This is a genomic window from Agrobacterium sp. GD03872 (assembly GCF_029840625.1).
GTDB classification, from domain to species: domain Bacteria; phylum Pseudomonadota; class Alphaproteobacteria; order Rhizobiales; family Rhizobiaceae; genus Agrobacterium; species Agrobacterium fabrum_A.
Genome location: NZ_JAOCCY010000002.1, coordinates 564,883 through 620,829 on the forward strand (window position 1 = coordinate 564,883; position 55,947 = coordinate 620,829).

Sequence of the window (55,947 nt, forward strand, 5' to 3'; positions counted from 1 at the left end):
CTGACCCATCGCGGCGCGGATGCTTCGCTGGCGGCGCTTGAAATCGGCGCCTTCGATTGCGTCGGCAAGCCGGCGCCCGGCGATGCCCGCCCCTTCGGCGATCTCGCCGACAAGGTGAAGGCCGCTGCCCGCTCGCAACACGCCGCTTACCGTGCGGCGCGCCCGGAAGCCGCAGCCGCGCCGCAGCCGGTGCCGGTCAGCGAATATCGGGCGGGTCGCAAGGTCGTGGCCATCGGCTCCTCCACCGGCGGCGTCGAAGCGCTGATCGCCGTGCTGCAGAAATTCCCGGCCAATTGCCCGCCGACCGTCATCACCCAGCACATGCCGCCGACCTTCACCAAGAGCTTCGCGGAACGGCTGAACCGCATCTGCGCCCCCGTCGTGGAAGAGGCGACGGATGGTGCGCGCCTGCAGACCGGCAAGATCTATCTTGCGCCAGGCGGCGAACGCCATCTGCAGATCGCCAACCGGTCCGCACCCTGCTGCCGGCTCGTCGAGCGCGATCCCGTCAACGGCCACCGCCCCTCCGTCGATGTGCTGTTCGATTCGGTGGCCGAACTTGCCGGCCGTAACGCCGTCGGTGTCATTCTCACCGGCATGGGCCGCGATGGTGCGGCCGGGCTGTTGAAAATGCGCCATGCCGGTGCGCGTACCGTCGGCCAGAACGAAAAAACCTGTGTCGTCTACGGCATGCCCCGCGTGGCCTATGAGCTCGGCGCCGTGGAACAGCAACTCCCGCTGGCCTCCATCGGCGAAGAAATCCTGAAACTAACCACTGCCCGCAAAGAAGGTGCTGACTAATGTCTCTCGCAGAAAAGATCAAAGTTCTGATCGTCGACGATCAGGTGACCAGCCGGCTGCTCCTCAGCGATGCGCTGACACAGCTGGGCTTCAAGCAGATCACCGCCGCCGGCGACGGCGAGCAGGGAATGAAGATCATGGAGCAGCAGCCCCATCATCTCGTCATCTCCGATTTCAACATGCCGAAGATGGACGGTCTCGGTTTCCTGCACGCCGTCAGGGCCAACCCGACGACCAAGAAGGCCGCCTTCATCATCCTCACCGCGCAGGGCGACCGCGCGCTGGTGCAGAAGGCCGCCCAGCTCGGCGCCAACAACGTGCTGGCCAAGCCCTTCACGATTGACAAGATGCGCGCTGCCATCGAGGCGGTTTTCGGATCGTTGAAATGATTGAAGCTGCGGCCAAGCGCGTACATATCATTCAGGGCGAGTATAAGGTCGTCAGCGATCCCGACGTGGTCATGACGACGATACTCGGTTCGTGCGTGGCTGCCTGTCTGCGAGACCCCGTTGCCGGCCTGGGAGGCATGAACCACTTCCTGCTGCCGGGAACGGGAAATGTGACCGGCGGGGATGCGACGCGTTACGGTGTGCATCTCATGGAGCTTCTGATCAACGGCCTCCTGAAGCAGGGGGCGCGGCGCGACCGTCTGGAAGCCAAGGTTTTCGGCGGTGCGAAGACGATTGCCAGCTTTTCCAATGTCGGCGAGCAGAATGCCATCTTCGCCATGCAGTTTCTGAAGGATGAAGGCATTCCGGTCATAAGCTCCTCCACGGGCGGGGAACACGGTCGCAAGATCGAATTCTGGCCGGTCTCCGGGCGCGCGCGTCAGCATCCGCTCAGCGGCGCGGAAACCCAGAAGACGGTTGCCATGGAAACGCGTCCGGTGCCGGCACCCAAGCCCGTCGCCAACGACATCGAATTTTTCTAGTCACGGAGTTTTCAATGCAGCTTGCAGAGCACACCGCCAACGCTCCGTTCGAAGAAGCCCTGCCGGACGTCCTGATGCGCGTGGTATCGGAACTGCACGATGTCGCCTATCTCATCGAGCGCATCGAGCCGCAATTGCTGGAGGTAACCAGCGGTCAACTGTCGAGCGATGGCGTCAAGCTGTTGCAGGGCATCGACCTTGCCGTGCAGAAAACCCGCGGTCTTGCCGAATTCATCGATACCGTTACCGGCTCCATCCCGGGACACTGGATCGTGGACGTCAGCACCGCGCTCAGCCTCGTCAAGCTTGCCGAAATGCAGAAGGCGCTCGGCGCGGCCTTCCGTCACGGTCATTCCCAGCCGCTCGACAAGGCCTCCGGCGACTTCGACCTGTTCTAGACATTCCGCAGCTTTCCCTGCTTCGCGGAATGCGGAGAAAGGCAACGCTCGCGCAAGCTTCGCACCCTATTGTCACCACGGGGCCAAAAGGTCTCGGACTCTATGAATGACGGTGCGGAACAGAATGAATCTGTTAAATCAAATCCCTCAGGTCTTGAAGAATGTCGCGGCGCTGGGGCAGACGCGGCTGCTGATGCTGGGCGGCGTGGGCGTTGTCTCCATGGCCATTATCCTCGCGGCGGCGCTCTATGTGAACCGTCCTACCTACGAGACCCTTTATGTGGGACTTGAAAAGAGCGACCTCAACAAGATCAGCATTGCGCTCGCCGAATCGGGGCTGGATTTCCAGGTTGGAACCGATGGTTCCAGCCTTCAGGTCCCTGTCGGCCTCACCAGCAAGGCAAGGCTGCTTCTGGCCGAGCGCGGCCTGCCAGACAGCGCCAATGCCGGTTATGAGCTTTTCGACAATGTCGGTTCTCTCGGCCTGACCTCATTCATGCAGGAAGTGACCCGCGTTCGCGCCCTTGAGGGCGAGATCAGCCGCTCCATCCAGCAGATCGACGGCATTGCGGCCGCACGCGTCCATATCGTCATGCCCGACGTCGGCAATTTCCGTCGCGGCGAACAGAAGCCCACCGCATCGGTCATGATCCGCGCAAGCGCGTCTGCCGGCCGCAAGGCGTCCGCTTCCATCCGCCATCTCGTCGCCTCGGCCGTTCCTGGCCTTGAAGTCGACGATGTGACGCTGCTCGATTCGACCGGCCAGCTTCTCGCCTCCGGCGACGATGTCACCAATGCCGCCATGAACCGCTCGCTGACGCTGGCGCAGAACGTGCAGCAGGAAATCGAAACCAATATCGACAAGGCGCTGGCGCCCTTCCTCGGCATGGACAATTTCCGCTCCAGCGTCACGGCCCAGCTCAATACCGACAGCCGCCAGATCCAGGAAACCGTCTACGATCCGGAATCGCGCGTCGAGCGTTCCGTGCGCACGGTAAAGGAAGACCAGAAGTCCCAGGAAACGCAGCCGGACACGGCCGCGACGGTGGAACAGAACGTACCGCAGGCCGCGCCCCAGGGCGGCGGCGGCGGCCCGCAGTCCTCCGACCAGTCGGCCAAGAAGGAAGAGCAGACCAATTACGAGATCAACTCCAAGACGGTCGCCACGGTCAAGAACGGCTATACCGTCGAGAAGATTTCGGTTGCGGTCGTCGTCAACAAGGGCCGGATCGCCAAGATGGTCGGCGAACCCGCCGATCAGGCGAAGATCGACGCCTATCTTGCCGAAATGCAGAAGATCGTCACTTCGGCGGCGGGCATTTCTTCCGACCGTGGCGACATCGTCTCACTGACGGCGATGGACTTCCTCGAAACGCAGCTGCTTGACGAGGCCGCGACCGGGCCGGGCATCATGGAAGTGCTGAGCCGCAATTCCGCCGGCATCATCAACTCGCTCGCCTTTGTCGCCGTCGCCTTCCTCGTCATCTGGCTTGGCGTACGCCCGCTGGTCCGCACGGTGACCGGCAATGGTGCAGCCGCAGGCCAGCTCAGCCAGGAGGCTGCCGGTCTCGAACTGCCGGACTTCTCTCCCGGGATGGATGCGGGTGCAGGTGGTCTCATGGAAGGTTTCGGCGCGGATTTCGGCTTCGACAGCACCGACGATCTGCTGGCGGGCGGCGATGGCGAGGGCACATTCAACCGCCGGGTTCGCGAAGGGCCCGAACGCAGGCTCTCCCGCATGGTGGAAATCAGCGAGGAAAGAGCCGCCAAGATCCTGCGCAAATGGGCAGTGGAAAAAGCAGCGTGATTTTAAAAAAAAGGCCGGGGGAACCCGGCCTTTTTCGCATTTTCGGCCTTTTTGCTATCCTTGGCCGCCCGTCCGTGGCAATCTCGTTTCAGGACAGTGTTTACAAAAAATTCAGCAACGATACAGTTTGCTGGGAATTGGTTGAGAATGCCGTTTATGGATTGAACAGCTTTTCAGTATGTTTTTTTAGCAATAGACGAATAGGGAAATACGTGGAAAGGCTGGTGTCAGGTAATGGCAAATCCCAGTCCGTTCCATAAAATGAAGTGATTCGGTCTCCGGGGGCTTGCCGTCCCATTTTGGTAAGCTTCTCGAATGGAATGATTCCATCCCGAGGTATAATCTCCCACTGGGAGCAAGAGGGCGTAGGCGATTGAAAGTCGATGTTGATATCCGCAGGCTGTCTGCCAAGCCTATGGAAGGCATGGGTAAGCCTTTGCCGCGCGATCAGCTTGCTAAAAACGTCGCAGCCACGGCTGCTGCCGGTAACGTTGCAGGCGCACTGGATCTGCTCGTAACCTATGCTGGCGCCTCGCATTATCTGCTGGCGCGGGATGACCTTCTCGAAGAAACCGGGTTGAAATTCATCGTCACCTCCGATTGGCCTTTCGATCTGGTCCGCAGGCTCGGCGTCGAATTGACCAACAGCCAGAACCGGTCGAGCGAAATGGAGAAATGCCTTTCGCTCCTGCAGCCGCGGTTGCTTTTCCTTCCAGACGACGTTTCGGTGCCCTACGGCATAGACCGGCAATATTCGGCACTGTCCTTCTGCGTGGGCCGCATCCGCCTTTCTCTGCTTTTGTTGTTTCCCGAAGAAGCGGTGCCTTCGCCGGAAAGGCTGCGCGAAATCGCGCTTCTGACAGGCTATTGCGTCAGTTTCGGCATTGCCAGCGAAGCAAAGACGGTGCGCGATATCGATCTTACCGAGCGCGAACTCGAATGCCTGTTCTGGATCGCTGAAGGCAAAACAAGCGATGAAATTGCGATGATCCTTGGCATTTCGCGCAATACGATCAATAATTACATCACCAGCGTGATGCGTAAAACCGCGACGAAAACCCGCTCGGAGGCAATTGCCTACGCCGTGCGCAACAACCTCGTATAATGGTCGGACGGATGGTACAGACGAAAGACAATGAGGGTACAGGTCAAACGGGCATGTTTTACCGCAGCCCTGTCGTGACGAGCCGGTCGGATCTGTTTCCGAAGCTTGTCGCCATGCAGAAGCTTGTGGGCGCGCGTAATTTCGTGGTGACGAAGGCCGCCGCTTCGGGCTTCCCCAACAAGAAGAAGCTGACCTGCGAGCTGGAAAACTGGGGCATGAATGCCGCAGAGCAGAGCGCGCAGTTCATCCGCGCCGTCGGCGATATTCTTCTCGATCATATCGAGACGTCGCTCCTGCCGGTCATCTGGCGCAACAAGAATGCCGGCGGCTTTGCCGATCTTCCCGATGTGCCCGCGCTTCTGCGCCGTATCGAGAACGATACATTGCCTTATGCCGGCCTCGCCCTGCCGGTGCGGCTAGGCACCATCGGCAACGGTTATATCGTCTTCTGCGGCACCAACCTCGTTCTCGACAATGAGGTAGTGATCGAACAGCACATCAAATGCTGCGAGATCATGGTGGATATGCTGGCGCTGGACGAGCGCAAGGCGGCCCCCTCGGAGGCCTTGAGCGAAAGGGAAATCGCCTGCCTGCAGCTGGCGGGGGACGGCCGTATCAGTGAAGAGATCGCGGTCAAGCTCGGGCTTTCCGTGCACACCGTCAACGCCTATCTCGGTTCGGCAACGATCAAGCTCGATTCCGTCAACCGTATTCAGGCGATCGCGAAAGCGATCCGGCTCGGTTATATCCATTGACGGCGGGCGGGGTCCTCCCGCCCCATGCACATGCGGCCGGCTGCGGCATCCCGCCGCAAAGCCATTCCAGTATTTCGCGTTTTTTAACAGTTGCCCACTAGAACTATCACAGGTTTGGCTCTGGGGAACTGTTTCATGCACAACCGGCTCTTTAAGTCCGTTGCGGGCAAGGTCGTCGCGCTGACGATCGGCCTGATCATGCTCAGCGTGGCGGCAGTTGGTTTTTCGACCTACATTCGCTTGAAAGACAACATCATCACCACCGCGCTGCGCGATACGCACAGTGCAATGCGTGGCATGGCCATCCTTTACGAGATGAAGGTCGGCGGCGTTGCCCTCGAAATGGTGGATGGCGAGTTGAAGAGCGTGGGTCGCGCCTCCATCGGGACGATGCGCGACAACGATCTCGTTGATCGCACGGCTGCCGGCAACGGCGGTATCGCCACGGTTTTCGAAACCAAGGGCGGCGAATTCATTCGCATGACCACCAATCTGAAGAATGAGAAGGGTGAAAGGGCAGCGGGCACCAAGCTTGCTACCGATCATCCCGCTTTCGAAAAGGTCTCCAAGGGTGAGTCCTATTTTGGCACTGCCACCCTTTTCGGCGTTGACTACATGACCGGTTATATGCCGGTCCTGAACAAGGCCGGCGCCACCGTTGGCATCCTGTTCGTGGGTGTTCCCATGGATGTCTACAATGCGCAGATTTACAGCCTGCGGGATCTGATGCTGATCTGCGGCGCGCTTGCCATGGTCGGCGTGGGCCTGCTCGCCTATTTCGTCATCAAGCGCACCCTGCAGCCGCTCGGCAAGCTGACCGATGCGGTAAAGTCGCTTTCGGACGGCAATCTCGACACGCCGATCCCCTATGCCACCAACACCAATGAATTCGGTAACATTGCCCGTGCACTGGTGATTTTCCGCGAAAACGCGCTTGAGAAGCTGGCGATTGAGGGCAAAAGCGCGGACGAACGCTCGGCGGCGGAATCAGAGCGTCACCGTAACGATGCCGAGAAACAGGAACTCGACAGCCAGATCGAATTTGCAGTGGGTGAGATTGCCTCCGGCCTCGGCAGGCTTTCGCGCGGCGATCTGAGCCGCACGATCGAGACACCTTTCGCGGGCCGTCTCGACCGCCTGCGCACGGATTTCAACGAATCCCTTCTCAACCTGCGCGACGCGCTTGGGCAGATTCGTGAGCGTACGCTCATCATCCAGCATAGCGGCTTTGAAATCGAGCAGTCGTCGGTCGATCTGTCGAAGCGCACGGAAAATCAGGCCGCCTCGCTGGAGGAGACCGCTGCCGCCGTGGACGAAATCACCGTCACCGTCAGATCCTCGGCCGAGCGGGCGCGGGAGGCCAATGAGGCCGTGCGCATCACCAAGCAGAGCGCCGACAGTTCGGGTTCGGTCGTCAGCAACGCCGTCGACGCCATGGGCCGCATCGAAGACGCATCGCGCAAGATCGAGCAGATCATCGAGGTTATCGACGACATCGCCTTCCAGACCAATCTTCTTGCGCTCAATGCCGGCATCGAGGCGGCGCGCGCGGGCGAGGCGGGTAAGGGTTTTGCCGTCGTGGCGCAGGAAGTGCGCGAGCTTGCCCAGCGCTCCGCCGACGCGGCCCGCGAGATCAAGCAGCTCATCAACCAGTCGACGCATGAGGTCAGCTCCGGCTCGAAGCTGGTGCAGGAGGCGGGCACGGTTCTTTCCGCCATCAGCCAGCAGATCGTTACCGTCAGCCAGCATGTCGAAACCATCGCGACGGCGACGCAGGACCAGTCCTCCGCGCTTCATAACGTCAACAGCTCCGTCAACCAGATGGACCAGATGACGCAGCAGAATGCGGCGCTTGCCGAACAGTCGAGCGCGGCCAGCCGGGTACTGTCAGGCGAGGTGGAAGCGCTGCTCGATCTCGTCCAGCGGTTCCAGATGGAACAGGGTTCGGCGACCGGCAGGGATCGCTACAATCAGGCGGCCTGATAGGTCTGTTTTTTGAAGGTCAAAACCGCTCCCGGATCGCAAGGTCCGGGAGTTTTTATTCGGCCGCTGCCCGCACGGTGCTGGATATCTGATTGATATAGGCACGCAGCGCCGCTGGTTTCACGGGCTTGTGCTGCACGGAAATCCCGTATTTTTCGGCGTCGCTGCGCACTTCCGGGCTGCGATCCGCCGTCACCAGCAGGGCAGGGATCGTCTTGCCGTAAAATGCCCTGATGAGGCGGATGGCGCTGATGCCGTCGCCATCGTCCAGATGGTAGTCGGCGACGATGACATCAGGGGCTGCGGCCAAGGTGAGGAAGGGTTCCTCCAGCGTCGCCACGGAACCTGCGGGTAAAACCTCGCAGCCCCATCCCGTCAAAAGCAGCGTCATGCCCTCGAGGATTTTCGGCTCGTTGTCGATGCACAGGACCCGGACACCCTGAAGGCGGTCGCTGGCTGCCGGGCTGGTTATTCCGCCATCGGCTTTGGCCGGGACGAGGCGATCCGCCTCGCGCGGCAGATGGATGCGGAAGGTCGTGCCTTTTCCGGGGGTGGAAATCAGCTGTACCGGATGGTGCAGCATGCGCGACAGTCGGTCGACGATGGAAAGGCCGAGCCCGAGGCCGGATGCCGTCTTCGCCCCTTCGTCCAGCCGGGCGAATTCCTTGAAGACCGTGCGGAATTTGGATGAAGGAATGCCGATACCGGAATCCGTCACCTGAATGACGACCTCGCCGCCCCGGCGGCGCGCACCGACGACCACCTTGCCCTTCAATGTATATTTGATGGCGTTGGAAACGAGATTCTGTATCAGACGCCGCAGGAGATTGGGGTCGGAACGGACCGTGAGCGAAGTCGGCAAGACCACGAGGTCGAGGCTCTTCTCCTGCGCCATCGGTGCGAAATCGGTTTCGATGCGTTTCAGCAGCTCGTTCAGCGGCACGGATGTCATGCGCGCCTTCATCGAGCCGGTGTCGAGACGGGAGATGTCGAGAACCGCGCCGAGAATGGTTTCGACCGATTCCAGCGCCGAATCGATATTATGGACGAGATCGCTCTCCCCCGAAGCGCCAAGTCGTTCGACCAGCGAGGAAGAATAGAGGCGGGCGGCGTTCAGCGGCTGGAGAATATCGTGGCCGGCAGCGGCGAAAAAACGCGTCTTGCCGATATTCGCCTCATCGGCCGCCGCCCGCGCTTCCCCCAGTTCGCGGTTGACGCGGGTAAGCTCCACGGTTCGCTCCGCCACGCGTTGCTCCAGCGTTTCGTTTGCCTGTTTCAGCGCCTGATCGCTCGCCACACGCTGGGTAATATCGGTGAAGGTGGCGACGATGCCCTTGTCCGGCATGGTGTTGGAGCGCACCTCGATGATGCGCTCGCCACCCGCCAGCACCAGCGAGAAGGGCAGGTCCATGGTCAGGAAGCTGGTAATCAGCTCGTTCGTGTCGCCATCGGGCATATCGCCGCGTTCCTGCAGCATGGAAACGATATCCGTCAGCGGTACGCCGACCTGTCCGAACTGTTCCGGCAAATCCAGAAGGGTGCGAAAGCGTCGGTTCCAGATGGTCAGCTGCTGTGAACTGTCGAACACGGCAATGCCCTGGTCCATCTGGGCCAGCGCCGTCTGCAGCATGTCCTGATTATATTGCAGGGCCTCGCTCGCCTGATCGAGCAGCCATGCCGTGTCCGCGCTGGTATCTTCCGCCTTCTGGAGAATGATCGACAGCACCAGACGGGCCGAGGAGGAGCCGATGGCGCTGCCGAGCAACTGTTCGGAGAAATGAATCAGCGCCATATCCGCCGGCTGGTCGTCATTGAGTTTCCTGCCAGCCGTCTTTTCATAGGTCGCCAGCGAGCGCAGCATGCGCTCTTCACCGAGATAACGGGCAATCGCGCTTTTGAGGTCACCGACGCTGACACGGGTTTTCCAGCCGCGCGTGGCGAATTGCGATTTCGAATGGCGCTTGACGAAGATGCCGGACTGGATGCGCTCCACCGGACGCGGATTGCGCGAGAGCGAGCCGAGCACGAAGGCAAGGCTGTTGACGAGCAGACTGAGAATGACCGCATTCACGAACGGATCGGCCTCGGGGCCGTTGAACACCGTGCTGCCGGAAAACAGGAAACCGAGAATATTCGCCGCCACCTCGGAATTGTCAGGCCCGCCGAAACTTGGCAGGAACAGCAGATAGGCCCAGACAAAAAAGCCGGAACTGAGACCGGCGATTGCGCCGCGCGCATTGGCGCGTCGCCAGAACAGCCCGCCGAACAGGGCAGGGGCCATCTGGGCGATGGCCGCAAATGCCAGAAGGCCGATTGAGGCAAGCCCCGTGGCGCTGTCGGCGGCGCGGTAATAGCCGTAACCCAGAAGCAGCACCGCAAAGATCGCCGTCCGGCGGATGTTGAGCAGCGTCTTGGCGAAGTCGTCCCGGTGCGGCGAACGGTTCAGAAGCTTCTGCCGCAGGAAGATCGGCATGACGATGTCGTTGGAAATCATGATCGACAGCGCCACCGAAGCGACGATCACCATCGCGGTCGCTGCCGAAAAGCCGCCGATGAAGGTGATCAGCGATACGACCGGCATCTGGTGATTGAGCGGCAATTGCAGCACGTAGAGATCGGCATCGCCATTGGCGCCGAGCGTCAGAATGCCGGCAAGCGCAATCGGCAGCACGAAGATATTGATGGCGACGAGATAAAGCGGCAGCAGGAACCCCGCCATGCGCAATTCTTCCGGCGTGCGGTTTTCCACCACGGTGACGTGGAACTGGCGCGGCAGCAGGATGATGGCGAAGCCGGACAGCAGCGTCATCACGATCCAGCGGCTGACGGGCGTGTGATAGGACATGGCCTGCATGGCCTGCTGGTTCTCGGAGGCGAGCTGCCAAAGATGCACGGGGCCGTCGAAGAGGACGAAAAGCACGTAAAAGCCGACGGTGCACATGGCAACGAGCTTGACCAGCGATTCCATCGAAATCGCCAGGATCAGCCCGTCCTGATGTTCGGTGGCGTCGGTGTGGCGAGTGCCGAACATGACGGCGAAGCCGGCCATGACGATGGTGACGACCAGCGGCAGGTCGAGGAAATAGAGGTTTCCACTGCCAATGCCGTAATCGCCGGGATCGACCATCGTCGCCACCGAGCTGGAAACGGCTTTCAGTTGCAGCGCTATATAGGGAATGGCGCCGACGAGCGCGATGATGGCGACGATCATCGCCACGGTGGAGTTCTTGCCGTAACGGGCGGCGATGAAATCTGCAACCGAGGTCAGTTTTTCGGTTTTGGCGAGGTCGACGATACGGCGGATGATCGGCATGCCGATGGTAAAGGCAAGGATCGGTCCGGTGTAGATGCCGAGGAATTCAAGGCCCCTGTCCGCCGCAAGCCCGACGCCGCCGAAATAGGTCCAGGAGGTGCAGTAGATCGCCAGGCTCAGCGCATAAACGAACGGACGCCCCTTTTTCGGTGCGTTTCTTTGACGGCTTTTCCTGTCCCCGTAGCTTGCAACCGCAAACAGCAGCAGGACATAAGCGAAGGCCGAGCCGAATATGATCCACCCAGGAAGCACGCATCCTCCCCATGCAGGAATTCCCTGATATCAGCATAGGCGAATTCCGCGCCGTTGAGAATGAGTGCGGTCTGATCATAAAGTTCAAGACGGGCGTGCAAAAAAGCCAATAAATGCAATCTTGACGAATTCCAAATGGGGAGGCGAATCTGTATGGTCGAGGGCGTAGGGACAGTCACATAGCTTCAGCTCGCGAAGCAGGAGAGAGGGACAATCTGAATGCTTAACGAATTTAAAACCTTCATTGCCCGCGGCAATGTCATGGATCTGGCCGTGGGTGTGATTATCGGCGCGGCTTTCAGCAAGATCGTCGATTCCGTTGTCAACGATCTCATCATGCCGATCGTGGGTGCGATCTTCGGCGGGTTCGACTTCTCGAACTACTTCCTGCCGCTGAGCTCCAGCGTCAATGCCACGTCGCTCGCCGCCGCCCGCGATCAGGGCGCCGTCTTCGCTTACGGCAACTTTCTGACGGTTCTCATCAACTTCCTTATCCTGGCCTGGATCATTTTCCTGATGGTCAAGGGCGTCAACAAGCTTCGTGATTCCGTGGAGCGCAAGAAGGTCGAGGAAAAGCCGGAAGCAGCACCGCCGCCGGAAGACGTCAAGCTGCTCACCGAAATCCGCGATCTGCTGAAGACGCGTTGATTATCGCCATCGTCCCCGGCCTGATGTGCCGGCCCATGCGGCCGGCGATCTCCTGCCGGGGATGACCCATAAAGAAAATCCATGATCGCCTCACGGAATATCATGCACAGGGCTGGTTCGATGCGATAAGAAGGCACTAAACGGAGTGTCTTTAATGTCCATTTTGAACAGTCTGAGTGCACGCTCTCTGGCGGCTCCCGAGAGCGGCATCGTTGAAGTCGTGAATTATGCCCGGGGGCGGGACAATCTCCTGCCGCTGTGGGTTGGCGAAGGCGACCTGCCGAGCCCTGACTTCATCAATCAGGCCGCCATCGATGGGCTGAACAATGGCGAAACCTTCTATACCTGGCAGCGCGGCATTCCAGAACTGCGCCAGGCGCTCAGCCGTTATTACCAACGCCATTTCGCGGCATCGCTGCCGCCGGAGCATTTTTACGCCACCGGTTCCGGCATGCAGGCGATCGCGCTTGCCGTGCAGGCGCTGACCTCGCCGGGCGATGAGATGGTCTATCTGTCGCCCACATGGCCGAACATCGTCGCCGCTATCGGCGTGGCGGGCGCGAAGGCGGTTCCGGTCGGTATCGATTTCCGCGACGGTCGCTGGGATCTCGATATCGGCAAGCTGGAAAGCGCCATCACCGGCAAGACCAGGGCGCTTTTCATCAACACGCCCTCCAACCCCACCGGCTGGACGGCGACGCGCGACAATCTCCGCGATGTTCTGGCTCTCGCCCGCAAACACGATCTCTGGATCGTCGCCGACGAGATTTATGCACTTTATCATTATTCCGGCAGCCGCGCGCCGTCCTTCCTCGATGTCATGGAGCCGGACGACAAGATCATCTTCGCCAACTCCTTTTCGAAGAACTGGTCGATGACCGGCTGGCGTGTCGGCTGGCTTGTCGCTCCGCCGGCCATCGGTCAGGTCATCGAGAATCTTATCCAATATTCCACCTCGGGCGTGGCGCAATTCATGCAGCGCGGCGCTGTCGCCGCCCTCGATCACGGTGACGGTTTTGTGCGCGAGAATTACGAACGCGCTCTGACCTCCCGCGACATTCTCTGCAATGCGCTCATCGCGACAAACCGTGTGGAAACCCTGAAGCCGGATGGCGCCCTTTATGCCTTCCTCAAGATCGACGGTGTGACGGACAGCCGGGCCACGGCGCTTGATATCGTTGACAAGACCGGGGTGGGCCTCGCGCCCGGCACGGCTTTCGGCCCGGGAGGAGAACTGTTTCTGCGCGCCTGCTTCCTGCGCAACCCAAGGCAGATAGAAGACGCCGCCGATCGGCTGGCGTCCTACATTCTCGGCAGATAAGCCGCGAACGTCCGGTCAATCTTCGCCCTGTCGTGCCGGTTATCCGCTGCGGCAGGCGCATTTGCCCAAAAATCACAGCGGGCCGGTAAAACTGCAACCCCACGGCGTAACCATCGACGTGGGGGATTTTCTGTGATATGCGCTGCTTGTTCCATTTATGAGAACATTTTCATCTAATCAATAAAAAGCACTTCATTGCGCTAACCAATCGTAAGCCACCTTTTTAATGGGGTGGGGGATCGGTGGCGTATTCGCTGTGCAAGTAATCAATGATGAAGAATTATTGGCTTTGATGGGCTCAAGAAAAACAAACAGGGAAGTAGTGTCATGGCGGTTCTGGTCACCGGTGGGGCCGGTTATATAGGAAGCCACATGGTGTGGGCTTTGCTCGATGCCGGGGAAGAGGTCGTTGTTGTCGACCGGCTTTCCACGGGGTCGCGCTGGGCGGTCGCGCCGGCAGCACGTTTTTATCTGGGAGATGCGGCGGACCGCACCTTGCTCGACCAGATCTTCGAAGAAAACCAGATCGAGACCATTTTCCACTTCGCCGGTTCGGTCAGCGTTCCTGAATCGATCAGCAAGCCGCTCGAATATTACGAAAACAATACCGGCACGACCCGCGCCCTTGTTGCGGCGGCGGTCCGCCACGGCATCCGCAATTTCATCTTCTCATCGACAGCCGCCGTCTATGGAAACCAGCCCTTTGATGGCCCGGTTCCCGAAACGGCGATTCTCAGCCCGGAAAATCCCTACGGCCTGTCGAAGCTCGCCTCCGAAATCATGCTGCGCGATGTCGTGCAGGCGCATGACTTCAACTATGTGGCGCTGCGTTATTTCAACGTTGCCGGCGCCGATCCGCAGGGTCGCGCCGGGCCTTCCCCCACGGGTGTGGCGAACCTCATCAAAGTGGCCTGCGAAGCCGCAACCGGCAGGCGCGACCGGGTGGAAGTCTACGGAACGGATTACCCGACCGCGGACGGAACCGGTGTGCGTGACTATATTCATGTCAGCGACCTGATCGACGCCCATATGCTCGCCATGGCGCATCTGCGCGCTGGCGGCGGCACACGCACGCTGAATTGCGGTTATGGCGTCGGTTATTCGGTTCTGGACGTCCTGCAGGCCGTGCAGCGGGAATCGGGACGCGATTTTCCGATCATCCATTGTCCGCGCCGCCCGGGCGATATTGCGGCCATGGTGGCGGACTCGGCGCGTATCCAGTCGGAACTGGGCTGGCGTCCGCGTTTCAACGATCTGGCGACCATCGTTCGCACCGCGCTTCAGTGGGAAGCCAAACGTCAGGCCCAGCAAAGCGACAGGCTTCCGCCGGTCCGGCGCAGACTGGCCGCGATAGGCTGAGCTGCTTTTGCGTTACGGGGCGCGGTCTTTCCTGACGGAAGGATAAAGCGCCGGCCGATCCGGCAGGTTCGCGGGGCGAAGCCAGCGATCCCTGTCGAAAAAGCTGCGTGTCAGCTTCAGTCCCGGCGATTGCTCGCTTGCGAGTAAAATCACGTTCAGGCGGTGCGGCGCGGTCGGTTCCGGTTTTATGGAAACCGAAATGCCGAAATGCTGCGCCTGATAAGGTTGCATCCGGCGTGCCGGCTCGAGCATGTTGGACAGATCGGCAAAGCGGGTCTGTTCGACGATCATGGTGAGCGCGTCATCGAGCTTTGTCAGAATAACGGTCCCGTCCGGCGTCCTGGGTGCAACAGCCTTCATCCTGATGGAGCGAACTTCGCCGGACGCTTCGCCGCGGATTTCGAGGAAGAGCGATGCCCGCTCTGCCGGGTCTGTCGCGTTTCCCGCCGCAAGATCGGCCGTACATTCGAAACTACGGATATTGACCGGGCTGGAGTGCCAGCCCTGCGGGTTGGAGAAACCCGTGGCCGTGAAGCGGTCACAAAGCTCCTTGCCTGAAAGAACGAAGTCACGGGCAAAAGACGCCCTGTCGCCGGCCTGCTCGAATTTCAGCAGCTGCGGCGGCAGATAAACCTTTCTGGTAGCCAGCTTTTGCCGCTTGACGGGCTTCATCCTGGGCGGCTCGGCGGATTGTATGGCGGGCGTCAGATTGAGATAGGTCAGCAGGTTTTTGAGATGCTTCTTGTCATTGGCCAAAAGCACCGTCGCGCCTATGGCAAGGCAGACGGCCACCACCGCAAACAGCAGCGCGCCATGGCTCACTCTTTTCTGCAAGCCTGCGTCCATCGCAAGACCCTAAGGGGCTGGCGGGGAATTGCGTCAGCCGGTTCCGATATGGCTTTTCGGGCTGCCGGCAGCCCGGTGAATATATGGTGCGAGCGAAAGCTCAGAAAAATCTCTTGGTAATTCACCGCCGAAATTTCCGGCGGTGCGGGTTTTATTCGGAGTTATTCTTGCCTGTATCCTGTCCGCCGGCGCTGCTTTCATCGTCAGCGACCGGAATGGCGTAGGAGCCGTTCAGCCAACGGGCGAGATCGAGCGAACGGCAGCGATCCGAACAGAAGGGATAATCTTCCCGTGTCGAGGGTCGGCCGCATTCCGGGCAGGGCTGCGATTTGCGAAGCGGGGTGACGTTTCCAGTGCCATCGGTGGAGGATTTTGCCATGGGGTCTATCCTTCGAGCCAGCCCGAAGTCACCTCAAATCCTTCTCCGGAAAGAAGCGACATGGTTTCATAAAGCGGCAGGCCGACGACATTGGTATAGGAGCCGGTCAGCTTCTGCACGAATGCGCCGGCAATGCCCTGGATGCCATAGGCTCCCGCCTTGCCGCGCCATTGCCCCGACGCAATGTAGGCCTCGATCTCGCGCGTCGAGAGGCGCTTGAAGCGCACCTTGGTCTCCGCCACCTTCTGGCGGATCTTGCCGCCGGGGGTCACGAGGCAGATGCCGGTATAGACCCAATGGCTGCGTCCCGAAAGAAGATGCAGCGCGGCCGAGGCCTCTTCCGTATATTCGGCCTTGCCCACGATGCGGCGGCCAACGGCGACCACCGTATCGGACCCCAGAACATAGGCGTCTTTCCACAGTTGCTCACCCTTGAGGGCGGCCTGTGCGGCCTCCGCCTTCTGCAGCGACAGGCGACGGCAGAGCGTGCGCGGATGTTCAAGCTTCGCAGGCGTCTCGTCGATATCCATCGGCATCAGGCGTGCCGGCTCGATACCGATCTGATGCAGCAGTTCCAGACGCCGCGGCGAGCCGGATGCCAGAACGAGCTTTTGTTTTGAATTGGTCATTGCGCGGCCCGGGCGTCCGATGCGGAAGGTGGATTACTTGAAGCGATAGGTAATGCGGCCCTTGGTGAGGTCGTAAGGCGTCATTTCGACCAGCACCTTGTCGCCCGCCAGAACGCGGATACGGTTCTTGCGCATGCGGCCCGCCGTGTGGGCGATGATTTCGTGGTCGTTCTCAAGCTTCACGCGGAATGTTGCGTTCGGCAGCAATTCGGTTACGATGCCCGGGAATTCAAGGACTTCTTCTTTTGTCATGTAAGGGTTTTCTTCCTGTTGATAGTGCCGGACATGGCCTGTCCGGGAAAATTGCGCGGAAACTACACAATCCCGGCACATTTGTGAACCTCTAAAGCATCGGCTTGAAAATCAGTACCGATTTTCATGAGGCGGGGGCAGTTTTCAATCTTTTGAAAGCGCATCCGCCACCGGTTGCTGCCGCCTCGGCAGGCGCTCCGAGATCAGCTTTGCCAGATGATCCCGCACTTCGCGATAGGCGTCGAGGATCTGTTCGCGCGTGCCTGTGATCACCGTCGGGTCCATGGTCGGCCAATAGACCACATCAAGCGAATTCGAGCGCGTCAGTTCCAGTGCGGCGTGATGGGCTTCCGGTGTCAATGTAATGATCAGATCGAAAAAATCATCCTCGATCTCGTCCAGAGTGCGCGGTTTGTGCTTGCCGAGCGAAAACCCCTGTTCTTCCAGCACCGCATCCACGAACGGGTCCCGTTCGCCCGCCCGCACGCCGGCTGACTGTATATAGATGCCGGGCGCCACCAACCGTTTGGCGATGACCTCCGCCATGGGGGAACGGATGGAGTTCATGCCGCACATGAAGAGGACCGATTTGGGCGCTCGTCCCTCGTTTGGCGCTGCGGCAGGATCGATCATCTCTAACCCCGCCAGTAAAGCACGCAGACAAGGGTGAAGAGGCGGCGCGCCGTATCGAAATCCACCTTGATCTTGCCGGAGAGCCGGTCCATCAGCGTCTGCGAGCCATCATTGTGAATGCCGCGCCTGCCCATGTCGATCGCCTCGATCTGGCTCGGCGTGGAGGAGCGTATCGCCTCGTAATAGCTTTCGCAGATCAGGAAATAATCCTTGATGATGCGTCGGAAAGGCGTCAGCGACAAGATATGGGTCGCGACATCCTTCTCGTCTTCGGTGCGGATCGAGAAAACCAGCTTGGCGTCGACCAGCGATATATGCAGCCGATAGGGGCCGCCATCATGGCCGAAGGGTTCGAAGCTGTTTTCTTCGATCAGATCGAAAATGGCGACGGCGCGTTCATGCTCCACATCGGGCGTGGACCGGCCGATGCTGTCGTCCAGTACCACGTCGCAAAGCCGGAAATCGCCTGAAGCCATCGCTTAACTTTCCGGATTGAGGCGAATGGAGACGGAGCGCGCATGCGCGTCCAGCCCCTCGGAGCGGGCAAGGGTGATGGCCGCCGGCGCAAGCTGGCGCAGCTGCTCGGGACCGAGGCGCAGGATCGAGGTGCGCTTGACGAAATCCAGCACCGAAAGGCCGGAGGAGAAGCGTGCCGACCGCGCCGTCGGCAGCACGTGGTTGGAGCCGCCGACATAATCGCCGATCACCTCTGGCGTATGGCGTCCGACGAAGATCGCACCCGCATTGCGGATATGGGCCATCAGCGCATCCGGATCGTCGACGGCAAGTTCCAGATGCTCGGCGGCGATGCGGTTGGCGAGCGGGATGGCGTCGGTGAGATTTTCGATCAGAATGATTGCGCCGAAATCGGCCCAGCTTGCTGCCGCCGTCTCGGAACGAGACAGGCGCTTCAGCTGCCGCTCGACAGCGGTTTCAACGGCCTTGCCGAGTTCGGCATTGTCGGTGATGAGGATGGATTGCGCGCCGCGATCGTGCTCCGCCTGCGCCAGAAGATCGGCGGCGAGCCAGTCGGGATCATTGTCCCTGTCGGCAATGACAAGCACTTCGGAGGGGCCGGCGATCATGTCGATGCCGACGGTGCCGAAGACCTGGCGTTTTGCGGCCGCCACATAGGCATTGCCGGGGCCGACGATCTTGGCGACGGGCGCGATGGTTTCCGTGCCATAGGCAAGTGCGGCGACGGCCTGCGCGCCGCCGATGCGATAGATTTCCTCGACGCCCGCAATACGCGCCGCAGCCAGCACCGCCGGATTGACCGCGCCGCCATTGGCCGGCACGACCATGACGATGCGCTCCACACCGGCAACCCTGGCAGGAACGGCATTCATCAGCACCGAGCTTGGATAGCTGGCCGTTCCGCCGGGCACATAAAGGCCGACGGCCTCGATGGCGGTCCAGCGCGAACCGAGGCCCACGCCGATATCGTCCTCGTAAATATCGTCCTTCGGCATCTGCCGCGCATGGTGTTTTTCGATGCGCCGGGCAGCGAGTTCGAGAGCCTCGATCACGCTTTTATCGACGACGGCAAAGGCCGCATCGATCTCATCCGCCGTGACACGCATGGGGACCTTGGCGAAATCGATGCCGTCGAATTTCTGGGAATAATGGGCAAGGGCCGCATCGCCGCGATGGCGGACATCGTTGATGATGTCGCGAACGGTCGCGTTGACGTCTTCGGAAACTTCTCTCTTGGTTGTCAGGAAGGCTGCGAATTTCTGTTCGAAATCAGCCGATGCCTGCTCCAGCCAAATTGCCACGCCATTGCCCTTTCATTGTCCCCGCGGGCAATGCCGCGAGGTGCACGAACTTACCGCAGAAAAATTGCGGCTCCGGTTATGTGGCATAAATCGAAACGGTGACCAAAGGCAACCGTTGCAGTGGCGCGGTGTGCTTATTCGCTGTCTGGATGATGCGGTTTGGCTGCCGTTTCCCAGGCGCCGCTCACGTCGGTCAATTGCGCCTCGATGCATTCGACATCGAGCGCAATGGCGCCGCCGCCCGAAAGCGTCAATTCCACGGCTCCATCAGGCCCTTCGCCATTCTGCACGAAGCGGATGGCGAGCAGCGACAGCACCTGCTCCTTATCGGTGCGGTTGATGCCGTGCGAACGAACGGCGGAGACCCGTTTCAGGAAAACGACGCTGCGGCAGCGCTCCGGCGGCAGGTTCTTTTTGTCAGTGCTTTCCCAGACGAAACGGTTGGCGGAAAGCGTGAACTGGCCGTGTTTCGGCTCGAAGGCAACATCCTTCAGCTTGAAGACGCTGTCCTGCATATGCGTCGAGATGACGGAGAGATCTTCAGTATCCAGCGCGAGCAATTTCAGGCCGCTCATCTTTTTCTTCCTTCTTCTGCGGTGCGGACCGCTATTTCCATGACTTACACTGGAAATAGGCAGTCCGGGCCCACTCTGCAACGGGTAGAAAAGCGATGAGCGGCTATGAAAGGATCAATCGCTGACGCGTTCGACCAGCGCACCGCAGCGGGTGAGCTTTTCCTCAAGGCGTTCGAAGCCGCGATCGAGGTGATAGACGCGCGAAACCATGGTCTCGCCTTCCGCCACGAGGCCGGCAATGACCAGCGACACGGAGGCGCGCAGATCGGTCGCCATGACCGGGGCGCCCTTCAGGCGGGCAACACCTTCGATGCGGGCCATCTGGCCGGAGAGCGAAATCTTCGCGCCGAGACGGGCCAGTTCCTGCACATGCATGAAACGGTTTTCGAAGATGGTTTCGGTGATGTGGGAGACACCCTGCGAACGGGTCATCAGCGCCATGAACTGCGCCTGCAGGTCGGTGGGGAAGCCGGGGAAGGGCTCGGTGACAACATCGACCGGCTGGATGCCATTGCCGTTGCGTACGACGCGAAGGCCGGTCTCCGTCTCGCTGATCGTGGCGCCCGCAAGGCGCAGCGTGTCGAGCGCATTGTCGAGCAGCGATGCGCGCGTGCCTTCCAGCACCACGTCACCGCCGGCCATGGCAACCGCCATGGCATAGGTGCCGGTTTCGATACGGTCAGGCAGAACCCGGTGGCGTGCGCCCGAAAGCGAGGTGACGCCTTCGATGGTGATGGTGGAGGTGCCGGCGCCCTCGATCTTGGCACCCATGGCGGTCAGGCACTGCGCCAGATCGACCACTTCCGGCTCGCGGGCGGCGTTGTGAATGACGGTGGTGCCGCGGGCAAGGCTTGCGGCCATCAGCATCACATGCGTCGCGCCGACGGACACTTTCGGGAAGGTGTAGACGGCGCCGATCAGGCCGCCCTTGGGAGCGGTGGCGTTGATGTAACCGCCGTCGATCTCCATCGTCGCGCCGAGCGCCTCGAGGCCCTCGATGAACAGGTCGACCGGGCGCGTGCCGATGGCGCAGCCGCCGGGCAGCGAAACGCGGGCGCGGCCTTCGCGCGCCAGAAGCGGGCCGATGACCCAGAAGCTTGCGCGCATCTTGGACACCAGCTCGTAAGGTGCCGTGGTATCGACAATGGTGCGGCAGGTGAAATGCACGGTGCGGGAATAGGCCTCGCCCTGGCTCTCGCGGCGGCCATTGACGGAAATATCGACGCCGTGATTGCCGAGAATGCGGATGAGCTGCTCCACGTCAGCCAGGTGCGGCACGTTTTCAAGCGTCAGCGTGTCGCTGGTCAAAAGCGATGCGATCATCAACGGCAGGGCGGCGTTTTTGGCGCCGGAGATGGGAATGATGCCGTTTAGCTTGTTGCCACCCGTAATTCTGATGCGATCCATGCGTCCCTACGGGCCTGTGCCCGCCTTTCTTTATCGTGCCTTGCGGAAAGGCGCGTCCTTAGACGAATTTCCGCGGCGTTTCAATTTTATGCTGGTGAATTCTCTATGAGGATGATTCGTCCGTTTTTGCGGCAGGCAGGCCAATCGTCTCGTCCTCTTCGCCGGCGCGGCGCGCACGAACCTGCTGTTTGCGCTTCAAAAGATTTTCACGAAGCTTCTTGGCCGCCCGCGCCTTGCGCTCCGCCTCGCGCTGCCGCGCCTTTTCGCCGGGCCCTGCCTGCGGCTTGCCATCGGCTGCCGGGGCGGATGTCTCTGCCGAAGCGCCGGCGGAAACTGCTGTCTTCGCCTGTTTGTCATGATGTTCGTTCATAGATTCAGCAATATCTGAAAAATGTATTTTTCAACAGGGGGCACGCTTTTTTGCCCCGCTTGATGAAGAATATCGTTTTGCGACTTGCGCTCGTCAAAAACCTATGGCAATAGGCCGCCACGCTTGATGCTGAAGCAAACGCTTCGGCACCGGATGCTGCTATAGCTCAGGGGTAGAGCACTCCCTTGGTAAGGGAGAGGCCGAGAGTTCAAATCTCTCTAGCAGCACCATTCTCTCCAAAACTTCAAATGTTTACGCTGGTTGTTGAGCCGATTACCTGTGGCGGTTGACGCATGTGCGCGTTGCGCAATCGTCAACAAATGGAAAACCGCGCCCCTTGCGAGGCGCGGTTTCCATATCCGAATATTCTGTTGCTGCCAGAGCGGGACGAAACCGCCCGTAGCCATCGGGCGCCGCTTACTGACGGAATAGCGACAGGATATTTTCGGAACTGGTATTGGCGATGGAGAGCGACTGGATGCCCAGCTGCTGCTGTGTCTGCAATGCCTTGAGACGCGTTGATTCTTCGTTCATGTCCGCATCCACCAGGCGGCCGATGCCGCTGTCGATGGAGTCGGTGAGCTTGGAGATGAAGTCTTCCTGCAGGCCGATGCGCATCTTGATGGAGCCCAAGGCGGAAGATGCGCTGCTGAGCGACTGAAACGCGGTTTCGACATCGGTGAGAAGATTGCCGATCGTGTAGGATGGCGGCGTCGCGCTGTCGAAAAGCTTGAGGTCGATATCCCATACGGAAATGCTCGAGGCCGTGCCGGGCTGCCCGATGATGCCCTTTGTCGTATCGACCGTCGCCGGTGTGCCGGTCAGGCCGAAAATCACGTTGGCCGTCTCGGTGGCGGTCGTCGTGTCAACCAGAGTGTAATCGGTCTTTGTCACGCTGACCGTGCCGCTGCCGTCACGGACAAAGCCTGAGACGACCGTCTTGTCGCCGGTGCCCAGCAGCCAGTTTTCTCCACTGAAAGATGCGCCCTGCGCAATCGATTCCAGTTGCTTTTTCAGCTGATCGATTTCTTCCTGGATTTTCGTCTTGTCGACACCCTCTTCGGTTGCGGCGACGATTTTCGATTTGATTTCCTTGACGACTTCGACGGCGCTTTCCATTGCGGAATAAGCCACATCGATCTTCGCCGCACCGAGTCCCAGTGCATCCTGAACCGCGGAAAGCGCCATGTTGTCCGAACGCATGGTGGTCGCGATCGACCAGTAGGCGGCGTTGTCGGAAGCCGTCTTCACGCGCAGTCCGGAAGAAACTCTGGATTGTGTGTCTTCGAGCTGGCCGCTGATTGCACGCAGTGTCTGAAGCGCCGACATGGCGGCGGTGTTTGTCAGAATACTTGTCATAATTGCCCCTTTTGAGCTGGCTAAATGGGAAGGGACATTCCGGGATCGCCGGAAACGACAGCGCGGCGTGATGCCTGTTAACCTCTTTTTCGTCTTGGTTAACGAGTCGTTTCGATGGCTTGATTTAGCGGTGATTTGGTTAATGAAGTCTTAATCGAAAAGTTTATGAATTTTGCAGTCACTCGCACAAACAAAAACCGCGCCTTTCGGCGCGGTTGATTTTTTCGGCTGACGCTTTCGATTAACGGAAGAGCGACAGGATGCTTTCGGAGTTGCTGTTGGCGATCGAGAGAGCCTGAACGCCGAGCTGCTGCTGGGTCTGCAGGGCCTTGAGGCGGGTGGACTCTTCGTTCATGTCAGCGTCCACGAGGCGGCCGATGCCCTTGTCGATGGAGTCGGACAGCTTGGAAGCGAAGTCTTCCTGCAGGCCGATGCGCATGGAGAGCGAGCCGAGCTTCGCTGCGGCGCTGGTCATCGCCTTCAGGGCGTTTTCAACCAGCGTCAGTGCTTCGGCCATGTTGGTGGCGCGGTCTGCGGCTGCATACTGGGTGATATCAAGCGTGTAGACGGACTGAGCGGTGACAGTCGTGAACGTTCCGGTCGTGCCGAGAATGCCGGTCGTGTCGGGGGCGCCCGTGGCGTCAACCGAACCGAAAAGAGTGTTGCCGGTAGCGGTGTTGTCGAGGGCATATTTCGTGGTCGTGACGTTGACGGCGCCACCGGTGGAGCGAACGAAGCCGGCAACGACCGACTTGTCCGGATCCGTGCCAGGGGTTGCCGCGCCGAGCGTCGAAACGCCAACGAGCCAGTTTTCGCCGTAGAAGGAAGCGCCCTGCGCGATCGAAGCGAGCTGCTTCTGGAGCTGGCCGATTTCTTCCTGAACCTTGGTGCGGTCGACGCCTTCTTCGGTGGCGGTAACCAGCTTTGCCTTGATTTCCTTAACGACTTCGATAGCCGATTCCATGCCGGCAGAAGCGGTGTCTACCTTGGCGGCGCCGAGGCCGAGAGCGTCGGAAACGGAGGAGAGCGCCATGTTGTCGGAGCGCATGGTGGTCGCGATCGACCAGTAAGCAGCATTGTCAGCAGCTTCGCCAACGCGAAGGCCGGAGGAAACGCGTGCCTGGGTGGATTCCATGTTCTGGCCGATGGAGCGCAGGGTCTGGAGCGCAGACATTGCTGCGACATTGGTGATAATGCTCGTCATAGTAGTGTGCCCCTTGAATGGCTGATTAAAGAAGGGACATTCCGGTTTCACCGGGAACGGCGCACAGCATCATGCCTGCTAACTGGCTGATTTTTAACGTTAGCTCGCCGTTTCGATGAGCTTAAGTAACGCGACTTTGGTTAATGAATTGATAAGCGCGGGGAGAAAATCAGCACTATGAAAAATGAAAAATGCAACTCTCGCGCGCACGCGCGCGTATCGTTAAAAGTTTAAAAAAAAGATAAGGCCGCATCCTTATTCGGGATGCGGCCTATCTGATGCACTCGGTTCGATTCAGCCTTTCGAACCTGTATGCTTTTCATCCGTCCATGCATTTGGTCAGCCCCCGAATGCATATGGGAAGAAAATGGGTCCCCCAGCCCCGAAGGGCTATGAGAAGCTCAACTCTTAACGGAAGAGCGACAGGATGTTCTGCGAGTCGCTGTTGGCGATCGACAGAGCCTGGATTGCCAGCTGCTGCTGCGTCTGCAGAGCCTTCAGCTTGGTGGACTCTTCGTTCATGTCGGCGTCGACGAGACGGCCAACACCCTTTTCGATGGTGTCGGACAGCTTGTCGGCGAAGTCGCTCTGCAGGTCGATACGTGCAGACAGCGAACCGAGCTTGGCGCCGGCGCTGGTCATCTTCGTCAGAGCGGTTTCAACAGAGTAGAGCGCGTTGTCGAGATCGTCAGAGCTGACGTTCAGGTCGAGAACGGAGATCTGGGTGTAGGTCTTGGCGCCGACGGTGGTGGTTGCACCGGTTGCGTTCAGGATACCGGAGTTCGCATCGATCGTGCCCGGTGTCGCTTCGGTGTAGAGCAGCGAGCTGGCGTCCAGTGCGTAGTCCGTCGTCTTGACGCTGACCGTGCCGCCAGCGTCACGGACGAAGCCGGATACGACGGTCTTGGTGGCGTTGGCGCTGGAAACGAGCCAGTTTTCGCCGTTGAACGAAGCGCTCGTGCCGATCGACTTCAGCTGGTCGAGAAGCTGGGTCACTTCTTCCTGGATCTTGGCCTTGTCGACGCCCTGTTCCTTGGCGGCAACGACCTTTGCCTTGATGTCGGTGACAACCTTGATGGCGGCGTCCATACCGGCGGATGCGGTGTCAACCTTGGCAGCGCCCATGCCCAGTGCGTCGGATACGGCGCCGAGAGCCTTGTTGTCGGAACGCATGGTGGTTGCGATCGACCAGTAAGCGGCGTTGTCCGAAGCCGAACCAACCTTCAGGCCGGAAGAGATGCGGTCCTGCGTGGTCGACAGATCGGAAGCGATGGAACGCAGGGTCGAAAGAGCGGCCATTGCGTTGGTGTTGGTGAGAATGCTTGCCATAATAAATGTGTCCCTTGTTTTTACGAGATACTGGAGTGGGGACATACCGGGTTTGATAATACCGGTCGCAACGTTTCGGCTTCATGCCACTCGGTTCGGAAATGCTTAGTTTCAGAAACCAAACCCGCTGCGTGTGGAAAGAAATTCGCAGCGAAAAATTGCCCAATTATTAATTTGAGCGTTAAGAAATATTGGAAAATACTTATGGTTACTTTTTGACTTAGTTAAATGGTAATTTTTTTATTTATGAAGATAGTTACCCGGTCGATAGTAAAAATGGTAACCGAAGCATTAAAATGCGAAAACCCCGCTGCCTCTGGCGCGCGGGGTTAAAAAACTGGGTTAACGGATGTCGATCCGGCACAGCGGCCGTCAGTTGAACGATCTGACGAGGCTGCCGACGAGCAGGTTCCAGCCGTCGATCAGCACGAAGAACAGGATCTTGAACGGCAGGGAAATCGAAGTGGGCGGCAGCATCATCATGCCCATGGCCATGGTGATGGTCGCAACGATCAGATCGATGACGAGGAACGGCAGGATGATCAGGAAACCGATCTCGAAACCGCGCCGGATTTCCGAGAGCATGAAGGCCGGAACCAGCACGCGGTAGTCGACGACATTGTCGGTCATCACTTCCTGGCCGCGCTCGCGGGCGATGTCGACGAAAAGTTTCAGATCCTTGTCACGCGTATTGGCGTTCATGAAGGTGCGGAAGGGCTCGGCGATGCGCTGCACGGCCTGCTGTTCGTTGATCTGGTTCTGCAACAGCGGCTGCACGCCGTCCGTCCAGGCTTTGTCGAAGGTGGGCGACATGACGTAGAAGGTCATGAACATCGCCATCGACAGCAGGATCATGTTGGATGGCGTCGAGGCGAGCCCCATGCCGGATCTGAGGATCGAAAAGGCGATCACGAAGCGCGGAAAGCTCGTGACCATGATCAGGATGCCCGGCGCGACGGAGAGGACCGTCAAGAGGCCGAAGGTGCGGATGATCCATGCCGCGACGGAGCCGTCTATCTGCGTGTTGAACAGATCGGACGGAAATTGCTGGGCACTGGCAAGGCCCGGCAAGACGAGGAGGACGGCGATGGTTACAAGAAATCGAATCATTCGATGACAAAGGTCCGGAACATGACCTTGGATACGCGCCCTTGAGAGCGCAGGTCAACTCGTTCCTGAATGTCATCCTTAAGATATTGAAAGCCGCGCGGCCCTTCCAGCTGCTGAAGGGAAACGGTGCGCACATAGGCCATGATATCCTGGTGGATATCTTCCGCCAGACCCACCTCGACCGGTCCCTTGAACATCAGCGCCACTTCCAGTCGCACCCAGTTCGTCGAGGGATAGGCGAGGTTGGTGGTGATGGGATCGAGCTGGACGATGCCGTTCGCCTCGGCGGAGATTTTCTCGATGGCTTCGCCGCCCTTGCCACCCTTTTCACCGGCGGCTTCCGGCGCCTTCGCGGCCGTCTCGCCGCCAGCACCCTTGGGGGCGATCATGCCGCCCACCATCCAGCCGCCGCCCGCGCCGAGCAGGGTGAGGATAACAACGCCCGCGATGGTCATGACCAGAGGGGAGGATTTTTTCGTGCCCTCTGCCTGTTCGTTTTCCATGGGTCAGTCCCGTTCCCGTATGCCGGCTTCAGATCGGCGAGAACAGGTCGACGACCTGCTGACCGACCGGGGGTTGCTGCACTTCCGTCAGGCGGCCGCGGCCGCCATAGGAGATACGCGCCTCGGCGATGCGCTCGTAGGAGATCATGTTCTGCGCGTCGACATCCTGCGGCCTGACGATACCCGCGACATTGAGGATGCGGATTTCGTGATTGACGCGCACTTCCTGCGAACCGCTGATGATGAGGTTGCCGTTTTCGAGAATGCCGGTCACCACGGCGGCCACGAGCAGCGTCAGCTTTTCGGAACGCTTGGTCTTACCCTTGCTCTGGGTGTCGGTGTCGGAACCGTAATTGATGCTGGAATCGGCCTTCGGGTTCCAGCCGAATATCTGCGCATCGGCTTTCCAGTTCAGGCCGCTGGCATTGGTGCGGTTGCGCTCGGTCTCGTTGTCGAAATCGGCCTTGTCGTTGATCTGGATATTGACGGTCAGGATGTCGCCGATGTTGAGCGCCCGCAGATCCTTGAACAGGGCGCCCTGACTGTCGCTCCACAGGGAATAACCGCTCGCCATATGTTTCGGCTGCTTGGGATACATGCCCATCTGCGGCGTCTGGCTGAATTGCAGGCCGCTGCCGATCGGGCTCATCGCGGGTGCATTGCCGATTTCCTTCAGGGTCTGGTTGTTCTGGCAGCCGGCAAGCAAAGCGAGCGGCAGGAGGAGGGCCGGAAGGCGACGCGTGCTCATGAAGGATCCTTCGAAGTGTTTTTATCGGTTGCCTGCGACATGATGCCGGCGACGGTGGCGGCCTTCTGGGCGTCCATCTCGCTGAGAATGAGACCCGACTGGCGCGGCGGCAGCTGCATGATGATGGCGGCCGCGATTTCCACATGCATCTTTTCGAGCTGAGGGGCGGCGGCATCGGCCTTCATCGTCTTATAGATGTCGACGAGGTTGCTTTTCGCCTGATTGAGGAAATGCTCGCGGCGCGCCAGCCAGTCCTCATATTCCGCCTTGCGGTCCTCCAGCACGGCGATGCGCTCGTTGACATCGGCCTGAAGCTTTTCGAGTTCCTGTTTCTGCATCAGGTAACGCTGATCGCGGGCCGCATCGGCGATGTTGGTGCAGAATTTCTGGATTTCATCCTGCGTGCTGAGCTCGGAGACCACGTTCTGCTGGCTTTCCGCGCCGGCGGCCGGCAGCAGGAACAGCAGCGAGGCGACGGCCGTTAAGCGGATGAGGCCATTCGGGAAAGCGTCGTTCTTCTGATTTTTCATCATTGCAGCACAAGCTCCGCCTGAAGGGCGCCGGCGGATTTGATGCCTTGCAGGATGGCGATGATGCCGTCCGCCTTGAGCCCGATGCTGTTGAGACCGGCAACCAGCGTGCGAAGGTCGGGACCTTCGACGATGGCGACCTTGCTGCCTTCCTGCAGCGCCATGATATCCGTCTGCGGCTGTACGGCCGTCTGGCCGCGCGAGAACGGCTCCGGCTGGATGACCTGCGGCGATTCGGTTACCTGGACGGTCAGCGTGCCGTAGCTGACGGCGACGCGTGAGATGCGCACATCCGCGCCGATGACGATGGTGCCGGTGCGTTCGTTGATGACGACCTTGGCCGGCGTATCCGTTTCTACGGTCAGGTTCTCGATTTCCGCCATCAGCCGGGTGAGATCGGCGACGCGGGGTTTCTGCACCGCGATTTCCTGCGAATCGCGCGCCTCGGCGATCGGATCGCCATAACGGGCGCGGGCAAAGGCGTTGACGACGTCGGCAACGCGCACCGCCGTCGAAAAGTCGGGGTTGCGCAGTTGAAGGACGAGATTGACCGAATCCTTGAACTTCGACGGCAGTTCGCGCTCGATGATCGCGCCGTTCGGCACACGGGCGGAGGTGGTGACACCCTGCGTCAGCGTCGCGGCGTCACCCTGGGCGGAAAAGCCGTTGACGATCAGCGCGCCCTGCGCGACCGCGTAAATCTGGCCGTCCGCGCCGGAAAGCGAGGTCATGATGAGGGTACCGCCGCGCAGCGACGAGGCGTCGCCAAGCGAACTGACCGTCACGTCGACACGGCTGCCGGGGCTGGCGAAGGGCGGCAGGTTGGCCGTCACCATGACGGCGGCGATGTTCTTGGCATTCGACTGGCCGCCCTGCGTGGTGATGCCGAGATTCTGCAGCATGGCGCGCATGGATTGCTCGGTAAACGGCGAGGAGCGCAGGCTGTCGCCCGTGCCCTGCAGGCCGACCACGAGACCGTAACCGATCAGCTGGTTGTCACGCCCCGCCTGCAGCGATGCGATGTCCTTGATCCGCGACGTATCCGCATGGGCTGCGGGCGAAAGGAAAGGCTGGGCCGAAAACAGGATGGCCGCTGCTATGATACGAAGCACTCTCATTTCGCCATCACCTGAATGGTTCCGTCCTTCATGACCGTGCCGTTGACGATGACGCCGGAATCGATATTACGCACCCGCACGACCTCGCCGACCGAGCCGTCGGTCATCGGCGTTCCCGAGGCCATCAGCGTCATGTTGCCGATGGTGAAGACGAGCTTGACGCTGGTGCCGCGCACCACCAGCGAGGGCTCGCGCAGGGCGGCAACGGGGATGGTGCGTCCGGGAAGCAGGGTCTGCTTGGAGATCATGCCTTCCACTTCGCTGATATCGCTTGCATAACCCGCGGAAATATTGGGATTGGTCACTTCCACCGGCTTCACCTGTTCGGGCGTGATCGTCTCGCCCGGATAGATCGTGCGCACGGGAACCAGCGCCATCGGCGCCTGAGCCAGAGCGGGCATCGATGCGGGCGCAAGCGCACCCAGTGAAAAGGCAGACGCCAGGCACAAACGGACGAGCGCCGTTCTGTAGCTGCTATTGTTCCGGCCAAACCTCATGTTCGCCTGCCTTTCCGTTCTTACTTCAGGTTCTTGCTGACAATCGACGCCATTTCGTCAGCGGTGGTGATGACCTTGGAATTCATCTCGTAAGCGCGCTGCGCCGTGATCAGGTCGGTGATTTCCTTGACGGCGTCGACGTTCGAGCCTTCGAGGTAGGACTGCTTGATGTAGCCGTAGCTCGGATCGTCAGGCACACCGATGACGGCGTCGCCGGAAGCCGGTGTCTGGGCAAAGAGGTTGTCGCCGAGCGGCTTCAGGCCGGCCTCGTTCGCGAAATTCGCGATGGTCAGCTGGCCGAGCTCGGTGAAATCAGCGGCGTTGCCGATACGGGCCGTCACCTGACCCGTACGGGTTACGGTGATGTCCTGCGCATCCGTCGGAATATTGATGTTGGGAATGACGTTGTAGCCATCGACCGTCACCAGATTGCCGTCGGCATTCTTGTTGAAGGCGCCGGCGCGGCTGTAGAGCGTCGAACCGTCGGCCGCCTCGATCTGGAACCAGCCCTGGCCAATGATCGCGACGTCGAGCTTGTTGCCGGTCTCGATCAGGTTGCCCTGGGTGTGGATGTTGCGCACGGCCGAGGTCTGCACGCCGAGGCCGATATTGGCGCCTTCGGGCACAATTGCCTGGTTGGCGCGGTTCGGTACGCCCTGCATGCGCTCGGTTTGGTAAAGAAGGTCGGTGAACTCCGCACGCGCACGCTTGTAACCGGTGGTGTTGATGTTGGCGATGTTGTTGGCGATGACTTCCAGATTGGTCTGCTGGGCGTCCATACCGGTGGCAGCGATGGCAAGAGCTCTCATGTCAATATTCCTGCTGGGCTAGATCTGCATCTTGGTAATGTCGAGATAGGCCGACACGATCTTGTCTCGGAGCGCGATGGCGGTCTGCAGCGACTGTTCGGCCGAAAGCATGGCGTCGACCACTTCACGCGTATTCGCCTTGCCCTGAATGCCTTCGAAGGAAGCCACTTCCGCCTTCTTCAGATTGTTCATCGCATCCACCGACATATTGCCGAGAATGCTGGCGAAGCTTGCGCCCGTCTGCTGGGCAGGCGTTGTCTGCTCGTTGCCGAAAACGCTTTCCGTCAGCGAGGAGATGCCGCTTGCGCCACGGGTGAGCGAAAGGGAACTGACTTGCTTGATACCGTCGATCATTGCGATGCCTTCAGAAGGTCGATTGTGGAGGCGACGAGGTCGCGTGTCTGGCGGATGACCTGAAGATTGGCGTCGTAGCTGCGGTTGGCTTCGCGCATATCGGCCATTTCGATCAGGATGTTGACGTTCGGCATCTTCACCATGCCGTTGCTGTCGGCGGCCGGATTGCCGGGATCGTATTCGTTGACGAAGTCACCGCGGTCGACGCCGAGCTTCTTCACCGTCACGCGCTCAACGCCGCTGACGCGGTCGAGCTCGGAACCGAAGGTGACCGTCTTGCGGCGATAAGGGTCGGCGCCGGGCGTGTCGCCGGTTGATCTGGCGTTGGCGATGTTTTCGGAGACGATGCGCAGTCGCGTGGACTGCACTTCCAGGCCGCTGCCGGCAATCTTGCTTGCCGCACTCAAGGGATCCATGGTTTACCTCTTAACCGTCATCAGCATCATGCGATGGAAGGATTTGACGAGATTGGCGTTCAGTTCGTACTGTCGCTTGATCTCGCCGGTCTTGGTCATTTCTTCCGCAAGCGCGACCGAATTGCCCGATTCCTGCATACCGATCTCGTTGTTGACCGGGTTGTCGCGCACCGCGATATTGTCGCTGAGGGCGCTCTCGCCGAAGTGTGCGGGATTGGTCCTCGCCATGCCGACCTGCTGGCTGGTGGCCTGCATGACCGCTTCGAAAGGGCTGACATCCTTGGCGCGGAACTTGGGTGTGTTGGCGTTGGCGATGTTGGTCGCCACGACTTCCTGCCGCACGCTCAGCCATTCCGCTTGGCGGGATGCCAGATCGAACAGTTGAATCGGTTGCATAGACTTCTCCATCTCGTATGGCCCGAACCTACGGGGCTAATCTTGCGTCAGACTTGCGGAGAGGGGAGAAGGCGCGGAACGGCGGGGAAAGGGGCATGCGCACGCGGCACGCACAAAACAAAAAAGGCGCGCCGGCAGATGCGGCGCGCCTTTCCGTTGAGAGAAAAATCGTTATTTTTCGGGGTAATAGGTTTTCCCGGAGGACGTCTCAATCAGCCACTCGCCGTTGCGCTGCTCGATCTTCGTCAGCATCGCATTATCCGGCAGGGTCGAACCCACTCTCACCATATACATGCCCGAACCGTCCTCGATCAGGGCGCGGCCGTTGGAAACATGCAGCAGGCGGAAAGAAGTCTGACCGGGGAAGGGCTGGTCCTCGATCCCGGCCGCCAGATCGTTCTGTTTTTCCTTGCCGCTCGCATTGACGGTCGCCGTCGTCAGCATGTCGGGTAGCTCCGCCGGCGGTGGCGTGTCTTCCTTGTTGCGGTTGGTCATGGCCATGGGCGAAACGCTGAAGACTTCCCGCGGGCCGGTATGGGGCAGATCGCGGGTGCGGTCGCCGCCCGCCACCCTTATCCCGAACTTGTCCTCGTTGAAGAAGACGTACCAGGGGAAAAAGGCGGCCGCGGCGGCAAGCCCGATGCCCGTCCATGCGAGAATACGGTCGGGCGTAAAGAAGATGGGCCTGGGTAGCGCCTCTTCGCCCTGACTGTTGTCGTTCCGCTTCTTTGTCACGGGGTCAGCCTCTCATTCTCGGGTTCACTTGCGGCTGGCCATTCTGCGCCCCGCCGCGCAACGCGGTCGCCAGATCGGCATAGGCGTCCTGCGCCGCCGGTTCGCTCGGCAGCTGTTTCAGCGTTTCGTAGATGATCGGGACCTGTTTCACCGCCATGTCGAGATCGGGGTCGGTGCCGGGCCGGTAACCGCCAATGAGGCGAAGGTCCCGCGTTTCCTCGAAGCGATGCACCAGCGCCTTCAGGCGCGAGACCAGCTTTTCCTGATCCGGCGTCCAGGCCTTCTTGGCGAGACGCGAGATCGAGGCGAGCGGATTGATCGGCGGGTAACGGCCTTCTTCGGCAAGGCTGCGGTCCAGCACGATATGGCCATCGAGAATACCGCGGGTCGAATCCGCAATCGGATCGTTGTGATTGTCGCCATCCACCAGAATGGAGACGATGGCGGTGATGGTGCCGGTGCCTTCCGCGCCCGGCCCCGCCCGCTCCAGAAGGCGCGGCAGTTCGGTGAAGACCGAGGCGGGGTAGCCGCGCGCCACCGGCGGTTCGCCCGAAGCGACCGCCACTTCGCGGATGGCATGGGCAAAGCGCGTCACGCTGTCGATGATGAGGAGGACATTGTCGCCCTGATCGCGAAAATATTCGGCGATGGTGACGGCGGAAAGCGGCGCCATCTTGCGCAACATCGGGCTTTCATCGCTCGTCGCGACGACGGCGATGGACTTGCTCATATTCTCGCCCATCGTGTCTTCGATGAATTCGCGCACTTCACGGCCGCGTTCGCCGACCAGCGCAATCACCACCTTGTCGAAGGCGTCGGCCTTGGCGAGCATCGACAGCAGCGTGGATTTGCCCACACCGGAACCGGCGAAAATGCCGAGGCGCTGGCCGAGGCAAAGCGGCGAGAAGATATCGATTGCCCGGACACCCGTCTTGAAAGGGGTCTCCACGCGCTTGCGCGTCATCGATGGCGGCGCATTGTTGGAAATCGAACGGCGCTCGATGCCGGAGGCAAGCGGCCCCTGGCCGTCGATAGGCTCGCCCAGCGCATTGATGGTGCGCCCGCACCAGCTGTCGTTGGGCGAGACGCGGAAAGCGCCCTTGCGAATGACGGTGTCGTGGATGCCGATCGGTTCGCCCGGTTCGATCGGGCAGACATAGCAGATATCCGGCTCCACGCGCACGACTTCGCCGAGATGAATGCCGGTCGCGCTGCGATGGGCGACGAATTCTCCGAGCCGCACATGCCGTGACAGGCCGGAAACCGTATAGTGCCCGGCGGCGATGGTTCGGACATGGCCGCCATGCGCCACCGAAAATTCCGGATCGGCATAATGCCCGGCAAGGCTCGCCAGTTGTGCGAGCTTCGGTGAAATGGCGTCAGCCGAGAGCATGGATTCCGGCATTGTCATTACTCAGTTCCTCAACGCGCGCCGCCAAGCGTCTTGATGCCTTCGCCGAAGGTCGATTCGGTGTCGCGCATCAGCGAGGAAATGCTCTCAAAGGCGCGATTGACCTGGATGAGCTGCGTCATCTGGGAAATGCCGTTGACGTTCGACTGTTCGAGATAACCCTGAACGACGCCGACCTCATGATTGTTGACCACCGGAACCGGCTGGGCCACCGGCTTCACGCCGCTATTGGGATGACGCAGGAAACCCTGCGAGAAATCGGCCTGATAGATGCCGAGCGTAGCGACGATGTTTTCGTTCTGCCTGATGGCGCCATCGAGACCGACGGTGATCGGACCGCCATTCGGATTGAGCTGGATCGGCCCGCCGCCGGCATCGAGAACGGGATAACCGTTCGAGGAGATAAGCGCGCCGTCCGGGCGCATGGTGAAACGGCCGTCGCGGGTCAATATCTGGCCGTCGGGCGTATCCAGCGAGAACCAGGCATCGCCCTTGATGGCGAAATCGAAGGAATTGCCGGTCTGCTCGAAGGCGCCCTGGCGGGTGGAGAGATAGTCATTGCCCTGCGACACGAAAGCCACCTTGGCATTCATGTCATTGTGGTTCTTGGCGACCATTTCGTCGAATTTCACTTCGGAGCCGCGGAAGCCGACCGTGTTCACATTCGCCATATTGTCGGAAATGGTGGTGAGACGGCGCTCCAGCGCGATCTGCGAGGACAGGGCGACGTATAGTCCGGATTGCATATCATTTGCCTCCGAGTTTCAGGGAGTTGATGGAGATCAGCAGGTCGGGGGAAATGCCGTAGCCGCTGGAGGAGCCGAAAACGGCGAGGGGGTCATAGGTCGTCGAGGGATTTTGCATTTCCCACATGATGGTGAAACGCTCGAGCAGCTTGCCGACCTTTTCGGGATCCTGCAGATCCTTGATGTCGATGGTTTTTTCAATGAGCGCCGCCTGCTTGTCGACATCGGCCGCGGCAAATGCGTCAGGCAGGTTGAACGTTGTGCGGAACACCTGCGCAAGCGCGTCGTCGGCGAGGAAATCGAGGCCGGATTTGATTGTCGACGCCTTGCGCTCGAAATAAAGGGCGAGCCGGACGCCGTTATTGTCGTCGCCCGCTTCCTGCTCCAGCGTCTGGCGTGTGTATTTACTGACGACACCTGATTTGGCTGCTTCGGCGGAGGTCGCTGCTTCTCCCAGTCCCGCAAAATCCAGGGACTTTGCAAGTTCGGCATATCGGCTGTCGGAGAGCTTGTTGGCGAAGGCGTTCTTGTCCTCGGTGCCTTCCGTCAGCACCTTGCGGATGAAGGCCTTCGCATAGGCCATGTCCTCGAGCCCGTGGGCTTTCAGGGCGTAATTATAAAGGCGCGTATCGGCCATGAAGTCGTCGATGGACTTCACCTCGCCGATCTTTGCCTTGTAATATTCGGTCTCGCGCGTCACGTCGGGCTGCTTCGACACCCGCTCAAGCGATTTGCCGATATCCTGACTGATCAGTCTGTAGCTGGTGTAGGTGGAAGTCACTGAACCGCCGCTCTCGTTTGATCCCGATCTCTAGGCGCACGTCCGCCTTTGCCGGCATAGTGCCGCAGCTTGCTTGTGCGAAACTGGCTGGAGGCGGGGGCACGGCAGAGGCTTTGCGGACAGGTTCACGCAAGCCACATTTTCTAGACATGGCGGCATGGAACACTGTTCGGGCGTGGTCGATCAATGAATATTGTAATTGGACTTATAATCACCTTCGGCTGCATCATCGGCGGCTATATGGCGATGGGCGGTCATCTGGACGTGCTGGTTCAGCCGTTCGAATTGATGATCATCGGCGGCGCCGGTCTCGGCGGCTTCATCATGGCGAACCCCATGAAGGTCGTGAAGGATTCGGGCAAGGCGCTCGGCGAGGCCTTCAAACATTCGGTCCCCAAGGAGCGCAACTATCTCGACGTGCTCGGCGTGCTTTATTCGCTGATGCGCGATCTGCGCACGAAATCGCGCAACGAGATTGAGGCCCATATCGACAATCCCGAGGAATCCTCGATCTTCCAGAGCGCCCCTTCGGTGCTGAAGAACAAGGAACTGACCTCGTTCATCTGCGACTATGTCCGCCTCATCATCATCGGCAATGCTCGCAGCCACGAGATCGAGGCGCTGATGGATGAGGAAATCGAGACCATCCTCAACGACAAGCTGAAGCCCTACCACGCGATCACCACCATGGGCGATTCCTTCCCCGCCATCGGTATCGTCGCGGCGGTTCTCGGCGTCATCAAGGCCATGGGCAAGATCAACGAATCGCCTGAGGTTCTCGGCGGCCTGATCGGCGCCGCACTCGTCGGCACCATGCTCGGCATCATCCTGTCCTATTCGATCTGCAATCCGCTCGCGTCGCAGGTCAAGATCGTCCGCACCAAGCAGCACCGCCTCTACATCATCGTCAAGCAGACGCTGATCGCCTACATGAACGGCTCGGTGCCGCAGGTCGCGCTCGAATACGGCCGCAAGACCATCTCCAACTACGAGCGGCCGTCGATTGACGCCGTCGAGCAGGAGATGATGAACCCCGGCGGCGAAAACAAGGCGGCATGACAATGGCAAAAGCTGCAGCGCAAAAAGCACCCGCCATCGATACCGCCCTGCTTGCAAAGCTGACGGGAGGGCTGTCCGACCGCAAGACGATCGCCAAGATCGGTTCCGATATCGGCCATCTCTACAGCGAATTCCTGCCTGATATCTTCCACAGCGAGACCGGCATCGCGATCGATGTCGAATATGTCGGTTCCGAATCGGGACTGATGACCGATCTCATCGCCAATGTCGGGCAGAATGTCGCGGTTGCCGATTGTTCCCTGCGCAACTGGTGCCCCAATTTCATGATGACGGTCGGCAACGGCTTCGTCATCGCGCTCATGGAGCGCATGCTGGGCGCGTCGCCTGACATGATCGGCGAACCGGACGAGCGCAACCTGTCCCATATCGAACTCGACCTCGCGGCCATGGTTCTCGGCCGTATCGGCGGCGTCCTGCGTTCCGGTGTCAACGCACCGGGCGGTTTCGAGGCGACCATTGAGCCACCGTTCAACGCCAATGGCAAAAGCGCCTTCGACGAGATGATTGCCGGCCTCTACGGCGTGACCATCCGCATGAAGATCGATATAGGCAAGGTCTCCTCGGAGTTTTCTCTCATCGTGCCGCAGCGGCCGCTGCTCAAGACCTCCATCGTTGCCCCCAGGGCCTCAGCCCAGGCGCTGAAGAAGCAGGAGGAATGGATGGAGATGATCTCGCAGCAGGTGAAGCGGTCGCAGGTCACTCTTGAGGCGCGCATCAAGCTTGAAACGCTGACGCTCAGGACAATTTCCAGATTGGTGGCCGGTGACGTCATTCCGTTCCAGGCTCTGAAGCAGGACGATATCGGCGTCGAGGTCAGCGCTAACGGTTCCAAGCTCTACAATTGCGAATTCGGCAAGTCCGGCGACCGCTACATGGTTCGGGTGAAGAACAATGTCAGCACGGACGACGAGATCTTACGACATTTGATGGGTTAAAATCCTGCCCGGCCTTCGGGGATTTGGGCAGGCTGACGCAAGTTTCAAAGGGAATAATCAGCGCATGGCTACGAAGAAAACACCTGTGACCGATGATGCGGCGTTGCCGTCGTTTGAAGACGGCGGCGACCTCGACCAGGCTATCGGCGATCTGCGTGGCGTCCTCAAGACGGATGCGGAAGGTTCGCTGTCCGATTTTGGCGACTTCGGCGATTTCGGAAGCACGGACGAGACTTCGACGGACAACGACCTTTCCGCCTTCGCTGGCGGAACGACCGATTTTGCAATGGACGATTTTGCCGCCGCCCCGCAGGCTGCGGGCGTGAAAGCGCCGCTCGGCAGCGGACTGTCCGAGAACATGGAAATGATCATGGACATCCCGATCGATGTCCAGATCGTGCTCGGCACCAGCCGGATGCTCGTTTCGGGGCTGATGAGCCTCGAAGAGGGCGCAACGATCGCGCTTGATCGCAAGATCGGCGAGCCGGTCGAGATCATGGTGAATGGCCGCCGTATTGCGCGCGGTGAAATAACGGTTCTGGAAGACGACGATACACGCTTCGGCGTAAAATTGATTGAAGTACTGAGTACGCGAAAAGCCTGATCCCTGTGGGGACGGAGAGGAAAGACCATGATGGACTTCGAGGATTTCGGTAACCCCCTGGCAGGGAAACCGTTGTCTCAGGCCGACAAGGCGGCCGCGGTGCTGCTTGCCATGGGCAAGGGCGTCGCCGGCAAGCTGCTCAAATTTTTCACGCAGCACGAATTACAGATGATCATTTCCTCGGCCCAGACCCTGCGTGTCATTCCCCCGGATGAACTCGCGCAGATCGTGGCGGAGTTTGAAGACCTGTTCACTGAAGGAACGGGTCTGATGGACAACGCCAAGGCAATCGAAAGCATTCTCGAAGAGGGCCTGACCCCTGAAGAGGTGGACAGCCTTCTCGGCCGCCGCGCGGCCTTCCAGGCCTATGAAGCATCGATCTGGGACCGCCTGCAGGAAGCCGAGCCGGAATTCGTCGGCAAGTTCCTGCTGCGCGAACATCCGCAGACCATCGCCTATATCCTCTCCATGCTGCCCTCGTCCTTCGGTGCGAAGGTTCTCCTGACCATTCCGGAAGAGCAGCGCGCCGATATCATGAACCGCACCGTCAATATGAAGGAAGTCAGCCCCACGGCTGCCCAGATCATCGAGAAGCGTGTGGTCAACCTCATCAACGAAATCGAAGCCGAGCGCAATGCCGGCGGTTCCACGAAGGTTGCCGATCTGATGAACGAACTGGACAAGCCGCAGGTCGATACGCTGCTCAGCTCGCTCGAAACGCTCAGCAAGGAAGCCGCAAACAAGGTCAAGCCGAAGATCTTCCTCTTCGACGACCTCATGTTCATGCCGCAGCGCAGCCGTGTCCTGCTGCTCAACGATGTTTCGGCCGATGTTCTGACCATGGCGCTGCGCGGCGCCACGATGGAAATCAAGGAATGTGTGCTCTCCAGCATCAGCCCGCGCCAGCGCCGCATGATCGAATCGGACCTTGCGGTGCCGCAGGCCTCGATCAACACGCGCGAAGTGGCGATCGCGCGCCGCGCGGTGGCGCAGGAGGCGATCCGGCTCGCCAATTCCGGCCAGATCCAGCTGAAGGACGCAGCGACGGACGAGCAATCGGCCGCAGCTTAAGCGGAAGCCGGTTGATAACCCGTCCCCGCCGCAGAACCGGCCATTGCGATGGCCGGTCATGGACGCTAGTTTCGGGATAACGGCCTGCCGGGAGCGGCGGGCCTTTTTTATTTCGGGAACGTGCCTTGGCAGACGATCAGGACAAGGACAGTAAAACAGAAGCCCCGACGGAGAAAAAACTCCGCGATGCGGCGGAAAAGGGCAATCTTCCCTTTTCGCGCGAAGTGCCGATCTTTGCCTCGTCGCTTGCCTTTTACTGTTATCTGGTTTTCTTTCTGCCCGATGGTGCCGGTCGTCTCGGTGTCACGTTGAAGGACCTGTTCGGCCAGCCCGAACAGTGGAACCTCAGCACCCGGCCGGATGCCCTGTCGCTGCTCTATTTTCTCGGAACGTCCATCGCTTACCTGCTCATGCCGGCGATGATCATGTTCATCGTCTTCGGGCTTGCCTCGTCGTTTTTCCAGAACCTGCCGTCGCCGGTGCTCGAGAGGGTGCGCCCGCAATGGTCACGGGTCTCGCCGGCAAAGGGCTTCTCGCGCATCTACAGCAAGCAGGGTTTCGTGGAATTCGGCAAATCCGTGTTCAAGATCATGATCGTCTCGGTCATCATGTTCTTTGCGCTTCGCGGCGACTTCTACAGCCTGATCGATCTGATGTTTTCCGATCCGCAGGTGATTTTCGTCCGGGTGGTCGAGATCGTCAAAAAAATGATGGTCGTGATCCTGCTTTCGACCGCCCTGCTTGCCGCCGTCGACCTTCTGTGGACTCGCCATCACTGGTTCACCCAGCTGAAAATGACGAAGCATGAGGTGAAGGAAGAATACAAGCAGTCGCAGGGCGACCCGGTGGTCAAATCCCGCCAGCGCTCCATCGCCCGTGACCGCGCCCGCCGCCGCATGATCAACAACGTGCCGCGTGCGACGCTGGTCATCGCCAACCCGACACACTTTGCGGTGGCGTTGCGTTACGTTCGTGAAGAAGGCGACGCACCTGTTGTCGTCGCCAAGGGCCAGGACCTTATCGCATTGAAAATCCGCGAGATTGCGGAAGAGAACAATATCCCCGTTTTTGAGGACCCTCCGCTTGCACGCTCCATGTTTGCGCAAGTCTCGGTAGATAGTGTGATTCCACCAGTCTTTTACAAGGCTGTGGCTGAGCTCGTTCATCGGGTTTACGCCATGAAGTCATCGAAAATACGGGTTCAATAAAACCAATGAAAAAATCCGCCTATTCCGAACAGCGGGAAATGATCGTCGCAGAGGCGATCAACCCGATCGCCACCGAACTTCGATTGTTAGACCCGGCCGACCTGATTTCGCTGCTCAGATTCGAGTGCTATGGCAGTATCGCCGATCTCGTTTCGTCGGCGGCGGAGCTTTATTATCATCCCGGGACGATCAATTTCGGCGCCGGCGGCGAATATAAGCTCGAATGGGAAGGCGCGCCGGAGGTCGTTCTCGATCTCGAGCTCAAGCCGAAGGGCGCCACGGTCTATGCACGATTGATTCTTGCCGACAAACATGCGGCGATTGAAATCAATCATGTCTCGTTTCAGAACCCTTCCGAAGACCCGGACGAAAATACCGAATTTCTCCGTCAGAGCCTGACGGCGGCGCGATTCGTGCCCACCCGCCAGGGCGAAGCGGCCTGACCGGATCAACCGTCATTTCTGTCCAGCATCTCCGTTGCGCCCGCCGAAAATCACGGGCGCAACGGTTCCGTTCCGGTGTGTCTTAACCCGAGCTTGCCTGAAGCCTGCCGGTTTATGCAAAACCCGGCCGTAAAAGCGAGGAACGCCTTGCAAATCAGTCTCGTTGTTTGTTACCTATCGCATTAACGATTTGTTAACGAACGGCAGGTCGCGATGGCCGGTTCAGGTCATTGCCGATGCGCATGATGCCCCTGCTCGTTGTCGGCACCGCGCCGGATTTTTTCTGAAATTTTGAGTTGGGTGGACCCCATGACCAGCATTTTGACCAATGCGGCGGCGATGGCCGCGCTGCAGACATTGCGCATGATCGACAAGAATCTGGAAACCACGCAGGCGCGTGTCTCGTCCGGTTATCGTGTCGAGACCGCGGCGGACAATGCGGCCTACTGGTCCATCTCGACAACAATGCGCTCCGACAACAATGCGCTTTCCGCCGTGCAGGATGCCCTGGGTCTGGGCGCCGCCAAGGTCGATACCGCCTATGACGCGCTTGAAAGTACGATCGAGGTCGTCAAGCAGATCAAGGCCAAGCTTGTCGCCGCTTATGGAGTCGGCGCCGACCGCGGCAAGATTCAGGATGAAATCAAGCAGCTTCAGGAGCAGCTGAAGAGCATCTCCGAATCGGCCTCGTTCTCGGGTGAAAACTGGCTGCAGGCCAGCATCAGCAATGGCGGCACGCCGCCGGTCGAAGAGCCGATCACGAAAAAGGTGGTTGCATCCTTTACCCGCACCGGCTCGGGCAATGTCGGTGTCACCACCGTTGACTACAAGCTCGACAGCAGCACGGTCCTTTTCGATCTCAGCGGCGGAAAGCTCGGCATTCTCGACAAGAACGCCGTTTTTGTCTCCAAGACCGAACATGAGGTCACCCAGACTTCGACGACCGCAGGCAAGGCGACGGAAGCGGGCTATGTCGTCGAAAAGCTTAGCGATGCACAGATCGGCGCGCTGAACGCCACGACGACGGATACGAATGCGGATCCGAATATCTATAGCAACGGAACCGACAATTATCTGCGACTTGCCGAAAATGTCTGGGTCAAGGTGACGGGAACAGATCCGTCGAGCGGTGGAACGACGGTTTCCCCGGCCTACCGCGATACCAGCAGCAATGACTGGTTTTACGATGTCAGCGCCGGTGCGGCTTCCGCCGATCGTTCCCTCGGTTTTTCCGTCTCCACGCTCGATCTCGGCAATCTCGATATCGTCGCTGCGGCCATGGGCGGTTTTGCCGGCGGCGGCACGACCTATACCGATGCGGACGCCATCGACATGATGATGTCCTTTGTGGACGGGCAGCTCGAGGCGATGACCAGCACGGCCTCCAGCCTCGGTTCTCTGCAAAGCCGCATCAACATGCAGGAAAACTTCGTTTCCAGCCTGATGGATGTGATCGACAAGGGCATCGGCCGTCTCGTCGATGCCGATATGAACGAGGAATCGACCAGGCTGAAAGCCTTGCAGACGCAGCAACAGCTCGGCATCCAGGCGCTCTCCATCGCCAACGCCAATGCGGAAAATATCCTCCAGCTCTTCAAGTAACGGGTTTCGGCCGGCGTCGGCGGGCGGGGATGAATGGGCGCAGGCTTGCTGATCGAGCCCGCCTTCATCCTCGCACAAGTTTGAACACCTAACGTCGGGTCAATATGGGGCGGGATCGCATGGCGTGATCCGGCCGGGAAACGTGGAAGAGACGGGCAGGGTAGCAAGGATGACGGTGGTGCCGCCAAACGGCTTAGAGCATTTCCAGGAAAAGCGGAGCCCGGTTTTCCATCCGGAAATGCGACAGGACGCTCCAGTTAGCGGGCAGCGAAACATGTCCCGCCTCTTTGGCCTCTTTCGCCGGGGGCAGGCATGAGCGCGTCCATTGCACGATATCTCAAGGATTTTGGTGACACCCAGCCGGCCGGGCTCGCCTTTGGCGATCCGTTGGCGGATGCAGATGCCGCTTCTCCTTTTGCCGACGTCGCAACCGGTTTCGATGACCTCGAAACCGTCGATGTTGAAGGTGAGAAGCAGGCGGCCTATGCCCGTGGCCGCGAAGACGCCACGCGTGAGATTACCGAGAAGCTGCAGGCGGAGCGGGAAGAGCTGATCGCGGCCCATGCGGCGGAGCTGGAGAGCCTGCGTTCATCCCATCTCGAGGAAATTGCGGCTTCCCTGTCCCGGGGTCTGCGCGAGGGTATCGACGCGATCGCGGCCAATCTCAGCGAACAGACAGCCAATATTCTCGCTCCGGTCCTGACGGAGAAGCTGTCGCTCAAGGCGGTCTCGGCGCTGGCGGATGTGGTGCGTAGCGCCATGCCGGATGGCGATGGGGTCACGCTTGTCGTGAAAGGCCCGAAGGATCTGTTCGAGCGGCTGAAGACGCAGCCGGGCTTTGAAGAAGAAACGATGAAATTTACCGAGACCACCGATATCGATCTTTCCGTCGAGTTGGGTGAAAGCGTGTTCGTGACGCGCATGTCCGCCTGGGCATCCAGTCTTCGCAAGGTGATGAAATGAGTGAAGGCGAAAATCACCACCACGGCAAGAACGAGATCATCATCGTCAAGCGCCACAAGGGCGGGCACGACGGCGCGCATGGCGGCGCGTGGAAGATCGCCTATGCCGACTTCATGACGGCGATGATGGCGTTCTTCCTCGTCATGTGGCTGGTCAATGCCGCCAATGAGGAGACCAAGGCCTCGGTCGCCAGCTATTTCAACCCGATCAAGCTTTCCGATGAGAAACCCTCGTCCAAGGGGCTGGAAAAGCCAGTCGACAAGGAAGAGGGCGTCCAGAAAAAGGACCAGTCCAATATCCAGGCGGAAAAGGTCACCAAGGGGTCCGCCGCGGCGACGGGCGAGGACCTGACCTCCCAGACCGGTGAGCAGTCGAACTTCTCCGAAGCGGATTTTTTCGAAAATCCCTATTCCGTTCTTGCGGAAATCGCCCAGCAGGTCGGGCAGCAGGCCAATGTCAGCGCCAAGGGCGAGGGCGGCGCCGCCGATTCCGGCCCGGCGACGGGTGCAAGCGGCGGTGAAGCCTATCGCGATCCGTTCGATCCCGATTTCTGGACCCAGCAGGTGAAAATCACCCGCGCCGATCAGCCGCAGAAACCGGTTGAACAGCAGCAGGTCGCCGAGAGCAAACAGGAGGATGCGGCCGAAAACGCCCAGGCGGTCGCGCTCAAGGCGTCCGAGACACCGGCCGACAAGGCGGAAGACGGCAAACCGATGGAAGTCGCCGCCGTTGTGCCGCAGCAGCGACCGGATGCGGCCGAGCAGGCAGCGCTCGCGCAGCCAAAGCCGGATGAGCCGCGACAGGCGATCGATGCACAGCAAAAGGCCAGCGATGCCGACTGGGAAAAGGCCGACACGCTGCGCGAGGAGATTGAGAAGCAGATATCCGGCATTACCGGCAAGCTTTCCGAAGGTCTGGTGGTGACGCCGGCCGAAGGCGGATTGCTGCTCACCATTTCCGACCAGACGGAAACGCCGATGTTCAATATCGGATCGGCCGTTCCCCGGCGTGAAATGGTTCTGGCCATGGAAAAAATCGGCAAACTGCTTCAGGAGCGCGGTGGCAGCGTCGTGATCCGCGGCCATACCGACGGGCGGCAGTTCAAGGGTGAGGCCAATGACAACTGGCGGCTCTCCATGGACCGTGCGCACAGCGCCTATTACATGCTGGTGCGCGGCGGCCTGTCGGAAGAGCGGGTAAAGCAGGTGTCGGGATTTGCGGACCGCAGATTGCAGGTGCCGGCGGATCCTCTGGCGGACGCCAACCGTCGCATCGAAATCCTGCTTGAGGCCGATCGGGGGTGAGTGTGACGAAAACCTCGAAACGCTGGCTTCTTCTTGCGGCGACGCTCTGCGGCCTCGGCTCCGAGCCGGGCAGGGCGTTTTCGCAGTCGCAAGACAATCTCATGCCCTATGCCATGCTGCGCTCCTTGCAATTCGTGCAGGATTCAGTCGCCATGGGAGACCATTCCGCCTCGGAAATGCAGCGGTTTCTGCTCCAGACGATCGATGAGCGGCTGAAGAGCGCGCCTTCGGCGATCTTCAAGGATCCGCGCAATGTCGACGCGGCGCTTATCTATGCGATGAGCGGCGGCAATCCCGCCACGCTGGAACTGCTGGTCGCACGCGATGTCGATGGCAATTTCGACAGCCGTGTCGCCGATATCCTGCGCAAATATCTCTCCGGCAAGGGAACGCTGGTCGCCCAGAGCATTGCCGCCATGGTGCCCGAATATCGCGGCAAACGTATCGGCGCCTATCTGGCGCTGATCGGTGGCAATGTGACGATCCCCCGCGATCCGGTCGCTGCGCTTGGTTTCTACGATATTGCCCGGCTCGAAGCGCCCGGCACCATCGTCGAGGAGGCCGCCCTGCGCCGTTCGCTCGCCATCGCGGTCGAGGACGGCGATGCGGCGCGCGGCGTCGACTATGCGCAGCGTTATGCGCGGCGGTTCCTGCATTCGCCCTATGCCAGCCAGTTCGCGGACCTTCTGGTCTCGCTGGTGGTCAAGCGCGCCGATTCCATCAACGAGGAGGCGATACAGGAAACCTTCGCCATGATGGATATGGAGAGGCAGAAGGAAGCCTATCTGCGCCTTTCCCGCCTGGCGGCGATCAGCGGCAGGGATTCGCTGGCGCGTATGGCGGCGCTGAAGGCGAAGGCGTTGTCTCCCGCCCTGCCGGGCGAGCCGGAAGTGCAGGCAAATCTCTATGAAAGCCTTTCCAACATCGGCACGCCCGATGTGGTGAGCGCAATCGAAACAATCGGGCAAATCCCCGAAGCGCAGCTTTCGGATCGGGACAGGGCCCTGCGTGAGGCGGCAAGGGCGATTGCGGAGCAGGTGGTTCGTCCTCCTTCCCTGCAGCCCGGTGTCGAAGCAGAGACGGCCACGAAGGACACGGGGCGGAATGCGCCCGAAAACGAGACGACCGCTGCCGATGCAAAAAGCATATGGCGGGTCGAAACCCAGAAGGTTGACGATGAGGGCGAGAACGTCCGGCAACTCGTGACGAGCGGCCGCAGCAAGCTCGATGAAATCGACAGCCTGTTGAAGAAAGGCGAGGGGGCACCATGATCGACGCAACCATCAACGCGATAGTGAGTGCACCGCCCTCCGATCCGCGCGCCGGCGGCGCCAGCGTCAAGGACGACGCCAAGGGCGGCAGTTTCGGCGATGCCCTTTCCACGGTCAGGGAGGAGCGCCCGCCGCAGGCGGCGCATTCGCGTCATCAGCAGCAGGACGTTGACTCGGCTGAAGAACAGCATGCACAGCCTGAAGGCGAGGCGGAAAAGATGGATGTTCCGGTCAAGCGGCCCGCAACCTTTCTGAATGTAATCGTTAACGAGCACGCCGGCGAAGGCCGTGCCCACGAGGCGATGGCCGAGTTCCAGAACGCCGTAAAAACCGTCCGCACGACACCCGAAAATGGCAAGCCCGGCAAGAAGCTCAAGGACGATGCCGACAGGGACGCTGAGAAGACGGTCGATACGGTCGATCCGAAGCTGGCGGAATTGCAGCTGGCGGCGGCCAATGCCGGCGAGTTGGCGACGGCCAAGACGCCGCTTGAGGAAATTGCGCAGGCGATTGCCGGCAAGGCAGATACGGTGAAACCAGACCGGGCCGAACCTGTCCGGGGCAAGGCCGAGCATCTGGTCAAGGACATGCCGACAGGGATCGCACCTGCCGGTAACGAGGCGGGTTCGGCTTCGGAAAACGAGGGCGACGCCTCCGCATTCCGTTTCTCGTCCCCGCGCTCGGGCGCAGCCCGCGGGCTCGATATGAGCACGGTTCAGCGTGACGGTCGTGTCGAGTTCGACGCGCGGGAAAGCACTGGCAAGGCGGCCGATACCATCACGGTTCTCGATTCGCGGCGCTTCATCGGCCTGGCGCCTTCGACCAACGCTTCGGCCCTGACCGGCCTGATCGTCAACGATCCGGAATGGGTGAGCGCCATGCAGCCGGGTTCGTCGCTCTCCAATGCGGCGGCCCAGAGCAGCACCGGCAAGGTCGTGCATACGCTGAAGCTGCATATGACGCCGATCGAGCTCGGATCGGTGACGATGTCGTTGCGCCTTGCGGGTGACGAGCTTGCCGTTCACATGACGGTGGAGAGCGTGGCGGCCTATAAAAAGCTTCAGGAAGACAGCAAGAGCATCCTTGATGGCCTCAAGGCGCAGGGTCTGACGGTCGACAACATCACCATCAGCATCGCTTCTTCCGACAAGAGTGACCAAACGGGCACACAAGGCAACAATCAGCAAAATCAGCAGGCGCAGCAGCAGGGCCAGCAGGCCGCCGCAGGGCGCAACCGTGACGAGTCCGGCGCACGGGACGGCCGGCAGGGCAATGGCGATAATTTGGGGGTGCAAAATGAAGGCATGGATGGCGCTCTTGGCTCTGCCCGCTCTTCTGCTGACAATGGCGTCTACCTCTGAGAAGGCGTCGGCTTCGGCAACGTCGGGCGTGTGTGAAAGGGAGATCCAGTCGGCCGCCCGCAAATATGGCGTGCCGGAGGGAATTCTCTATTCCGTCGGCCTGACTGAGACGGGCCGCAAGGGGCGGCTCGACCCGAATGCCATGAATATTGAGGGAAAACCGGTATTTGCCTCCTCCACCGAAGAGGCTTTGACCACTTTTGAGGCGGCGAAGCGCAACGGCGCCAAGCTGATCGACCTCGGATGCATGCAGATAAATCATTATTTCCACGGTGAAAATTTCGCATCTGCGCGGGAAATGTTCGATCCGCGCCGCAATGTCGAATATGCCGCCATGTTTCTGCGCAACCTTCACAACAGGCATGAAACCTGGACCATGGCGGTCGCCCGTTATCATGCCGGCCCGAACAATGACCCGGCCCAGAAGAAATATGTCTGCCGTGTCATCGCCAATCTCGTGGCGACGGGCTACGGAAAATGGACTCCCAACGCGAAAAGTTTCTGCGACGGTTGACAACCTTTGATTGCTTTCGGGCGGCCTGGGACTCGCAATTTGAAATGTGGCGAGAGAAAGCCTGAAAAAAGGCAATTCAAGCGATTTTTCTTGATTTTCAAAATTTTTACACAAAAATTTTGTGCCATATATGGTTAATAACCACTATATGTAGATCAAATCGGCACAAAATGGTTAATCAATTATTAATAACTATCGATGATTTCCTACAGTTGTCCCTGAATCCTCCGATTCGTACCAATGCCACATTGGAAAACACCACACTGATTCGGAGGCGGACGAATGATCGTAGTGGTTGATGAGCGCGAGCTCGTTAAAGACGGCTATACATCTCTATTTGGGCGCGAGGGCATTCCCTCGACCGGGTTCGATCCGGTCGAATTCGGGGAATGGGTCTCGACGGCGGCGGAAAGCGATCTTGCGGCTGTGGAAGCCTTCCTGATCGGCCAGGGCGACCGGAGCTTTTCCTTGCCGAAGGCGATCAGGGATCGCACGACGGCCCCGGTCATCGCGGTCAGTGACCAGCCTTCGCTGGAAGCGACGCTGGCGCTCTTCGACAGCGGCGTCGACGATGTCGTGCGCAAGCCGGTTCATCCCCGCGAAATCCTTGCGCGTGCGGCGGCCATCCGTCGCCGGCTGCAGGTTATCTCGAATTTCACCGATGCCGGGCCGATCCGGGTTTTCTCCGACGGTCGCGACCCGGAGGTGGGTGGCGAGGTGTTCCCCTTGCCGCGCCGTGAGCGCCGCATCCTCGAATATTTGATCGCCAACCGCGGACGCCGCGTTTCCAAGGCGCAGATTTTCAATGCCATCTACGGCATCTTCGATGACGACGTCGAAGAAAATGTCGTCGAAAGCCACATCAGCAAGCTGCGCAAGAAGCTGCGCAAGAAGCTTGGCTACGACCCGGTCGATTCCAAGCGGTTCCTTGGCTACAGCATTGATTGGCAATGATTTTCATTGGCCCGCGTGGTCTTTTTCAAACGCGGTATTTCCGACAGCTTCACGCAAGCCAAACGCTTTACCTTCTCCCTGAAAGATGACCACGAGGGTTTTTGAATGAGTATTTTCGGCACTATGCGAACCGGTGTGTCCGGCATGAATGCACAGGCGAACAAGCTGGGGACCGTGGGCGACAACATCGCCAATGCGAGCACCACCGGCTACAAGCGCGCATCGACGTCGTTCTCCTCGCTCGTTCTGCCCTCTTCGTCGGGCAGCTACGCCTCCGGCGGCGTGCAGTCCAATGTCCGTTACAGCATTTCGGAGCAGGGCAACCTCTCCTACACCACCTCGAGCACCGACCTTGCCGTTCAGGGCAACGGCTTTTTCGTGGTTCAGGACGGTGCAGGCACGCCCTATCTTACGCGTGCCGGCTCCTTCCAGAAGAACTCGGAAGGTTATCTGGAAAATGCGGCGGGCTTCCTGCTGATGGGCTACCCCTACGGCGCCAACCCGCCGGCTGCGGTCGTCAACGGCTTTACCGGTCTCGAAGCGATCAACATCAATGACTTCGGTCTGACGGCATCGCCTTCCACCCAGGGCAGCTTCCCGGCCAACCTCAATCGCGACGAGGCAATCGTCGCCGCAGGATCGCGTCCGAGCGACAACGTCGCAACGTCGACGGTTGGCGCCAAGACGTCGCTGACAGCCTTTGACAGCGGCGGCGCCAAGGTTCTCTATGACTTCTATTACACGCGGATCGACAATGACGCTTCCGGCAACCCCCAGTGGGAAGTCAGTGTATATCGTCAGGACCAGTCGACGGATGGCGGCTTCCCGTATACGGCGACGGCTCCGGCCACGCTTGTCAAGGAAACGGTAACTCTGACTTTCGATCCGGCCACCAACAAGCTGACGACCGCTTCGCCGAAGGCCATTACGATCAATGACGATAACAGCGGCGTGGCGCAGGCGATTGAGATCGACCTTTCGCAGATGACGCAATTCTCCTCCAAGTTCACGCCCGGTACCGCCGTTCTGAACGGTAACGGTCCGAGCCAGATCAAGGACGTCGAAATCGGCAAGGACGGCCTGGTGACGGCGGTCTATCAGGATGGCGGTCGCCGCAATATCTACCAGCTGGCGCTTGCCACCGTACCGAGCGTCGACAATCTCAGCCCGCAGAACGGCAACGTCTATCTGCCGAGCAACGAGTCGGGCGTGGTCACCATCGGTTTCCCGCAGTCGGGCAGCTTCGGTTACATCCAGAAGGGCGCGCTGGAAGGCTCGAATGTCGATATCGCCAGCGAACTCACCGACATGATTGAATCCCAACGTATCTACACAGCGAATTCGAAAGTCTTTCAGACTGGGTCGGATTTGATGGACGTCCTGATCAATCTGAAGAGATAATACTTCTCACGAGGACAGATGAATGTCGCTCACGTCAGCAATGAATACTGCGCAGTCGATTTTCAATAATACAGGTAAGCAGACGGACGTTACCTCGAAAAACATTGCCAATGTCGGCAATGCGAACTACGTCAAGCGAACCGCCATTCTCGGCACGACCATGGCTGGAGCGAGTATCGTCTCCAACGGCCGTGCCCAGAATGAAAGTCTTCTCAGGCAGACGATCTCCAGCTCTTCTCTTGCTTCCGGCCAGAGCACGGTTCTGAGCGGTCTCGAGGAAATGAAGAGCATTTTCGGCGGCAACGATTATGAGAGTTCGCCGGCCAACTATATGAAGGAACTGCTCAAGAGCCTGGACGGTTATGCGGCCAAGCCCAGCGATGCCGCTCTGGCCGCGACGGCCGTCACCTCGGCGACGGATGTCGCCAGTTCCCTGAACAGGGCGTCGAGCGAGTTGCAGGCGATGCGCCTGCGCGCCGACAAGGAAATCTCCCTCCAGGTAGACAAGCTGAACGGGCTGCTCGCGAAGTTCGAGGAAGCCAATAACGAGGTCAAGGCGCAGACGGCGATCGGCGGCGATCCCAGTGACGCTCTCGATCAGCGCGAGACGCTTCTGAAGGATATTTCCTCCATCATCGGCATCAATGTCGTCAATCGTCCGAACAATGACGTGGCGCTTTATACCACTGACGGCGCGACGCTGTTCGAAATCGTGCCGCGCAGCGTCACCTTCAAGACCCAGCCCGGTTATGATGCGACGACCACGGGCAACGCGATCTATGTCGATGGCGTGGCGCTGAAGGCCGGCAATGGCAGCAACACAACCGCGGAAGGGTCGCTTCAGGGCCTGATGCAGGTTCGTGACGACCTGGCGCCGACCATGCAGAGCCAGCTTGACGAAATCGCACGCGGCCTCATCACCATGTTTGCGGAAAAGCCGGCGGATGCGACGAGCGGTTTGCCGGACATGCCTGGTCTCTTCACCTACGGCTCGCCGGCGGCGACGACCATTCCGCCGGACGGGATTGTCTCTCCCGGGCTCGCAGCCAGCATTACCGTCAACCCGGCGTTAATTATTTCCAAAGGTGGCAATCCGGAATTGTTGCGTGACGGCGGTATCAACGGTACCGATTACGTGATCAATACCGCAACGTCGGGGGGGACCGGTTTCTCCGACCTGATCCGCAGCTATGTTACTGCCTTTGACGCGCCCATGAACTTTGCCGCGTCGACACGTATCGATACGAATACCAGCATTCTGAAATACGGCACCAACTCGATGGGGTGGCTCGAACAGGAGCGTTCCGGCGCGACTTCGGCAAACGAAGCCAAAAGCGCGCTTTATGAGCGCTCCGCCACCTCCTATTCGAACAATACGGCAGTCAGCCTGGACGAGGAACTGTCGCTGCTCATGGATATCGAGCAATCCTACAAGGCCGCGACCAAGCTGGTGACGACCGTTGACGAAATGCTCAAGTCCCTGATGGACATGGTGAGGTAAACGATGAAAACGTCCTTCATTTCATCGCTGGCGATGCAGAACAGCATGCGCAGCACCATCCTCAAGGCTCAGCTTGAGATGACCAATCTCAATACCGAGCTGACGACGGGCAAGCATGCCGATCTCGGCCTGACGCTGGGCGCCAATACCGCCCGCAGCCTCGATCTCAACCGCGATATCGACCGCATCACTTCGCTGGTCAGCGTCAATTCGATTGCGACGCAACGCCTGAAATCGTCGCAGACGGCGCTGGACGGCATGGCAAAGGCTGCCCAGGAAATCCAGAAGGTTCTCGTACCGAATACCAGCAGCGAAGCACCGACACTGACGACGGTCGCCAAGACGATCTCGAATGCATTCAACAATTTCACCAGCTTCGCCAATACGGCGGTCAACGGCGAGTTTCTGTTTTCCGGCATCAATACGGATGTGAAGCCTGTCGATGACTATTTCGCGGAAGGTTCTCCGCTGAAAGAGGCCTATGAGACGGAGCTGAATGCATTCATGGCGGCGCAGACGCCGCCGGTGGGTGACATCACCGGCCTGTCCAAGACCCAGGCCGAAGCGTTCATGACCCATATCGAAGGCGTGTTCAACGGCACGACCACGGTTACGAACCCGCCTCACAGCAGCCTGACGGCCGGCCAGAACTATGATTTCTGGACGTCCTTCGGTTCGAAGGCGAGCGACACCAACATGACGAGCCGTATCAGCCAGAACGAGGTCGTGGAAACCTCCAGCAACAGCAATTCGCAGGGCATGCGGTATTTCGCGCTGACGGCGATGACGGCAATGACCTTCCTCGACGAAAAGGTGGATAGCGGCATCCGCGAGATGGTGGCGACCAAGTCGGTCACCAACATCGGCACCGCCATCAACGGCCTGAACCAGCAGCAGAGCCAGCTCGGTCTTTCCGAAAGCCGTGTTTCGAAAGCCAATGATTCGCTGGAGGCCCAGAAGAAGATCATCGAAACGCATCTGCTGGATATTGAGGGGATCGATACCTACGAGGCGAAGACCCGCCTCGACCTGCTGCAGCAGCAGATTGAAATCGCATACAGCCTCACATCGCGTCTGCAAAAAATGAGTCTGGTGAACTACCTCTGATGAACAGAGGTGGCGGCAGATAAAGGATACATGAATGTACCAGTTTTCCTACGCCGAAATCATGGAGGATGGTGTCGCCAACGCGAAGGATCGCGAGCGGCAGGCGTTGACAAAATCGATCGACCTTCTGGTGGAGGCAAGGGACTCCTCTTCGCAGCGGCACACGATCGAAGCGCTTTTTTACACTCGACGGGTCTGGATCCGCTTCATTGAGGATCTCAAACAGCCCGACAACCAGCTTGCCATGGAATTGAGAGCCAATCTGATTTCCATCGCGATCTGGATTTTGAAAGAGTGCGAACTGATCCGGAAACGTCAGTCGACGAATTTCCAGGGCATAATTGACGTGACAACCATCATCAGGGATGGACTGAAATGAAAAGTACACTTCGGATTTCGCTGAAATCGGGCGAAAAGATTTTCATCAACGGCGCGGTTCTGCGTGTGGACCGCAAGGTCGCGCTCGAATTCCTGAACGATGTCACGTTTCTGCTTGAAAACCACGTTCTGCAGCCCGAGCAGGCGACGAGCCCGCTCCGGCAGCTTTATTTCATCGCGCAGATGATCCTCATCAACCCGGAAGGGCGCGAGCAATCCACCAACATGTTCCGCAAATCCGTGAGCATGCTGCTGAACTGCTTCCAGCATGACGAGGTTCTGGCGGAACTCAAGCGGATCGACGGGCTGGTTGCCTCTGGCAAGGCTTTCGAAGCGCTGAAGGCCATTCGCGGTCTTTACCCGATTGAGGAAAAAATCCTCAACAATCAGGAAATGACCCCGGCAACAATCGAACAGATTCGCAAGGAGATCGCACCATGGCGGTAGATGCAGTCACCTCGGCAGCGTCAAATCCCTGGGCCAATGCCGGGGCAAGCAGTTCCGACAGCAGCGCTGCCTCGCTCAACTACGACAGCTTCCTGAAGCTCCTCATCGCCCAGATGAAGAACCAGGATCCGACCAGTCCGATGGATGCCGGCGAGCAGATGTCGCAGCTTGCGAGCTTCTCGCAGGTCGAGCAGACCATCAAGACCAACACCCATCTGAAGAGCATGCTTCAGGCCGAGGCCTTGACGCGCGCATCCGACCTTGTCGGCAAGACGGTCAAGAGCGCCGACGACAAGGTTACGGGCGTGGTGAAGGAAGTCGAGGTCTATTCGGACGGCGTTATCGCCATCACCGAAGCTGGTGACAAGGTGCTGCTGCAGGCCGGCGTGACCTTCTCGAACGGTCCGATCGCGAGTACACCTGATGAAGGGACCGATTCGGATACACCGGCCGGTTCCTGACATTGAAGGGGCGGCATGACGCCGCCCTTCCGGAATGAGGATGCGACGATGAACGAGGCCGATGCGCTTGACATCATGCAGGCAGCAGTCTGGACGGTTCTCGTCGCGGCCGGCCCGGCCGTTCTGGCCGCCATGATCGTCGGTGTCGTCATTGCCTTCATTCAGGCCCTGACTCAGGTTCAGGAAATGACGCTGACCTTCGTCCCCAAGATCGTTACGATCATGATCGTTCTCGGCGTTGCCGCCCCCTTTGTTGGCGCGCAGATCGTGCTTTTTTCCAATCTCGTCTTTTCCCGCATTCAGTCCGGCTTCTGACGCCCATCCGCCATGGATGCCACCCTCGCGCAAGCTTCAGCGGCTAGGGATAGGCGGAAAGCATCGGCCCGAATTGCGTGCGCTTTTCGAAAACCGGTGCCGCGGAACCGTGCGACGGCTTTTCCGTCGCCCTTCTCATGAAGAGACAGGACGAATTCATGGCGCAGCCACCAGTCATTTCCTTGCCCAAGGTCAGTCCGAGCACGCGTGACATTGGTTTCGCGCTGGGCATTGTGGCGATCCTTTGCGTCCTCTTCCTGCCCATTCCGGTCATGCTGGTGGACATCGGCCTTGCCTTTTCCATCGCGCTTTCGGTCCTCATCCTCATGGTGGCGCTCTGGATCCAGCGGCCGCTGGATTTCTCGTCTTTCCCGACCGTGCTGCTGATCGCGACCATGATCCGCCTGTCGCTGAACATCGCGACGACGCGCGTCATTCTTTCGCATGGCAACGAGGGGCCAACGGCGGCGGGCGGCGTGATCGCCGGTTTCTCCAGCCTCGTCATGTCCGGTGATTTCGTCATCGGTCTGATCGTCTTCCTGATCCTGATCACCGTCAACTTCATCGTCATCACCAAGGGTGCGACGCGTATCGCCGAAGTCGGTGCGCGCTTCACCCTCGACGCCATTCCCGGCAAGCAGATGTCGATCGATGCGGATCTGTCCGCCGGCATCATCGACGAAAAGGAAGCGCAGCGCCGCCGCCGCGAACTCGAGGAGGAAAGCTCCTTCTTCGGTTCGATGGACGGCGCCTCGAAATTCGTGCGCGGCGATGCCATTGCAGGCCTCATCATCACCGCCATCAACGTCTTTGGCGGCATCATCATCGGTTATTTCCGCCACGGCATGCCCATCGGCGAAGCGGCCGACGTTTTCGTCAAGCTTTCGGTCGGTGACGGTATCGTCTCGCAGATCCCGGCTCTGATCGTATCGCTTGCCGCCGGCCTTCTGGTATCGCGCGGCGGCACGGCCGGATCGACGGATCAGGCGGTCGTCAACCAGCTGAGCGGCTATCCGCGCGCGCTGATGGTTTCGGCCATGCTGATGGGCCTGCTCGCCATCATTCCGGGACTTCCTTTCCTGCCCTTCATCTTCCTCGGCGGCATCATGGCCTTCGGCAGCTGGTATATTCCGCGCCAGGCGGAAGCCGAAAGCGCGCTGCGGCGTCAGGAAGAGGAGAACAAGGTTCTCCAGACCAGCGAGGCGGAAAAGGATTCGGTCAAGCAGGTGCTGAAGACGGCCGAGATCGAACTGGCGCTCGGCAAGCAGGTTTCCACCCGCCTTCTCGGCGCGCATCAGGAACTGGCGTTCCGCGTCGGCAAGATGCGCAAGAAATTCGCGACCCAATACGGTTTCGTCGTGCCGGAGATCAAGGTCTCCGACGATATCATGATCCCGGAAAAGGCCTATCAGATCCGGGTTCACGGCACGACCATCGCA

General features: G+C 59.6%; 60 protein-coding genes and 1 tRNA gene (2 of these 61 cut by a window edge). 33 read left to right on the plus strand and 28 right to left on the minus strand.

Annotation, left to right across the window (positions count from 1 at the left end):
• The 8 genes from cheB to N5D22_RS06750 form a co-directional block, all read left to right on the plus strand.
• Nucleotides 1-801 carry the 3' portion of a protein-glutamate O-methylesterase CheB gene (cheB, locus tag N5D22_RS06715; protein ID WP_003522763.1) on the plus strand. It extends 255 nt beyond the left edge of the window, so the window shows 801 of its 1,056 coding nt (coding positions 256-1,056); its start codon lies beyond the left edge, outside the window; its stop codon occupies nt 799-801.
• Complete coding sequence (gene cheY2 / locus N5D22_RS06720) at nt 801-1,190, plus strand: chemotaxis response regulator CheY2 (protein ID WP_003503467.1); 390 nt, start codon at nt 801-803, stop codon at nt 1,188-1,190. Before cheB ends, cheY2 begins: the two co-directional genes overlap by 1 nt.
• Complete coding sequence (gene cheD / locus N5D22_RS06725) at nt 1,187-1,732, plus strand: chemoreceptor glutamine deamidase CheD (RefSeq protein WP_279654903.1); 546 nt, start codon at nt 1,187-1,189, stop codon at nt 1,730-1,732. Before cheY2 ends, cheD begins: the two co-directional genes overlap by 4 nt.
• Before the next feature lie 14 nt (nt 1,733-1,746).
• Nucleotides 1,747-2,130, plus strand: a complete 384-nt coding sequence (locus N5D22_RS06730; protein WP_279654904.1) for a hypothetical protein — start codon at nt 1,747-1,749, stop codon at nt 2,128-2,130.
• Between the two features lie 124 nt (nt 2,131-2,254).
• Nucleotides 2,255-3,937, plus strand: coding sequence for a flagellar basal-body MS-ring/collar protein FliF (gene fliF, locus N5D22_RS06735; protein ID WP_279654905.1), 1,683 nt, complete (start codon nt 2,255-2,257; stop codon nt 3,935-3,937).
• 373 nt (nt 3,938-4,310) lie between these two features.
• Nucleotides 4,311-5,042, plus strand: a complete 732-nt coding sequence (locus N5D22_RS06740) for a helix-turn-helix transcriptional regulator (RefSeq protein ID WP_279654906.1) — start codon at nt 4,311-4,313, stop codon at nt 5,040-5,042.
• Between the two features lie 53 nt (nt 5,043-5,095).
• Entirely contained in the window at nt 5,096-5,797 is a 702-nt protein-coding gene (locus tag N5D22_RS06745; RefSeq protein WP_003522758.1) for a helix-turn-helix transcriptional regulator, read from the plus strand.
• A 135-nt stretch (nt 5,798-5,932) separates the two neighbouring features.
• Entirely contained in the window at nt 5,933-7,780 is a 1,848-nt protein-coding gene (locus tag N5D22_RS06750) for a methyl-accepting chemotaxis protein (RefSeq protein WP_279654907.1), read from the plus strand.
• A 55-nt stretch (nt 7,781-7,835) separates the two neighbouring features.
• Here N5D22_RS06750 and N5D22_RS06755 read toward each other — a convergent pair whose 3' ends face one another.
• Nucleotides 7,836-11,345 carry a hybrid sensor histidine kinase/response regulator gene (locus N5D22_RS06755; protein WP_279654908.1) on the minus strand — a complete coding sequence of 1,170 codons (3,510 nt, stop codon included), beginning with the start codon at nt 11,343-11,345 and terminating at the stop codon, nt 7,836-7,838.
• 219 nt (nt 11,346-11,564) lie between these two features.
• Here N5D22_RS06755 and mscL point away from each other — a divergent pair, with 219 nt between their 5' ends.
• From mscL to galE, 3 genes are all read left to right on the plus strand, one after another.
• Nucleotides 11,565-11,993: a large conductance mechanosensitive channel protein MscL gene (mscL, locus tag N5D22_RS06760; RefSeq protein WP_003522754.1), complete on the plus strand. Its 429-nt coding sequence runs from the start codon at nt 11,565-11,567 to the stop codon at nt 11,991-11,993.
• A 154-nt stretch (nt 11,994-12,147) separates the two neighbouring features.
• The gene (locus tag N5D22_RS06765) at nt 12,148-13,314 is read left to right on the plus strand and encodes a pyridoxal phosphate-dependent aminotransferase (RefSeq protein ID WP_279654909.1); all 1,167 of its coding nucleotides are present in this window, start codon (nt 12,148-12,150) and stop codon (nt 13,312-13,314) included.
• 327 nt (nt 13,315-13,641) lie between these two features.
• Nucleotides 13,642-14,673: a UDP-glucose 4-epimerase GalE gene (galE, locus tag N5D22_RS06770; RefSeq protein WP_279654910.1), complete on the plus strand. Its 1,032-nt coding sequence runs from the start codon at nt 13,642-13,644 to the stop codon at nt 14,671-14,673.
• A 12-nt stretch (nt 14,674-14,685) separates the two neighbouring features.
• Here the strand turns inward: galE and N5D22_RS06775 are convergent, their stop codons facing one another.
• The 10 genes from N5D22_RS06775 to N5D22_RS06820 all read right to left on the minus strand — a co-directional run bounded on the left by N5D22_RS06775 (nt 14,686) and on the right by N5D22_RS06820 (nt 21,542).
• Nucleotides 14,686-15,519 carry a DUF6030 family protein gene (locus N5D22_RS06775; protein ID WP_279654911.1) on the minus strand — a complete coding sequence of 278 codons (834 nt, stop codon included), beginning with the start codon at nt 15,517-15,519 and terminating at the stop codon, nt 14,686-14,688.
• Between the two features lie 151 nt (nt 15,520-15,670).
• On the minus strand, nt 15,671-15,898 hold the full coding sequence (gene yacG, locus N5D22_RS06780) for a DNA gyrase inhibitor YacG (protein WP_279654912.1): 228 nt from the start codon (nt 15,896-15,898) through the stop codon (nt 15,671-15,673).
• A gap of 5 nt (nt 15,899-15,903) precedes the next feature.
• Nucleotides 15,904-16,527: a Maf-like protein gene (locus N5D22_RS06785; protein ID WP_279654913.1), complete on the minus strand. Its 624-nt coding sequence runs from the start codon at nt 16,525-16,527 to the stop codon at nt 15,904-15,906.
• A 33-nt stretch (nt 16,528-16,560) separates the two neighbouring features.
• The gene (gene infA / locus N5D22_RS06790; RefSeq protein WP_003503453.1) at nt 16,561-16,779 is read right to left on the minus strand and encodes a translation initiation factor IF-1; all 219 of its coding nucleotides are present in this window, start codon (nt 16,777-16,779) and stop codon (nt 16,561-16,563) included.
• Between the two features lie 144 nt (nt 16,780-16,923).
• Nucleotides 16,924-17,412 carry a low molecular weight phosphatase family protein gene (locus N5D22_RS06795; protein ID WP_279654914.1) on the minus strand — a complete coding sequence of 163 codons (489 nt, stop codon included), beginning with the start codon at nt 17,410-17,412 and terminating at the stop codon, nt 16,924-16,926.
• Nucleotides 17,413-17,414: 2 nt separating this feature from the next.
• Nucleotides 17,415-17,888, minus strand: coding sequence for a UPF0262 family protein (locus tag N5D22_RS06800; protein ID WP_080817879.1), 474 nt, complete (start codon nt 17,886-17,888; stop codon nt 17,415-17,417).
• Between the two features lie 3 nt (nt 17,889-17,891).
• Nucleotides 17,892-19,190: a histidinol dehydrogenase gene (gene hisD / locus N5D22_RS06805; RefSeq protein ID WP_279654915.1), complete on the minus strand. Its 1,299-nt coding sequence runs from the start codon at nt 19,188-19,190 to the stop codon at nt 17,892-17,894.
• Nucleotides 19,191-19,324: 134 nt separating this feature from the next.
• Nucleotides 19,325-19,765: a DUF2948 family protein gene (locus N5D22_RS06810; protein ID WP_279654916.1), complete on the minus strand. Its 441-nt coding sequence runs from the start codon at nt 19,763-19,765 to the stop codon at nt 19,325-19,327.
• A gap of 114 nt (nt 19,766-19,879) precedes the next feature.
• Nucleotides 19,880-21,172: a UDP-N-acetylglucosamine 1-carboxyvinyltransferase gene (gene murA, locus N5D22_RS06815; RefSeq protein ID WP_279654917.1), complete on the minus strand. Its 1,293-nt coding sequence runs from the start codon at nt 21,170-21,172 to the stop codon at nt 19,880-19,882.
• Between the two features lie 103 nt (nt 21,173-21,275).
• Nucleotides 21,276-21,542 (minus strand): hypothetical protein, encoded by a 267-nt coding sequence (locus N5D22_RS06820; RefSeq protein ID WP_279654918.1) that lies wholly within the window; start codon nt 21,540-21,542, stop codon nt 21,276-21,278.
• A gap of 155 nt (nt 21,543-21,697) precedes the next feature.
• Between N5D22_RS06820 and N5D22_RS06825 the strand changes: the two genes are divergently transcribed.
• Nucleotides 21,698-21,772 (plus strand) — tRNA-Thr (locus N5D22_RS06825).
• 187 nt (nt 21,773-21,959) lie between these two features.
• Here the strand turns inward: N5D22_RS06825 and N5D22_RS06830 are convergent.
• From N5D22_RS06830 to N5D22_RS06910, 17 genes are all read right to left on the minus strand, one after another.
• Nucleotides 21,960-22,901: a flagellin gene (locus N5D22_RS06830; protein WP_279654919.1), complete on the minus strand. Its 942-nt coding sequence runs from the start codon at nt 22,899-22,901 to the stop codon at nt 21,960-21,962.
• Between the two features lie 241 nt (nt 22,902-23,142).
• Nucleotides 23,143-24,105, minus strand: a complete 963-nt coding sequence (locus N5D22_RS06835; RefSeq protein WP_279654920.1) for a flagellin — start codon at nt 24,103-24,105, stop codon at nt 23,143-23,145.
• Nucleotides 24,106-24,513: 408 nt separating this feature from the next.
• Nucleotides 24,514-25,434, minus strand: coding sequence for a flagellin (locus N5D22_RS06840; protein ID WP_279654921.1), 921 nt, complete (start codon nt 25,432-25,434; stop codon nt 24,514-24,516).
• Nucleotides 25,435-25,806: 372 nt separating this feature from the next.
• Nucleotides 25,807-26,544 carry a flagellar type III secretion system pore protein FliP gene (fliP, locus tag N5D22_RS06845; RefSeq protein WP_279654922.1) on the minus strand — a complete coding sequence of 246 codons (738 nt, stop codon included), beginning with the start codon at nt 26,542-26,544 and terminating at the stop codon, nt 25,807-25,809.
• On the minus strand, nt 26,541-27,047 hold the full coding sequence (locus N5D22_RS06850; protein ID WP_279654923.1) for a flagellar basal body-associated FliL family protein: 507 nt from the start codon (nt 27,045-27,047) through the stop codon (nt 26,541-26,543). The genes fliP and N5D22_RS06850 overlap by 4 nt, the downstream gene beginning before the upstream one ends.
• A 28-nt stretch (nt 27,048-27,075) precedes the next feature.
• The gene (gene flgH / locus N5D22_RS06855) at nt 27,076-27,795 is read right to left on the minus strand and encodes a flagellar basal body L-ring protein FlgH (protein ID WP_279654924.1); all 720 of its coding nucleotides are present in this window, start codon (nt 27,793-27,795) and stop codon (nt 27,076-27,078) included.
• Nucleotides 27,792-28,328 carry a MotE family protein gene (locus N5D22_RS06860; RefSeq protein WP_279654925.1) on the minus strand — a complete coding sequence of 179 codons (537 nt, stop codon included), beginning with the start codon at nt 28,326-28,328 and terminating at the stop codon, nt 27,792-27,794. The genes flgH and N5D22_RS06860 overlap by 4 nt, the downstream gene beginning before the upstream one ends.
• The gene (locus tag N5D22_RS06865) at nt 28,325-29,443 is read right to left on the minus strand and encodes a flagellar basal body P-ring protein FlgI (RefSeq protein ID WP_279654926.1); all 1,119 of its coding nucleotides are present in this window, start codon (nt 29,441-29,443) and stop codon (nt 28,325-28,327) included. The genes N5D22_RS06860 and N5D22_RS06865 overlap by 4 nt, the downstream gene beginning before the upstream one ends.
• Complete coding sequence (gene flgA / locus N5D22_RS06870; RefSeq protein WP_279654927.1) at nt 29,440-29,940, minus strand: flagellar basal body P-ring formation chaperone FlgA; 501 nt, start codon at nt 29,938-29,940, stop codon at nt 29,440-29,442. Before flgA ends, N5D22_RS06865 begins: the two co-directional genes overlap by 4 nt.
• A gap of 20 nt (nt 29,941-29,960) precedes the next feature.
• A complete protein-coding gene (gene flgG / locus N5D22_RS06875) occupies nt 29,961-30,749 on the minus strand; it encodes a flagellar basal-body rod protein FlgG (protein WP_003503427.1) in 789 nt (262 codons plus the stop codon).
• An 18-nt stretch (nt 30,750-30,767) separates the two neighbouring features.
• On the minus strand, nt 30,768-31,103 hold the full coding sequence (locus N5D22_RS06880) for a flagellar hook-basal body complex protein FliE (RefSeq protein ID WP_279654929.1): 336 nt from the start codon (nt 31,101-31,103) through the stop codon (nt 30,768-30,770).
• Nucleotides 31,100-31,519, minus strand: coding sequence for a flagellar basal body rod protein FlgC (flgC, locus tag N5D22_RS06885; protein WP_003503422.1), 420 nt, complete (start codon nt 31,517-31,519; stop codon nt 31,100-31,102). The genes N5D22_RS06880 and flgC overlap by 4 nt, the downstream gene beginning before the upstream one ends.
• Nucleotides 31,520-31,522: 3 nt before the next feature.
• Nucleotides 31,523-31,915, minus strand: a complete 393-nt coding sequence (gene flgB / locus N5D22_RS06890; RefSeq protein ID WP_279654930.1) for a flagellar basal body rod protein FlgB — start codon at nt 31,913-31,915, stop codon at nt 31,523-31,525.
• Between the two features lie 171 nt (nt 31,916-32,086).
• On the minus strand, nt 32,087-32,596 hold the full coding sequence (locus tag N5D22_RS06895; protein WP_279655049.1) for a hypothetical protein: 510 nt from the start codon (nt 32,594-32,596) through the stop codon (nt 32,087-32,089).
• 58 nt (nt 32,597-32,654) lie between these two features.
• Nucleotides 32,655-34,061, minus strand: a complete 1,407-nt coding sequence (gene fliI, locus N5D22_RS06900) for a flagellar protein export ATPase FliI (protein WP_279654931.1) — start codon at nt 34,059-34,061, stop codon at nt 32,655-32,657.
• A gap of 11 nt (nt 34,062-34,072) precedes the next feature.
• On the minus strand, nt 34,073-34,807 hold the full coding sequence (gene flgF, locus N5D22_RS06905) for a flagellar basal-body rod protein FlgF (RefSeq protein ID WP_279654932.1): 735 nt from the start codon (nt 34,805-34,807) through the stop codon (nt 34,073-34,075).
• 1 nt (nt 34,808) lies between these two features.
• Complete coding sequence (locus tag N5D22_RS06910; RefSeq protein ID WP_279654933.1) at nt 34,809-35,588, minus strand: DUF1217 domain-containing protein; 780 nt, start codon at nt 35,586-35,588, stop codon at nt 34,809-34,811.
• Nucleotides 35,589-35,774: 186 nt separating this feature from the next.
• Here N5D22_RS06910 and motA point away from each other — a divergent pair, with 186 nt between their 5' ends.
• From motA to flhA, 21 genes are all read left to right on the plus strand, one after another.
• Nucleotides 35,775-36,647, plus strand: coding sequence for a flagellar motor stator protein MotA (gene motA / locus N5D22_RS06915; protein ID WP_020010426.1), 873 nt, complete (start codon nt 35,775-35,777; stop codon nt 36,645-36,647).
• The gene (locus N5D22_RS06920; RefSeq protein ID WP_279654934.1) at nt 36,644-37,603 is read left to right on the plus strand and encodes a FliM/FliN family flagellar motor switch protein; all 960 of its coding nucleotides are present in this window, start codon (nt 36,644-36,646) and stop codon (nt 37,601-37,603) included. The genes motA and N5D22_RS06920 overlap by 4 nt, the downstream gene beginning before the upstream one ends.
• Nucleotides 37,604-37,667: 64 nt before the next feature.
• Complete coding sequence (fliN, locus tag N5D22_RS06925) at nt 37,668-38,207, plus strand: flagellar motor switch protein FliN (protein ID WP_279654935.1); 540 nt, start codon at nt 37,668-37,670, stop codon at nt 38,205-38,207.
• 27 nt (nt 38,208-38,234) lie between these two features.
• Complete coding sequence (gene fliG / locus N5D22_RS06930) at nt 38,235-39,278, plus strand: flagellar motor switch protein FliG (RefSeq protein ID WP_279654936.1); 1,044 nt, start codon at nt 38,235-38,237, stop codon at nt 39,276-39,278.
• Nucleotides 39,279-39,403: 125 nt separating this feature from the next.
• Nucleotides 39,404-40,486 (plus strand): flagellar biosynthesis protein FlhB, encoded by a 1,083-nt coding sequence (flhB, locus tag N5D22_RS06935; protein WP_279654937.1) that lies wholly within the window; start codon nt 39,404-39,406, stop codon nt 40,484-40,486.
• Nucleotides 40,487-40,491: 5 nt separating this feature from the next.
• A complete protein-coding gene (locus N5D22_RS06940) occupies nt 40,492-40,929 on the plus strand; it encodes a hypothetical protein (protein WP_279654939.1) in 438 nt (145 codons plus the stop codon).
• A gap of 309 nt (nt 40,930-41,238) precedes the next feature.
• Nucleotides 41,239-42,531, plus strand: a complete 1,293-nt coding sequence (locus N5D22_RS06945) for a flagellin (RefSeq protein WP_279654940.1) — start codon at nt 41,239-41,241, stop codon at nt 42,529-42,531.
• A 312-nt stretch (nt 42,532-42,843) separates the two neighbouring features.
• Nucleotides 42,844-43,494, plus strand: coding sequence for a hypothetical protein (locus tag N5D22_RS06950; protein WP_279654941.1), 651 nt, complete (start codon nt 42,844-42,846; stop codon nt 43,492-43,494).
• The gene (locus tag N5D22_RS06955; protein WP_279654942.1) at nt 43,491-44,798 is read left to right on the plus strand and encodes a MotB family protein; all 1,308 of its coding nucleotides are present in this window, start codon (nt 43,491-43,493) and stop codon (nt 44,796-44,798) included. Before N5D22_RS06950 ends, N5D22_RS06955 begins: the two co-directional genes overlap by 4 nt.
• Nucleotides 44,795-46,069, plus strand: coding sequence for a chemotaxis protein MotC (gene motC / locus N5D22_RS06960; protein ID WP_279654943.1), 1,275 nt, complete (start codon nt 44,795-44,797; stop codon nt 46,067-46,069). The genes N5D22_RS06955 and motC overlap by 4 nt, the downstream gene beginning before the upstream one ends.
• On the plus strand, nt 46,066-47,430 hold the full coding sequence (locus N5D22_RS06965) for a flagellar hook-length control protein FliK (protein WP_279654944.1): 1,365 nt from the start codon (nt 46,066-46,068) through the stop codon (nt 47,428-47,430). The genes motC and N5D22_RS06965 overlap by 4 nt, the downstream gene beginning before the upstream one ends.
• Nucleotides 47,378-47,944: a lytic transglycosylase domain-containing protein gene (locus N5D22_RS06970; protein ID WP_279654945.1), complete on the plus strand. Its 567-nt coding sequence runs from the start codon at nt 47,378-47,380 to the stop codon at nt 47,942-47,944. The genes N5D22_RS06965 and N5D22_RS06970 overlap by 53 nt, the downstream gene beginning before the upstream one ends.
• A 282-nt stretch (nt 47,945-48,226) precedes the next feature.
• A complete protein-coding gene (locus N5D22_RS06975; protein WP_006698188.1) occupies nt 48,227-48,898 on the plus strand; it encodes a response regulator transcription factor in 672 nt (223 codons plus the stop codon).
• 105 nt (nt 48,899-49,003) lie between these two features.
• On the plus strand, nt 49,004-50,299 hold the full coding sequence (locus tag N5D22_RS06980; RefSeq protein ID WP_279654946.1) for a flagellar hook protein FlgE: 1,296 nt from the start codon (nt 49,004-49,006) through the stop codon (nt 50,297-50,299).
• Nucleotides 50,300-50,321: 22 nt separating this feature from the next.
• Nucleotides 50,322-51,800, plus strand: coding sequence for a flagellar hook-associated protein FlgK (flgK, locus tag N5D22_RS06985; RefSeq protein ID WP_279654947.1), 1,479 nt, complete (start codon nt 50,322-50,324; stop codon nt 51,798-51,800).
• 3 nt (nt 51,801-51,803) lie between these two features.
• Complete coding sequence (locus tag N5D22_RS06990; RefSeq protein WP_279654948.1) at nt 51,804-52,907, plus strand: flagellar hook-associated family protein; 1,104 nt, start codon at nt 51,804-51,806, stop codon at nt 52,905-52,907.
• 34 nt (nt 52,908-52,941) lie between these two features.
• Entirely contained in the window at nt 52,942-53,286 is a 345-nt protein-coding gene (gene flaF, locus N5D22_RS06995; protein ID WP_004432537.1) for a flagellar biosynthesis regulator FlaF, read from the plus strand.
• Nucleotides 53,283-53,732 (plus strand): flagellar biosynthesis repressor FlbT, encoded by a 450-nt coding sequence (flbT, locus tag N5D22_RS07000; RefSeq protein WP_279654950.1) that lies wholly within the window; start codon nt 53,283-53,285, stop codon nt 53,730-53,732. Before flaF ends, flbT begins: the two co-directional genes overlap by 4 nt.
• Nucleotides 53,723-54,193: a flagellar hook assembly protein FlgD gene (gene flgD / locus N5D22_RS07005; protein WP_279654951.1), complete on the plus strand. Its 471-nt coding sequence runs from the start codon at nt 53,723-53,725 to the stop codon at nt 54,191-54,193. The genes flbT and flgD overlap by 10 nt, the downstream gene beginning before the upstream one ends.
• 48 nt (nt 54,194-54,241) lie before the next feature.
• The gene (gene fliQ, locus N5D22_RS07010) at nt 54,242-54,508 is read left to right on the plus strand and encodes a flagellar biosynthesis protein FliQ (protein WP_279655050.1); all 267 of its coding nucleotides are present in this window, start codon (nt 54,242-54,244) and stop codon (nt 54,506-54,508) included.
• A gap of 158 nt (nt 54,509-54,666) precedes the next feature.
• Nucleotides 54,667-55,947, plus strand: partial view of a flagellar biosynthesis protein FlhA gene (flhA, locus tag N5D22_RS07015; RefSeq protein ID WP_279654952.1) — the 5' portion only. Its footprint extends 807 nt past the window's final position; only the first 1,281 of its 2,088 coding nucleotides appear in the window; the start codon lies at nt 54,667-54,669; its stop codon lies beyond the right edge, outside the window.

Excerpts from the sequence above, each read along its gene's own strand:
- N5D22_RS06795 (WP_279654914.1), bottom strand. The coding sequence starts at position 17,412 with ATGATCGATCCTGCCGCAGCGCCAAACGAGGGACGAGCGCCCAAATCG.
- N5D22_RS06990 (WP_279654948.1), top strand. The coding sequence starts at position 51,804 with ATGAAAACGTCCTTCATTTCATCGCTGGCGATGCAGAACAGCATGCGC.
- N5D22_RS06865 (WP_279654926.1), bottom strand. The coding sequence starts at position 29,443 with ATGAGAGTGCTTCGTATCATAGCAGCGGCCATCCTGTTTTCGGCCCAG.
- fliG (WP_279654936.1), top strand. The coding sequence starts at position 38,235 with ATGATGGACTTCGAGGATTTCGGTAACCCCCTGGCAGGGAAACCGTTG.
- N5D22_RS06880 (WP_279654929.1), bottom strand. The coding sequence starts at position 31,103 with ATGATCGACGGTATCAAGCAAGTCAGTTCCCTTTCGCTCACCCGTGGC.
- N5D22_RS06810 (WP_279654916.1), bottom strand. The coding sequence starts at position 19,765 with ATGAGCGGCCTGAAATTGCTCGCGCTGGATACTGAAGATCTCTCCGTC.
- flgG (WP_003503427.1), bottom strand. The coding sequence starts at position 30,749 with ATGAGAGCTCTTGCCATCGCTGCCACCGGTATGGACGCCCAGCAGACC.
- cheD (WP_279654903.1), top strand. The coding sequence starts at position 1,187 with ATGATTGAAGCTGCGGCCAAGCGCGTACATATCATTCAGGGCGAGTAT.
- N5D22_RS06745 (WP_003522758.1), top strand. The coding sequence starts at position 5,096 with ATGTTTTACCGCAGCCCTGTCGTGACGAGCCGGTCGGATCTGTTTCCG.
- N5D22_RS06860 (WP_279654925.1), bottom strand. The coding sequence starts at position 28,328 with ATGATGAAAAATCAGAAGAACGACGCTTTCCCGAATGGCCTCATCCGC.
- flaF (WP_004432537.1), top strand. The coding sequence starts at position 52,942 with ATGTACCAGTTTTCCTACGCCGAAATCATGGAGGATGGTGTCGCCAAC.
- N5D22_RS06835 (WP_279654920.1), bottom strand. The coding sequence starts at position 24,105 with ATGACGAGCATTATCACCAATGTCGCAGCAATGTCTGCGCTCCAGACC.
- fliF (WP_279654905.1), top strand. The coding sequence starts at position 2,255 with ATGAATCTGTTAAATCAAATCCCTCAGGTCTTGAAGAATGTCGCGGCG.
- galE (WP_279654910.1), top strand. The coding sequence starts at position 13,642 with ATGGCGGTTCTGGTCACCGGTGGGGCCGGTTATATAGGAAGCCACATG.
- N5D22_RS06980 (WP_279654946.1), top strand. The coding sequence starts at position 49,004 with ATGAGTATTTTCGGCACTATGCGAACCGGTGTGTCCGGCATGAATGCA.
- flgA (WP_279654927.1), bottom strand. The coding sequence starts at position 29,940 with ATGAGGTTTGGCCGGAACAATAGCAGCTACAGAACGGCGCTCGTCCGT.
- fliP (WP_279654922.1), bottom strand. The coding sequence starts at position 26,544 with ATGATTCGATTTCTTGTAACCATCGCCGTCCTCCTCGTCTTGCCGGGC.
- fliQ (WP_279655050.1), top strand. The coding sequence starts at position 54,242 with ATGAACGAGGCCGATGCGCTTGACATCATGCAGGCAGCAGTCTGGACG.
- N5D22_RS06775 (WP_279654911.1), bottom strand. The coding sequence starts at position 15,519 with ATGGACGCAGGCTTGCAGAAAAGAGTGAGCCATGGCGCGCTGCTGTTT.
- N5D22_RS06730 (WP_279654904.1), top strand. The coding sequence starts at position 1,747 with ATGCAGCTTGCAGAGCACACCGCCAACGCTCCGTTCGAAGAAGCCCTG.
- N5D22_RS06840 (WP_279654921.1), bottom strand. The coding sequence starts at position 25,434 with ATGGCAAGCATTCTCACCAACACCAACGCAATGGCCGCTCTTTCGACC.
- mscL (WP_003522754.1), top strand. The coding sequence starts at position 11,565 with ATGCTTAACGAATTTAAAACCTTCATTGCCCGCGGCAATGTCATGGAT.
- murA (WP_279654917.1), bottom strand. The coding sequence starts at position 21,172 with ATGGATCGCATCAGAATTACGGGTGGCAACAAGCTAAACGGCATCATT.
- N5D22_RS06920 (WP_279654934.1), top strand. The coding sequence starts at position 36,644 with ATGACAATGGCAAAAGCTGCAGCGCAAAAAGCACCCGCCATCGATACC.
- yacG (WP_279654912.1), bottom strand. The coding sequence starts at position 15,898 with ATGGCAAAATCCTCCACCGATGGCACTGGAAACGTCACCCCGCTTCGC.
- N5D22_RS06750 (WP_279654907.1), top strand. The coding sequence starts at position 5,933 with ATGCACAACCGGCTCTTTAAGTCCGTTGCGGGCAAGGTCGTCGCGCTG.
- fliN (WP_279654935.1), top strand. The coding sequence starts at position 37,668 with ATGGCTACGAAGAAAACACCTGTGACCGATGATGCGGCGTTGCCGTCG.
- N5D22_RS06975 (WP_006698188.1), top strand. The coding sequence starts at position 48,227 with ATGATCGTAGTGGTTGATGAGCGCGAGCTCGTTAAAGACGGCTATACA.
- N5D22_RS06830 (WP_279654919.1), bottom strand. The coding sequence starts at position 22,901 with ATGACAAGTATTCTGACAAACACCGCCGCCATGTCGGCGCTTCAGACA.
- N5D22_RS06950 (WP_279654941.1), top strand. The coding sequence starts at position 42,844 with ATGAGCGCGTCCATTGCACGATATCTCAAGGATTTTGGTGACACCCAG.
- flgK (WP_279654947.1), top strand. The coding sequence starts at position 50,322 with ATGTCGCTCACGTCAGCAATGAATACTGCGCAGTCGATTTTCAATAAT.
- N5D22_RS06945 (WP_279654940.1), top strand. The coding sequence starts at position 41,239 with ATGACCAGCATTTTGACCAATGCGGCGGCGATGGCCGCGCTGCAGACA.
- flgH (WP_279654924.1), bottom strand. The coding sequence starts at position 27,795 with ATGAGCACGCGTCGCCTTCCGGCCCTCCTCCTGCCGCTCGCTTTGCTT.
- cheY2 (WP_003503467.1), top strand. The coding sequence starts at position 801 with ATGTCTCTCGCAGAAAAGATCAAAGTTCTGATCGTCGACGATCAGGTG.
- N5D22_RS06965 (WP_279654944.1), top strand. The coding sequence starts at position 46,066 with ATGATCGACGCAACCATCAACGCGATAGTGAGTGCACCGCCCTCCGAT.
- N5D22_RS06940 (WP_279654939.1), top strand. The coding sequence starts at position 40,492 with ATGAAAAAATCCGCCTATTCCGAACAGCGGGAAATGATCGTCGCAGAG.
- N5D22_RS06785 (WP_279654913.1), bottom strand. The coding sequence starts at position 16,527 with ATGACCAATTCAAAACAAAAGCTCGTTCTGGCATCCGGCTCGCCGCGG.
- N5D22_RS06820 (WP_279654918.1), bottom strand. The coding sequence starts at position 21,542 with ATGAACGAACATCATGACAAACAGGCGAAGACAGCAGTTTCCGCCGGC.
- flbT (WP_279654950.1), top strand. The coding sequence starts at position 53,283 with ATGAAAAGTACACTTCGGATTTCGCTGAAATCGGGCGAAAAGATTTTC.
- N5D22_RS06765 (WP_279654909.1), top strand. The coding sequence starts at position 12,148 with ATGTCCATTTTGAACAGTCTGAGTGCACGCTCTCTGGCGGCTCCCGAG.
- flgC (WP_003503422.1), bottom strand. The coding sequence starts at position 31,519 with ATGGATCCCTTGAGTGCGGCAAGCAAGATTGCCGGCAGCGGCCTGGAA.
- flgD (WP_279654951.1), top strand. The coding sequence starts at position 53,723 with ATGGCGGTAGATGCAGTCACCTCGGCAGCGTCAAATCCCTGGGCCAAT.
- N5D22_RS06850 (WP_279654923.1), bottom strand. The coding sequence starts at position 27,047 with ATGGAAAACGAACAGGCAGAGGGCACGAAAAAATCCTCCCCTCTGGTC.
- N5D22_RS06970 (WP_279654945.1), top strand. The coding sequence starts at position 47,378 with ATGGCGCTCTTGGCTCTGCCCGCTCTTCTGCTGACAATGGCGTCTACC.
- N5D22_RS06955 (WP_279654942.1), top strand. The coding sequence starts at position 43,491 with ATGAGTGAAGGCGAAAATCACCACCACGGCAAGAACGAGATCATCATC.
- infA (WP_003503453.1), bottom strand. The coding sequence starts at position 16,779 with ATGACAAAAGAAGAAGTCCTTGAATTCCCGGGCATCGTAACCGAATTG.
- flgF (WP_279654932.1), bottom strand. The coding sequence starts at position 34,807 with ATGCAATCCGGACTATACGTCGCCCTGTCCTCGCAGATCGCGCTGGAG.
- motA (WP_020010426.1), top strand. The coding sequence starts at position 35,775 with ATGAATATTGTAATTGGACTTATAATCACCTTCGGCTGCATCATCGGC.
- N5D22_RS06800 (WP_080817879.1), bottom strand. The coding sequence starts at position 17,888 with ATGGCTTCAGGCGATTTCCGGCTTTGCGACGTGGTACTGGACGACAGC.
- flgB (WP_279654930.1), bottom strand. The coding sequence starts at position 31,915 with ATGCAACCGATTCAACTGTTCGATCTGGCATCCCGCCAAGCGGAATGG.
- fliI (WP_279654931.1), bottom strand. The coding sequence starts at position 34,061 with ATGACAATGCCGGAATCCATGCTCTCGGCTGACGCCATTTCACCGAAG.